Raw genomic sequence first — 42,428 nt, 5'->3', positions numbered from 1 at the left:
GGCGTCCGGGCGTCACGCCCGGTGCCGGCTCCCGCGCACGCGGCGCACCGGTCGGCCACCCGCGACCGCCAGCAGGGCCGCGCCGAGCGCGAGCAGGGCGCCGGCCGCGACCAGCGGCCACGCCGCGTCGGACCCGGTGGTCGCCAGCGCCCCGCCCGGCGGGGTACCGGTCGCGCCGTCCGTCCGCTCCGTCGGCTCGCTCCACGCGACGTCCTCGGCGGCCAGCACCTCGAACAGGTAGCCGCGCCCCTCGACGGAGACGGTCGCGGTGTTGGTGACGTCCGCGCCCGCCGCCGTCAGGCCGGTGACGATCCGCACGGTGGCGGACTCCCCGGCCGGCAGCGAGCCGTCGTGGTCGCACGTGACCACGCGCTCCGCGGCGGCGCAGGCGAACCCGGTGCCGGAGGCGGACCGGAAGGTGAGCGCGCCGGGCAGGGCGTCGACGACGGTGAAGCCCGCGTAGGCGTCCTGGGTGCCGGTGGACATGACCGTGACGTCCCACGTGATGCTGTCCGCGGTCCGGGCGACCGGCACCTTGCGCAGCGCGAGCTGCACGTCGTCCGCCAGCACCAGGCCGAAGTCCAGCGCGGGGTCGGACTCCCCGCCCACCAGGACGCGCGAGGTCGCGGACCAGGTGGACGAGTCGAGGGCCGGGTCGCCGCCCGCGCCCGCGACGGTGGGCGCGTAGCCGGCCAGGGCGTCCGCGGAGGCGATCCGGTCGACCCGGACGACGTACTCCCCGGGCAGCAGGCCGGCGAACGCGTACGCGCCGTCGGCGTCCGTCGTGGCCGGGGCGACCGGCGCGCCGGCGGCGTCCACGACGGCACGCCCGTCCGTCGTCCGCAGCTGCACGACCACGCCGGGCAGGCCCCGCTCACCGGCGTCCTGCACGCCGTCGCCGTCCTCGTCGAACCAGACGAGGTCGCCGACCGTCACGGGCCGCTCGACGAGGCCCGCGTCCCAGGTGTCGTCCACGTAGGCGGCCGCGAGCCCGTCCGCGGCGGTGGCGGCGCGCACGCCCGGCGCGTCCGGGCCGACGGTGATCGCCGTGGTCCGGGCCAGGCCGGGGGCGGTCTCCTCGGCGTCCGAGTCGGCGTCCGCGCGCGGGGCCGACGCCGAGCGCGCCGTGGTCCAGGTGTACCGGGCGGCGTCCGCCGGGGCCAGGCCGAGCTCGACGCGGTAGGTGCCGGGCTCCAGCAGGTCGAACCGCCAGCGCCCGTCCGCGTCGGTGACGGTGGCCGCGACCTCGGCGTCGGACGCGTCGAGCAGCCGCACGGCGACCCCCGGGAACGCGGGCTCGCCGGCGTCCTGGACGCCGTCCCGGTCGGCGTCGAGCCACACCCGGTCCCCGAGCGCCCACAGCGGACGGAACCCGAAGTCGAGGGTGTCGTCGGCCTCGCCGCCCACCAGGGCGGCGGCGGTCGCAGCCGAGCCCGCGGACGAGTCGGTCGCGGCGTCGCCGGCCCCGGTGGCGGTCGGGCGGTACGGCGCGAGCGCGACGGCGGAGGCGGCCTCGTCGACCGTGACGGTGTACGCGCCGGGCAGCAGGCCGGTGAAGGCGTACGCCCCGTCGGCGTCCGTCGTGACCGGGCCGACCGGAGCGCCGGCGGCGTCGGTGACCGGGTCGCCGGCGGCATCGGTCAGCGCGAGCACCACGCCCGCCAGGCCCGGCTCGCCCGGGTCCTGCACGCCGTCGCCGTCGAGGTCGACCCACACGCGGTCGCCGACCCGCACCGGTCGCTCGGCCAGGCCGGCGTCGCGCGTCGGGTCCGCGTAGTCGGCGTCGGCGCCGGCCCAGACCGGGTCGCCGGCCAGGTCGGTGACCGCCGCGAGCGCCGGTGCGCCGGGTGCCAGCGCGAACGGCGCGGTCCGGCCGAGGCGCGGCGTGCCGGCCACGACGTCCGAGTCGCCGGCGGCGTCCCCGACGAGCGCGCCGGTGAAGGTCCACCGCTGCGCGAGCGCGTCGGGCAGCTCGACCTCGACCCGGTAGGTCCCCGGGTCGAGCGCGTCGAAGACGTACGCGCCGTCCGCTCCGGTGACGGTGGTCGCGAGCACCGCGTCGCCGGCACCGAGCAGGCGCACGGTCGCGCCCTCGACGGCGGGCTCGCCCGCACCCTGGCGGCCGTCGCGGTCGGCGTCGAACCACACCCGGTCGCCGACGGCCAGCGGCCGCCACTGCAGGCCGGCGTCGTGCGAGACGTCCACCTGGGTCGCGACCAGGCCGGGGTGCGCGTCCTGCCACGCCTGCGGCATCGAGCCGACCGCGGTCGTCTCGGCCCCGCCCGCGCCGAGCACCACGCCCGCGTCCACGGCGGACGCGGGCGCACCGGGGTCCGCCACGGCGTCCGAGTCGACGGTGTCGTCGGTGCCCGCGCCGGTCCCGGTGTACCGGTACTGCGCGGCGAGCGCGGCGGGCAGCGTGTACCCGATGTCGTACGTCCCGGCGGGCAGGCCGTCGACCAGCCAGTCCCCCGCCGCGTCGGTGACGGCCGAGGCGACGTAGGTCGTCGTGCCGCCGTCGACGGCGAACACGTCGACGGTCACCCCGGCCACCCCGGGCTCGGCGGCCGTGTCGGCCGCCTGCCGGCCGTCCCGGTCGGCGTCCTGCCACACGCGGTCGCCCACGGCCACCAGCGGGTCCCCGCCCGCGGGGGCCACGGCGTACCGCGCGCCCGCCTTGAGCGGCACGGAGGTGACGTCGGCGGGCCGGCCGGCGGCGCCGTCGGACGGCACCCGGAACGCGAACGAGCTCCAGGTGTCGGCGGCGACGGGCGCGCCGGACAGGGGCGTGCGCATGGACCACTGGACGCGGACGGACTCGCCGGAGGAGAACCGGTCGGCCGGGGCGAAGGCGACGACGAGCTTCAGGCCCGTCACCCGCGCGGCCTGCGCGGCGGGCACCTGCTGGCCCGGGGTCAGCGCGGTGGCGCTCCAGGTGCCGGGCACCGGGTCGAACGCCGGGCTGGCCGCGAGGCCGCCCTGCCGGTAGTCCGCCGTGGTCGTGTAGACCGCGACGGACGCGCCGGCCGGGAGGCCCGCGGCGCCGACGAGGGTCGGCACGACGCCGTCCCACACCGGGCGCCACCGGCTGCCGCGGTCGCCGGTCGCGCTGCCGTCCATCGCCGGGTAGTCGCCGGTCGTCGGGAGCATGGAGATCATCTCGAGCCGGTCGGTCGCGATCGTGGCGCGGCTGGTCACCTGGACCTGCCACTGGGTGGTCGAGCCGGCCGTGGTGACGACCGAGCAGGGGAAGCGGTACCAGTCGCGGTCGGTGGCGCCCGTGCCGCGCGGGGCGCAGTCGGCCGGCTGGCCGGTGCGCGCGGGGGTGGTCCGGACCGCGCCCTGGGTGCCGGCGGCGTCGCGGACCCACTCCTCCGAGACGTAGACGTTCGCGCCGCCGATGGTGAGGGCCCCGGCGCGGGCGAGGCAGGACGCGGTGGCCGCGTAGCTGCCCGGCGCGCAGGCGGTGCCGCCGTCGTCGCCGGTGGGCGCGGCCTGCACGGGGCGGGTCGCGGAGGCGGCGGTGGCGGTGTTCACGACGGACGTCGTCGACAGGTCGGTCGCGATGCGCAACCAGACCAGGACCTCGACGCCCGCGCCGGGGGCGAGCCGGCTGTCGGCCGGGAACGTCACGGTCAGCAGGCCGTCCCGCTCGGCGACCTCGGGGTCGCCGAGGGGGCTGGGCCCGCCGCCGGCGGCCTGGACGACCACCGGGGCCTGGCCCTCGGGCGCGGTGCCGTAGCCGAGCGAGGCGTCCTCGGGCAGCCGGTCGGTGACGACCAGGCCGGTGAGGTCGGCGGCGTTCGCGCCGCTCGCCGTGTTGGTGACGGCGATCCGGTACCGGACGAAGTCGCCGGGCGCGCGGGACGCGGCGTCGAGCTCGGCCTTCTGCACCCGGATCGTGGCGGCGCCCGCGTGCACGGTGGTGCCCACGGGGCCGGCGGTCTGCGCCTGCGAGCCGAGGTCGGCGCGCAGGGCCTGGGCGGTGACGGAGTTGCTGATCGCACCCCGGGCGCTCTCGCCCGGGTTCGCGGTCAGCTCGGCCCGGCCCTGGTACCGCCAGCCGTCCGCGCCGACGGCGCTGGGCAGGCCCCCGGTGCGGAGCTCCTCGCGGAGGGTGCCGGCGAGCACGACGCGGCCGTAGCCCTGGCCGGGCGCGGGGATGGTCGAGCCGTCGGTGTCGAAGAACCGCACGCGGACGCCGATGACGTCCGCCGCCTGGACGCCGTGCTGCGGCGCGAGGGCGACGAGGTCGAACGTCCCCGTGGGCACCACGGCGCCCCAGGCCTGCCAGCTCGGCGTGCCGGCGTAGCTGCCGTCGGCGGCGACGTCGAGGTCGGCGCCGGCGACGAGGACCTCGAGCTCCGCGCGCTCGACCCCGGACGGCACGGACTGCACGGCCACCGTCTGGAGGCCGACGGCGTTGAAGAACCGCGGGTCCGCGTCGGTGAGGAGCAGCTGGTCGGCCGGGGTGAGGCCGAAGTTCTGCACGGACAGCGTGCTGGTGACCGCGGGCGCTGCCGCGTCGCGCTGCACGTCGACGGGCGAGACCGTCACCGTCGGGAACGCCTCGAGCTGGGCGCCGCGCAGACGCACGGCGTCGCGGGCGGTGCCGTCGGCGGTGCCCGGCGCGCAGGTGGGCGTGCGGGACATGCCGCGGGTCTCGTCCGGGCAGACGCGCGCGTCGGTGACGCGGGCCTCGGCGACGTTGGCGACCTCGACCACGTCGTCGCCCACGCCGGCCTCGGGGGCGTCGCCGGTCACGCGGTTGTGCGCCAGGAGGCGGGTGCCGAGCACCAGGCGGGCCTGGTTCGTCCAGGCGATGCGGCCGGTGTACCTGATCTGCACGCCCACGACGTCGGCCAGGGCGGCCTCGTCCGCGTCGAGCAGCTCGGCGCGCGGGACGGTCCGGTGGCTGACGTGGCCGTCGGCGGCCCGCTCGTAGACGACGACCTCGACCGCGGAGGCGCCCGGCAGGCCGGACGCGTCGGTGAGCTCGCGGACGTCGGTGACCGCGAAGGCCGCGAACGGCGCGTCGGCGTCGACCGACGTGGCGGTGTCGATGCCCCGCGGCTCGGTCAGGACGAGCTGGTCGACCCGGGTCCCGGAGGCGCTGGCGGCGGTCGCGGTCAGGGTGGCGGTGGGCCACGCCGAGGCGGGCGCGGCCGACGGGTCGACGGGCAGCGCGAGGTCGTGCAGGTTGCTGCTGCCGGTCAGCGGGCTGCCGTTGGCGTCCCGGAGCCAGGTCTTCGTGGCGGTGGCGCCGAGCGACGCGGGCTGGACCGTCACGGTGCGCTCGCCGACCGGGTTCACCGGGCCGCCGAGGTCCGCGGCCGCGCCGTCGGACGCCGCGGTCCCGGCCACGGCGCCGGAGTTCTCGACCGCGCCGGGCGCGGAGCCGGTGTAGGTGTAGGCGTCGTTGACCGGCTCACCCGTCGCGCGGGACGTGTCCCGCAGCGCGAAGGTGAGCGCGACCTTGCGCGCGGGGGCGTCGGTCGTCGCGACCGCGCCGGTGGTCAGCGTGCCGAGCAGGCCGCGGCGCCAGTCCGAGGCGGCGAGCGCCTGGCGCTCGGAGTCCGGGCGCGCGGCGTACACGAGCTGCGCGCCGCCGATGCGGGCCCGCAGGCTCGCCGACTGGACGGCCACGCCCGGGAACGAGCCGGCGTACGGGAACGCGCCCTGCGCGGCCGGCCCGCCGAACGCGACGTCGGAGCGGCCCGCGGCCGGGTCCGTCCGGTCGGCCCAGGCCGAGCCGGTCCAGACGCGGGTCGCCAGCGACTCCCAGCGGCCGTCCACGACGTCGAACACCCGCACGTCGGTGACCCGGTCGAAGACGAGGTACGGGTCGTAGACGCCCGAGGCGGCCGCGCCCGACGTGATGGGCTGGATGCCGGACAGGTCGAAGGTGTCGTAGAAGCTGCCGGCGGGGCCCGTCGCCGGGTCCTGCTGCGCGCCCGTGACGCCGTTCGCGTCGGTGACCGTCACGCTCGACAGGTCTTCGCCGCCGGTGCCCCAGGTGAGCGTCGCCGTGGTCGCGTCGCCGTTGCCCTCGGTCCGGTCGCGGTTGTCCATCGTCTTGACCAGCGCCGGGTAGCCACCGGTGCCCGCGCCGCCGAGCATCTGGACCGTGTCGGAGACGCGACGGACCGCGCTGGTGACGACGAAGCCCTCGATGGCCGCGGACGAGGTGATCTGCGCGACGTTGGTGCGGTCGGCGCCGTCCGCCCAGGTGCCGGCGGTGACGCCCGGCCGGAGCGCGAACGTGATGCGGACGCGCGCGCGGTCGCCGTTGGCGAAGGTCCCGCCCCCGGGACGCGTGACGACGACGCGCACGCCGCGCCAGGCGGAGGTGTCCCCGAGCGCGGCGGTGGAGCCGGCGTAGTCGACCCACTGGCCGTCCACGGTGGCGTACTGCAGCTGCGCGGACCCGCCCGCGGGCACGGTGGCGTCGACCGAAGTGGGCGCGAACGCGGTCCACCACGCGGCGCCGGAGGTCCCGCCGGTCGCGGCGGTGCGCGCCGCGGCGCTGTCCTCGAGGGTCAGCGTGTCGGGCAGGTGCCCGCTCCCCCCGCTGAGCGGCCGGGCGGTCGCCTCCAGCACGGCGTTGACCGTCGCGCCCGCGGCGCGGGTCACGTACGGCTCGGCGACGTACTTGGCGCCCGCGACGTCGACGGTCGGGACGGCGACGGAGACACTCGCCGCGGTGACGGGACGGTTGCCGCTCGCCTGGGTGCGCGGCGTGACGGCGGAGGTGTCGGTGCCGAGCCGGGTGGTGGCGACGGTGTGCACGGCGTACGTCGCGGCGGTGCTCGACGTCGCGGTGCGCGCGAGGTACGGCAGGGTGACCGAGGCGCCCATCGGCACGGCGGAGCCGGCGCCGTGCACCGTCGCGCGGAACCCGGTGACCTCGGACCAGGACGCGAGGCCGAACGCCGCCGGGTCGGTCGGCACGGCGGGCGCGATCGCGTCGAGGTCGACGGAGTGCTCGGTCCCGCCGGCGAGCACGGTCAGCTCGAGGCGCGCGGGGCCGGTGAGGCCCTGCACCGCGACGCCGGAGCCGTCCGCGCTGTCGGTGCCGCCGGGGGCGGTGCCGCGCGCGGCGCCGAAGCCGGCGAAGGCGAGGCCGGCGCCGAGCGGGTTGGCCAGGGCCGGGAGGTCCGGGTCGAGGGCCGCGTTCGTCGCGGAGACCTGCGCGGCGGTGGCCGGGACCTCGACGACGAGGGCGTCCACGGCGCGACGCGACCAGTTGGTGCCCGCGGCGGTGCCGCGGACGAAGCCGCCGCCGTACACCGGCGTGCTCAGCCCGACCAGCGCGGTCGCGGAGCCCGCGTAGGCGCGCGGGTCGTAGATCCGGAAGCCGCGGGTGTCGGTGGTGGTCGCGGAGGTGGCGGCGCCGCGCACGGCCCGTGCGGTGGCGGTGCCGTTCACGGTGAGCGTGTTCATGTCGGAGGCGGCGGAGAAGGCCGCGGCGCCCGCGGTGACGTAGTCGGCCTTGGCCCCCGTCCGCGCGACGGGCGTCGCGTCCTGGCTGAGGTGCTCGCGCACGTCGACGCGCAGGGTGGCGGGCGACCCCGGGCCGACGAGGCCCCCGGTCGGCGCGGCGAACACGACCTGCAGGCCGGTGAGGCGGGACCGCGTGGTCGCGTCGAGGCCGGCGAGCAGGTCCGCCGCGGCGTCCGCTCCCGTGGCGGTGCCGACCGTGACCCGCGCGGGGGTGCCCGAGCCGGTCCAGGTCCACCCGGTGAGGGCGGCGGTCGCGGCGCCGGCGGGCCAGGTCGTGATCGCCAGGCCGGTGAGGTCGGTGAGCATCCCGACGCTGCCGGCGGCGGGCGCGGCCGCGGGGTCGCTGCCGCCCCAGGTGAGCGTGAGGCTCTCCGCCGGGTCGCCGGTGAGCGTGCCGGTGACGGCCGCGGAGTTCGTCGGGGTGTCGGCACCGTCCTCCACGCCGGAGAGCCAGCCCTCGCGGGACCACGCGACCTGCGTGCTGGTCGCGAGGTTCACCGGGAAGTCGCCGGTGATCCGCACCCGGCCCAACGCGCCGACGCCGCCCGTGGCCGTCGGCGTGGCGGTGATCGTCCCGGTCTGCGTGCCGCCCCCGTCGGGCGTGACCAGCCGGGTCGACAGGCGCAGGTCCCCGCTGACGCCCGACTGCAGGCCGGTGAGGCCGTCCGAGGTGGTGTTCGTGAACCGCACGGAGAACGCGGCCGCGGTGGCGTAGTCCGCGGTCGGGGTGCCGCCCACGGCGTCGGCCCAGTACTGCACGGTCGCGCCCAGGCCGGAGACGTCGAGCGCCTGGGTCAGCCTGAGGGCGTCGAGCGCCACGTCCATCGTCGCGTGCTCGCAGGACGACTCGTCGCCCGCGCACCGGTAGCCGAGGGTGCTGCTCACGGTGCCCGCCGCGGGGTTCGCCGTGTACGCCGCGTCGAAGCCGTACGCCGGGTCGGCGGGCGGCGCCGCCTGGGCCGTCGCGCCGGACGTCACGGAGAACCCGGTGACCGTGAGGACGGGGTCCGCGGCGGCGACGGCCGCGGGAGCCCCGGCCCCGACCACGAGGGGCGCCAGCAGCGCGCCGACGACCGCGAGCACGGCGGGACGACGGAGGCGGAGGCGCAGACGGGGGCGTGGGGAGGCAGGCATGCGGGTTTCCCGGGGGGGTGGCGCGGGCACGCGACGCCGAGGCGCCGTGCGGTGGGGGACGCCTTACCTTCGGCGGTCCCCTGACCCGTCATGAGTCCGGTATGGGGTGAAAGCACCCCTCTGACCTGCTCTGTCCGCTTTGCGGTGAGGTGGTAGCACCCGCTGGAGGGACCGGATTCACCCGCCCGGGTCGTGGGGCCCCGCGGCCGGGTGACCCGCGCCCCCGGGCCGCCGACGCGCGCGCCGCCGGGGACGCCGAGACCCACCGTCCCCGGCGGGGAGGTGGGTCTCGGGGCGGCGGCGCGGCGGGGTCAGCCCAGCGGGGCGACCGTCACGCCGCGCGCGGCGAGCTCCGCCGCGCCGCCGTCGACGGCGGTGAGCACCCAGATGCCGCCCTCGTGCAGCGCGACCGAGTGCTCCCAGTGCGCCGCCCGCGAGCCGTCGGCGGTGACGACCGTCCAGTCGTCGTCGAGCACCTCGGTGGCGTGTCCGCCGCGGGTGATCATCGGCTCGACCGCCAGGCACATGCCCGGACGCAGCTTCGGCCCGCGGTCCCGGGCGCGGTAGTTCAGCACGTCCGGCGGCTGGTGCATCGCGGAGCCGATGCCGTGGCCGACGTAGTCCTGCACGATGCCGAAGGGCACGCCGCCGTTCGCCGCCGGGTCGGCCGCCGCGACCGCGTCCTCGACGGCGTCGCCCACCACGGCCAGCCGGTCCGCGAGACCGCCCGGCGCGGCCAGCGCCGCGATGCCGTCCCACATGGCGCGCTCCGTCAGGTCCGCCAGCGCCACGTCCGCCGGGTCGGCCTCCGGCAGCACCAGGGTCAGCGCGGAGTCCCCGTGCCAGCCCTCGACGATCGCGCCGCAGTCGATGGACACCACGTCGCCCGGCTGCAGCTCGCGGCCCGACGGGATGCCGTGCACCACCTCGTCGTTCACCGACACGCAGATCGTCGCCGGGTAGTCGTAGTACCCGAGGAACGACGGCAGCGCGCCGGCGTCCGCGATCACCGCCGCGGCGACGGCGTCCAGGTCGGCGGTCGTCGCGCCCGGCACCGCGGCCGCGCGGGCCGCCGCGAGGGCGTCGGCGACCACGAGCCCGGCGCGCCGCATGAGCAGCACCTGGTCGGGCGTCTTGAGCTCGATCTTCTCGCGTCCGAACACGACTCCCCCGCCGGTCAGCCGACCTGCGAGGCGAGGGCCGCCAGCAGGCGCTCGGTGACCTCGTCGACCTCGCCGATGCCGTCCACGCGGACCAGCAGGTCGCGCTCGGCGTACAGGCCCGACACGGGGGCGGTCTGCTCGGCGTACACGTCCAGGCGCCGGCGGATCACCGGCTCGGTGTCGTCCGCGCGGCCCTCGATCTCGGCGCGCTTGAGCAGCCGCTCGACGACGACGTCCGCGTCCGCGGTGATCTCGAGCGCCGCGTCCAGGGCGCGCCCGTCGGCACCGAGGATCGCGTCCAGCTCGCCGACCTGGGCGGTGTTGCGCGGGTAGCCGTCGAGCAGGAAGCCCCGCGCGGCGTCCGGCTGCGCGAGCCGGTCCCGCACCATGGCGTTCGTGACCTCGTCCGGGACGAGCTCGCCGCGCGCGGTGTACTCCTGGGCGGTGCGGCCCAGCTCGGTGCCGCCCTTGATGTTCGCGCGGAAGATGTCGCCGGTCGAGATGGCCGGGACGCCGAGCCGCTCGGCGAGGCGCGCGGCCTGGGTGCCCTTGCCGGCCCCGGGAGGGCCGAGCAGGACGAGGCGGGCGGTGGAGCCGGAGTCGGAGCTCATCGGAGGAACCCTTCGTAGTGGCGCTGCTCGAGCTGCGACTGGATCTGCTTCACCGTCTCCAGGCCGACGCCCACGACGATGAGGATCGACGAGCCGCCGAACGGGATGTTCGTGCCGACGCCGAGCGCGATGAACGCGATGGTCGGGATGAGCGCGACCAGCGCGAGGTAGATGGACCCGGGCGCGGTGATGCGGGTGATCACGTAGTCCAGGTACTCGGCCGTCGGACGGCCGGCGCGGATGCCGGGGATGAACCCGCCGTACCGCTTCATGTTGTCGGCGACCTCGTCCGGGTTGAACGTGATCGCGGTGTAGAAGTAGCAGAAGAAGATGATCAGCAGGACGTACAGCGCGATGTGCAGCGGCGCGTCCGTGGCGGCGAGGTTGTTCGCGACCCACTGCTTCCAGCCCGAGGTCTGGTCGCCGAAGCCGGCGAGCAGCGCGGGGACCTGCAGCAGGGACGACGCGAAGATCACCGGGATGACGCCGGCCATGTTGATCTTGATCGGGATGTAGGTCGAGGACCCGCCGTAGGTGCGGCGCCCCACCATGCGCTTGGCGTACTGCACCGGGATGCGGCGCTGGGACTGCTCGACGAAGACGACCAGCGCGATGACCAGGACGATGATCGCCATGATCACCAGGAACGCGCCGATGCCGCCGGAGCCGCCCGCGATCGACCACATGGCGCCCGGGAAGGACGCGGCGATCGAGGTGAAGATGAGCAGCGACATGCCGTTGCCGACGCCGCGCTCGGTGATGAGCTCGCCCAGCCACATGATGAGGCCGGTGCCGGCGGTCATCGTGATGATCATGAGCAGCGTCGTCACGATGCTGTCGTCCGGGATCACGTCCACGGAGCAGCCCGCGAACAGCTGGCCGTTGCGGGCCGTGATGATGACGGTCGTCGACTGCAGGACCGCGAGGCCGATCGTCAGGTACCGCGTGTACTGCGTGAGCTTCGCGGTGCCGGACTGGCCCTCCTTGTGCAGGGCCTCGAACCGCGGGATGACCACGCGCAGCAGCTGGATGATGATGCTCGCGGTGATGTACGGCATGATCCCGAGCGAGAACACCGACAGCTGCAGCAGCGCACCGCCGCTGAACAGGTTCACCAGCCCGAGCAGGGAGTTGGACTCGCCCTGGTCGATGCAGATCTGCACGTTCGGGTAGGACACGCCCGGGGTCGGCAGGAACGAGCCGATCCGGAAGATCACCATGATGCCGATGGTGAACAGCAGCTTGCGCCGCAGGTCGGGTGTCCGGAACGCCCGCACGAATGCGCTGAGCACGTGTCCTCCTGCTCCGCCGAAGCGGGATGTCGTCGAGGCGGCCGGCGCGCCGCGCGCCGGTCCGTCGTCGGGTCGGGCGCACCACGGCACCCGACGCCCTGCCGAACCCTAACGGACTTCCGTCGCTGGGTGGGCATCGCCCCCCACGGCCGTGCGGTGGCGGGCCGGTGCAGGAGCGCGGGCCGGGACGGCCCGGTCCCCCGGGGGAAAGCCGAACGGGGCCGGCGGGGCCTGGAGCCCTCGCCGACCCCGTTCGTCTGGGTCAGTCCTGCGCGACGCTGCCGCCGGCGGCCAGGATCTTGTCCTTCGCCGAGCCGGAGTACGCGTCGACGGCCACGGACAGCTTGACCGTGAGCTCGCCGGTGCCGAGCACCTTGACGGGCTGGCCCTTGCGGACCGCACCCTTCGCGACCAGGTCCGCGACGGTGACGTCGCCGCCCTGCGGGTACAGCGCCGACAGCTTGTCCAGGTTCACGACCTGGTACTCGACCCGGAACGGGTTCTTGAAGCCGCGGAGCTTGGGCAGCCGCATGTGCAGCGGCATCTGCCCGCCCTCGAAGCGGTCCGGCACCTGGTACCGGGCCTTGGTGCCCTTGGTACCGCGACCGGCGGTCTTGCCCTTGGACGCCTCACCACGACCCACGCGGGTCTTGGCGGTCTTGGCACCCGGGGCCGGACGCAGGTGGTGCACCTTGAGCGTGCCGCCGGCACCCTCGGTCGCCTGCGCCTCGGCCTTGGGGGCCTTGGCGGCGGCGGCCTTGGGGGCCTTCGCCTTCGCCGCCGGCTTCTCCTCGGCAGCCGCCTCGGCCTCGGCCTTCGCCTTGGTCGTGCGGGCCGGGGTCTTCCGGGCCGGCTTCTCGGCGGCGGCCGACTCGGTCGCCGTCGCCTTCTTGGCGCGCGTGGCCTTGGGAGCCGCGGCAGCGGTCTCCTCGACCTTCTCGGTCTCCTTCTCCGCCATCGTCACTCCACCTCCTCGACCGCGACGAGGTGCGTCACCGTCTTGACCATGCCGCGGATCTCAGGGCGGTCCTCCTTGACGACGACGTCGCCGATCCGCTTCAGGCCCAGGGTGCGCAGCGTGTCGCGCTGGTTCTGCTTGCCGCCGATGGCGGACTTGGTCTGGGTCACCTTCAGGCGGGCCATCAGGCACCCACCTTCTCGGCCTTGGCCGCACGACCCGCCGCCTGCGCCTTCAGCAGCGGCGCCGGGGCGACGTGCTCGAGCGGCAGGCCACGGCGCGCCGCCACGGCCGCCGGCTCCTCGAGACCCTTCAGCGCGGCCACCGTGGCGTGCACGATGTTGATCGCGTTGGAGGAGCCGAGGGACTTCGACAGGATGTCGTGGACGCCGGCGCACTCCAGCACCGCACGCACCGGACCACCGGCGATCACGCCGGTACCCGGGGAGGCGGGACGCAGGAAGACGACGCCGGCCGCGGCCTCACCCTGGATGGGGTGGGTGATGGTGCCCTGGATGCGGGGGACGCGGAAGAAGTTCTTCTTCGCCTCCTCGACACCCTTGGCGATCGCCGCGGGCACCTCCTTGGCCTTGCCGTAGCCGACACCGACCGTGCCGTCGCCGTCGCCGACGACGACCAGGGCGGTGAAGCTGAACCGGCGACCACCCTTGACGACCTTGGCCACGCGGTTGATGGACACGACGCGCTCGAGGAACGCGCTCTTCTCGGCGGCGTCGCCCCGGCGGCCGTCGCGGCGACCGCCGTCGCGGCGGTCACCGCCACCCTGGCCCTGGGGAGCGCCCGTGTTGCTGCGCTGAGGAGCAGCCATCAGTGGATCCTCTTCTTCGATGCGGGAATGGTCGTCGTCACAGCGCCAGACCGCCCTCGCGAGCGGCGTCGGCCACTGCAGCCACACGCCCGTGGTACTTGTTGCCGCCGCGGTCGAAGACCACCGCGTCGATGCCGGCCGCCTTGGCGCGCTCGGCGATCAGCTCGCCGACGCGACGGGCCTTGTCCGTCTTGTCGCCCTCGGCGCCCCGCAGGTCCGCCTCGAGGGTCGAGGCGGAGACCAGGGTGCGACCCACGGCGTCGTCGACGACCTGCGCGACGAGGTTGCGGTTCGACCGGGTGACGACCAGGCGCGGGCGCGCGGCGGTGCCGGCGACCTTCTTGCGCAGCCGGAGGTGGCGGCGCTTGCGGGCCTTGAACTTGCCCTTACCGATGATGGTGATCGCCATGGCTCACTTACCAGCCTTTCCGACCTTGCGACGGACGTTCTCGCCCGCGTAGCGCACGCCCTTGCCCTTGTACGGCTCGGGCTTGCGGATCTTGCGGATGTTCGCGGCGACCTCGCCCACCTGCTGCTTGTCGATGCCGGCGACCGAGAACTTGGTCGGGGACTCGACGGCGAAGGTGATGCCGGCGGGCGGCGTCACGGACACCGGGTGGCTGAAGCCGAGCGCGAACTCGAGCGCGTCGCCCTTCGCGGCCACGCGGTAACCGGTGCCGACGATCTCCAGCTTCTTCTCGTAGCCGGCGGTGACGCCGGTGACGAGGTTGGCCAGCAGGGTGCGCGTGAGGCCGTGCAGCGACCGCGAGAGGCGCTCGTCGTTGGGACGGGTGACCACGAGGGCCCCGTCCTCGTCGCGCGCGACCTCGATGGGGGACGCGACCGTGTGCGTGAGGGTGCCCTTCGGGCCCTTCACCGTCACGACGGCGCCGTTGATGGTGACGTCCACGCCGGCCGGGACCGTGACGGGGATTCTGCCGATACGAGACATTGGCTAGCTCCTTTCCGTCTCGGACTTACCAGACGTAGGCGAGGACTTCCCCACCCACGCCCTTCTTGGCGGCCTGCTTGTCCGTCAGGAGACCGGAGGACGTGGACAGGATCGCCACGCCCAGGCCACCGAGGACCTTCGGCAGGTTGGTGGACTTCGCGTACACCCGGAGACCGGGCTTCGACACGCGCTTGATACCGGCGAGCGCACGCTCGCGGCTGGGGCCGTACTTCAGCTCGACCACGAGGTTCTTGCCCACGCGGGCGTCCTCGGTCGTCCAGCCGGTGATGTAGCCCTCGGCCTGCAGGATCTCCGCGATGTGCGACTTCAGCTTCGAGTACGGGATGGTCACCGTGTCGTGGTGAGCCGAGTTCGCGTTACGCAGACGAGTCAGGAAGTCTGCGATCGGGTCGGTCATCGTCATGGGGGCTTCCGCCCTTCCTCGCCGTGGTTTCCGCGGCGCCCGCCCTCGAGGGGACGGGTCGCCGCGGACCTACGACGTCGTTGTTACCAGCTGCTCTTGGTCACGCCGGGGAGCTGGCCCGCGTGGGCCATCTCGCGCACGCAGATCCGGCACAGGCCGAACTTGCGGTACACGGAGTGCGGACGGCCGCACCGCTGGCACCGGGTGTAGGCCCGCACGGCGAACTTCTGCTTGCCCGCGGCCTTGTTGATCAGGGCGGTCTTCGCCATGTCAGTCCTCCTCCTTGAACGGGAAGCCGAGGTGCTTCAGGAGCGCCCGGCCCTCCGCGTCCGTGGTCGCGGTGGTGACCACCGTGATGTCCATGCCGCGCACACGGTCGATCCTGTCCTGGTCGATCTCGTGGAACATCGACTGCTCGGTCAGGCCGAAGGTGTAGTTGCCGTGGCCGTCGAACTGCTTGCCCGACAGGCCGCGGAAGTCGCGGATGCGGGGCAGGGCGGTCGACAGCAGGCGGTCAAGGAACTCCCAGGCACGGTCGCCGCGCAGCGTCACGTGGGCGCCGATCGGCATGCCCTCGCGCAGCTTGAACTGCGCGATGGACTTGCGAGCCTTGGTGACCTGGGGCTTCTGACCCGTGATCAGCTGGAGGTCGCGGATCGCGCCCTCGATCAGCTTCGAGTCCTTGGCGGCGTCACCGACACCCATGTTCACGACGACCTTCACCAGGCGCGCGACCTGGTTCACGTTCTCGTGGGAGAACTCCTCGCGGAGCGCGGTGCGGATGGCGTCGTTGTACCGGACCTTCAGGCGCGGGACCGGGTACGCCCGGGTCGTCTCGTCGGTGGCGGTCATCAGATGTCCTTACCGGAGCGCTTGGCGACGCGGACCCGAACGGTGCGGGTCCGGCCGTCGCGCTCGACCTGCTCGGTGCGGTAGCCGACCCGGGTGCCACGCTTGGTCTCCGGGTCGACCAGCATCACGTTGCTGATGTGGATGGGCGCCTCGACCGTCTCGATGCCACCGGTGCGGGAGCCGCGCTGGCTCTGGCCCACCTTGGTGTGCTTCGTGATGCGGTGCACGCCCTCGACCAGGACGCGGTCGCGGTCCGTGAGGACCTCGAGGACGCGCCCCTGCTTGCCCCGGTCCTTGCGGGAACCGGAGATGACGACCACGAGGTCGCCCTTCTTGATCTTCGCCATGTCAGAGCACCTCCGGCGCCAGCGAGATGATCTTCATGAACTTCTTGTCGCGCAGCTCGCGGCCCACCGGGCCGAAGATGCGCGTGCCACGGGGCTCGCCGTCGTTCTTGAGGATCACCGCGGCGTTCTCGTCGAACTTGATGTACGACCCGTCGACGCGCCGGCGCTCCTTGCGGGTGCGCACGACGACCGCCTTGACGACGTCGCCCTTCTTGACGTTGCCGCCCGGGATCGCGTCCTTGACGGTGGCGACGATGACGTCGCCGATACCGGCGTAGCGACGGCCGGAGCCACCGAGAACGCGGATGCAGAGAATCTCCTTGGCACCCGTGTTGTCGGCGACACGCAGTCGCGACTCCTGCTGAATCATCTACAACTCCTGTCGTCTGCCGGTTCTCGCGCGTCTCGCGAGCCTGGCCGAACGGGTAGTGGACGAGAAGGCTGCGCCTTACTTCGCCTTCTCGAGGATCTCCACCAGACGCCACCGCTTGGTGGCGGAGAGCGGGCGGGTCTCCATGATGAGGACCAGGTCGCCGACGCCGGCCGCCGAGGCCTCGTCGTGCGCCTTGACCTTGCTGGTCCGCCGGATGACCTTGCCGTAGAGCGGGTGCTTGACCCGGTCCTCGACCTCGACCACGACGGTCTTGTCCATCTTGTCGCTGACCACGTAGCCGCGCCGCGTCTTGCGGTAGGGACGCGCGGTCCCCGTAGCGGTGGTGGTCTCGTTGGTGTTCTCGCTCATCGAGTCCTCACTCGCTCGCGCTGGGCGCGGTCCGGATGCCGAGCTCGCGCTCACGCAGGATCGTGTAGATCCGGGCGATGTCGCGACGCACGGCCTTGAGGCGGCCGTGGCTCTCGAGCTGACCGGTGGCCGACTGGAAGCGCAGGTTGAACAGCTCCTCCTTGGCCTTCTTCAGCTCGGCCACGAGGCGCTCGTCGTCGAAGGCGTCCAGCTCGCTGGGAGCCAGGTCCTTGGTGCCGATAGCCATCAGTTACCACCCTCGCGAACCACGAAACGGGTCTTCATCGGGAGCTTGTGCTGCGCGCGGCGCATGGCCTCGCGCGCCAGGGGCTCCGGGACGCCGGCGAGCTCGAACATCACTCGGCCGGGCTTGACGTTGGCGATCCACCACTCCGGCGAACCCTTGCCGGAACCCATGCGGGTCTCGGCCGGCTTCTTCGTGAGCGGACGGTCCGGGTAGATGTTGATCCAGACCTTGCCGCCACGCTTGATGTGGCGGGTCATCGCGATACGAGCAGCCTCGATCTGGCGGTTCGTCACGTAGGCGGGCTCGAGAGCCTGGATGCCGTACTCGCCGAACGCGATCGAGGTGCCACCCGTGGCGGCGCCGGAGCGCCCGGGGTGGTGCTGCTTGCGGTGCTTCAGCCTGCGCGGGATCAGCACGGCTCAGGCCTCCGTTCCGGTCTCAGGAGCCGACGTCTCCGCAACGGCCGCGGCCGGGGCGGCGGACTCGGCCGCGGGGGCCTCGGTCCGCTCGTTCCGGCGGCCACCGCCACGCGGGCCGCGGTCGCCGCGGTCACCACGGTCACCGCGGGGGCCACGGGACTGCCGCGGGGCCTGGGTGGCCTGCTCGCGGGCGAAGTCGCGCTCGGTCATGTCGCCCTTGTAGACCCAGACCTTCACGCCGATGCGGCCGAAGGTCGTGCGGGCCTCGAAGAAGCCGTAGTCGATGTTCGCGCGGAGCGTGTGCAGCGGCACCCGACCCTCGCGGTAGAACTCCGTGCGGCTCATCTCCGCGCCGCCGAGGCGGCCGGAGACCTGCACGCGGATGCCCTTGGCGCCGGCGCGCTGCGCGGACTGCATGCCCTTGCGCATCGCACGACGGAAGGACACGCGCGAGGCGAGCTGCTCCGCGATGCCCTGGGCGACCAGCTGCGCCTCGATCTCGGCGTTCTTGACCTCGAGGATGTTGAGCTGCACCTGCTTGCCCGTGAGCTTCTCGAGCTCACCGCGGATGCGGTCCGCCTCGGCGCCGCGGCGGCCGATGACGATGCCCGGGCGCGCGGTGTGGATGTCGACGCGGACGCGGTCACGCGTGCGCTCGATCTCCACCTTCGCGATGCCCGCGCGCTCGAGACCCGTGCTCATGAGCTTGCGGATCTGCACGTCCTCGCGGACGTAGTCGCGGTAGCGCTGACCCGGCTTGGTCGAGTCGGCGAACCACCGCGAACGGTGATCGGTCGTGATGCCCAGGCGGTACCCGAGCGGGTTGACCTTCTGTCCCACTGTCAGGCCCTTCCCTTCGTCTCACGCTCGGCGACGACCACGGTGATGTGGCTCGTGCGCTTGAGGATCTGGCTCGCGCGGCCCTGCGCCCGGGGGCGGAACCGCTTCAGCGTCGGACCCTCGTCCACGAACGCCTCGGCCACGTAGAGGTTGCCCTCGTCGAAGCGCTCACCGGCACGCTTGGCGCCCTCGCGGGCGTTCGCGATCGCCGACTCGACGACCTTGAGGACCGTCTCGCCAGCGGCCTGCGGCGCGAACTTCAGCGTCGACACGGCCTCGCCGGCCTGCTTGCCACGGATGAGGTCCACGACGCGCCGGGCCTTCTGGGGCGTGACGCGGACGAACCGCGCCTTCGCCTTGGCTTCCATTGCTGTCCTGCCTTCTTGTCTCTGCCGTCAGGGCAGTCGCTCAGCCGACCCGGGGGTCAGCGGCGACGGCCCTTACGGTCGTCCTTCTCGTGGCCGCGGAACGTCCGCGTCGGGGCGAACTCGCCGAGCTTGTGCCCGACCATCGACTCCGTGACGAACACCGGCGTGTGCTTGCGGCCGTCGTGCACCGCGAACGTGTGCCCCAGGAAGTCCGGGGTGATCATCGAACGACGCGACCACGTCTTGATGACGTTCTTGGTGCCGGCGGCGTTCTGCGCGTCGACCTTCTTCTGCAGGTGCCCGTCGACGAAGGGCCCCTTCTTCAGGCTGCGAGGCATATCTCCCGGCTCCTATCAGCGCTTCTTGCCGGTGCGGCGGCGACGGACGATGAGCTTGTCGCTCGGCTTGTTCGGACGACGCGTGCGGCCCTCCGGCTGGCCCCAGGGGCTCACCGGGTGACGACCACCGGACGTCTTGCCCTCGCCACCACCGTGCGGGTGGTCGATCGGGTTCATCGCGACACCGCGGACCGAGGGGCGCTTGCCCTTCCAGCGCATGCGGCCGGCCTTGCCCCAGTTGATGTTCGACTGCTCGGCGTTGCCCACCTCGCCGACCGTGGCGCGGCAGCGCAGGTCGACGTTGCGGATCTCGCCGGACGGCATGCGCAGCTGCGCGTACGGGCCGTCCTTGGCGACGAGCTGCACCGACGCACCGGCCGAACGGGCGATCTTCGCGCCGCCACCGGGCTTGAGCTCGATGGCGTGGATGACCGTACCGGTCGGGATGTTGCGCAGCGGCAGGTTGTTGCCGGGCTTGATGTCGGCGCCGGCGCCGTTCTCGACGACGTCGCCCTGCTTCAGCTTGTTCGGCGCGATGATGTAGCGCTTCTCGCCGTCCGCGTAGTGCAGGAGCGCGATGCGCGCCGTGCGGTTCGGGTCGTACTCGATGTGCGCGACCTTGGCCGGCACGCCGTCCTTGTCGTGACGACGGAAGTCGATCACGCGGTAGGCGCGCTTGTGGCCACCACCCTGGTGCCGCATGGTGACGCGGCCGGTCGAGTTACGACCACCGGTCTTGTGCAGCGGGCGGACCAGAGACTTCTCCGGCGTGGAGCGCGTGATCTCGACGAAGTCGGCGACGCTCGCGCCGCGGCGCCCCGGCGTCGTCGGCTTGTACTTACGGATTCCCATGGGGATCTGTCCTCAATCTGCTCTCGGGCCCGGTCAGCCGACCGGTCCGCCGAAGATGTCGATCGTGCCCTCGCGGAGGGTGACGATCGCGCGCTTCGTGTCCTTGCGCTTGCCGGTGCCGGAACGGGTCCGCCGCGTCTTGCCCTTGCGGTTGATCGTGTTCACGGAGTCGACCTTGACCGAGAAGACCTGCTCGACGGCGATCTTGATCTCGGTCTTGTTCGCGCGCGGGTCGACGATGAAGGTGTACTTCCCCTCGTCGAGCAGCCCGTAGCTCTTCTCCGAGACGACCGGCGCGATCAGGATGTCGCGGGGGTCCTTGGCGACGGTGGTCACTTGGCGTCCTCCTCGGCCTCGGACGACGTCGCGACGGCGGTCGCGCCGCGGCCCTTCACGGGACCGGCGAGGAACGTGTCGAGCGCGCCCTGGGTGAACACGACGTCGTCGGAGACGAGCACGTCGTAGGTGTTGAGCTGGTCGGCGACGAGCAGGTGGACCCGCTCGACGTTGCGCAGCGACTTCCAGGCCAGCTCGTCCGCGCGCTCCACGACCACGAGGACGTGCTTGCGGCCGGACAGCGTGTCCAGGACCTGCAGCGCGGCCTTGGTCGACGGCGCCTCGTTGACACCGAAACCGGTGACGACGTGGACGCGGCCGGCGCGGGCGCGGTCCGAGAGAGCACCGCGGAGCGCCGCGGCCTTCATCTTCTTCGGGGTCCGCTGGGAGTAGTCGCGCGGGGTCGGGCCGTGGACGGTGCCACCGCCGGCGAACTGCGGCGCACGGGTCGAACCCTGGCGGGCGCGGCCGGTGCCCTTCTGCTTGTACGGCTTCTTGCCACCACCGCGGACCTCGCCGCGGGTCTTGGTGTCGTGGGTGCCCTGGCGCGCGGCAGCGAGCTGGGCGACGACCACCTGGTGGATCAGCGGGACGTTCGTCTGCGCGTCGAACACCTCACCGGGCAGGTCGGCCGTGCCGGCCTTCTTGCCCTGGGCGTCGAGCACGTCGACGGTCAGCGTCTCGGACATGAGGCTCATGCCCCCTTCACGGCGGTACGCACGACGACGACGCCGCGCTTCGGGCCCGGAACCGCTCCCTTGAGCAGCAGCAGACCCTTCTCGGCGTCGACCGCGTGGACGGTCAGGTTCTGGGTGGTCTGACGGGCGGCGCCCATGCGACCGGCCATCCGCACGCCCTTGAACACGCGCGACGGCGTCGAGGCGCCACCGATCGAGCCCGGCTTGCGGTGGTTGCGGTGCGCACCGTGCGAGGCGCCGACGCCGGCGAACCCGTGGCGCTTCATGACACCGGCGGTGCCCTTGCCCTTGGTGGTGCCGATGACGTCGACCAGCGCGCCGGCCTCGAAGGCCTCCGCGGTGATCTCCTGGCCGAGGGTGAACTCGGCGGCGTCCGGCGTCCGGATCTCGGCCACGTGCCGACGGGGGGTGACCCCCGCCTTCTCGAAGTGGCCCTTCAGCGGCTTCGTGACCTTGCGCGGGTCCACCTGGCCGTAGGCCAGCTGCACCGCGGCGTAGCCGTCGGCCTCAGCGGAGCGCACCTGGGTCACGACGTTGGTGCCGACCGAGACCACGGTGACGGGGACGAGACGCCCGTTGGCGTCCCACACCTGCGTCATGCCGAGCTTCGTGCCGAGCACCGCCGTGACGGGGCGCGCGTTCTGCTGGGTAACCATGAAGATCAGTTCCTTCCCAGCGTCAGAGCTTGATCTCGATGTTCACGTCGGCCGGCAGGTCGAGACGCATGAGCGAGTCGACCGCCTTCGGCGTGGGATCGATGATGTCGATGAGCCGCTTGTGCGTGCGCATCTCGAAGTGCTCGCGGCTGTCCTTGTACTTGTGGGGCGACCGGATGACGACGAAGACGTTCTTCTCCGTCGGGAGCGGCACCGGGCCCACGACCGTCGCACCAGCGCGGCTCACCGTGTCGACGATCTTGCGCGCCGAGCTGTCGATGACCTCGTGGTCGTAGGACTTGAGCCGGATGCGGATCTTCTGTCCCGCCATGGCGTCGTCTGCTTCTCTCTCTCGAACTGCTTGGTGTCCGACCCCCGCACTCGGGCGTGTCGCTTTTCGCGACGTTCCTCCGCGCTGGTCCCTGCCGGGTGCGCGGGGCGCGCGCCGGCCGGGACGAGGTCGTTGTGGTGATCAGGTCCGACGCCGGGTGACCCCGGGCTTGCTGCTGGACCCGCACGCGTCCCGTGCCCGATTCTCGGGGTCTGGGCGCACGCGCGCAGACACCCCCGTCGTCGGGCAACTTGTCTAGTGTGCCAGCCGGGACCCGAAAGGTCCAACCGGACCTCCGTCACACCCGCGCGATCACGCGCCCCGCCCCTGCGCGGACTCGGCGGCACGCCCTGGTCCAGCCCTGCCGGACGTCCCCAGCGTTGCCCCCGCCGACCCCCCCCGGCCGCTCCTACGCCTTCCGGCCCACCCTACGACGATCGGCGCCGGGACGGCCGGAGGGCGCAGGTCGGACACCGGCGGCCACGAGGCGCCGCGCCAGCACGCCGGGCGTCCAGAGGTCCGACCACGTCCAGCGGACGACGCGGACGCCCAGGTCGCGCAGCCGGTCCTCGCGCTGCTTCTCCGCCCACACGCGGTCCTCGACCGAACGCCGGTCCGGCACGCCGTCGACCCGGTACTTCTTGCGCCCGTCGAACTCGCCGACCACGCGCGCCGCGGCCCACCAGAAGTCGACGCGTGCGACGTCGGCCCCTCCCTCCGCGAGCCGGACCTGGAGCGCAGGCGCCTCGAGTCCGTCGAGGTGGATCCGCACGCGGCTCACCGACTCCCCCACCGACTCGGCGGCGGCGTCACCGAGCGAGAGGGCAAGGGCGGCGCGGCGGGCGCCCGGGGCGCCGGCGCGGTGAGCCAGGGCCACCAGCAGGTCCTCGCGCGTGGCGAGGCCCGCCCGCAGCGCCTGGTCGACGAGCGGGACCGCGTGCACCAGGTCCCGCGCGCGGGCCAGGCAGACGAGGGTCTCTGCGGCCGCGGTGAGCCGCAGTCCCGACCGCGAGACGGTCGGCACGCCTGCGGGCGCCGCGTGCCGCACCACCCCTGCCCGGCTACCGGTGCCGCGGTGCGACCCCGTCGGGGTCACCGGGCCGAGCACGTGCACGGCGTGCGCGGAGCCCACGAGCGGGAGCCCCCACAGCACCGCAGCGGACTCGTGCGAGAACACCGGGCGGTCGAGCTGCCGCCCCACGGCCTGGACGAGCAGCAGGTGCCGCGCCTCGGGAGCAGCACGGCCCCACTCGTCCGCACGGACGTACACCCCGGTGCGCGGGCGCACGAGCACCCGCGCACGCACCGCACGGCGCAGCACGCCGTCGTCCACGCCGGCGCGGGCGGCGTCACGCGCGAGGAACGCGCCGGACGGCAGGAGGTCGAGCGGATCGTCCATGCCCTCACCCCAGGCGACGTCGGGAGCGTACGCGCCGCAGCCGGCCCCGTCCCTGGGGACGCGACGCCGGCGCCGCGCTGTGGAGGACTCGGCGACCGCGCAGCGCCGGATGCGTCCGGCCTTCGGGCGCCGGCCTGGCCTCCCGCCTACGGTTTCCGACCCGGCCTTCCCCGGACGGGGTGGGCCGGGCCGGAAACCGTAGGCCCGGACGGCGGGCACCAGGGCGCCCCGGGGACGCAGGAGGGCCCGGGTGCCGAAGCACCCGGGCCCTCCCGGTGGATCAGGTCCCCCCGCAGGGGGTCAGATCACTTGATGATCTTGGTGACGCGGCCCGAGCCGACGGTGCGGCCACCCTCGCGGATGGCGAAGCCGAGGCCCTCCTCCATCGCGATGGGCTGGATCAGCGTCACGGAGATCTCCGTGTTGTCGCCGGGCATAACCATCTCGGTGCCCTCGGGCAGCGTGATGACGCCGGTGACGTCCGTGGTCCGGAAGTAGAACTGCGGACGGTAGTTCGAGTAGAACGGGTTGTGACGCCCGCCCTCGTCCTTGGCCAGGATGTAGACCTGACCCTCGAACTCGGTGTGCGGGGTGATCGAGCCCGGCTTCACGACGACCTGGCCGCGCTCGACGTCCTCGCGCTTGGTGCCGCGGAGCAGCAGACCGCAGTTCTCGCCGGCCCAGGCCTCGTCCATCTGCTTGTGGAACATCTCGATGCCGGTGACCGTGGTCTTCTGCGCCGGGCGGATGCCGACGATCTCGACCTCGGAGTTGATCGCGAGCTTGCCGCGGTCGACCTTGCCGGTGACGACGGTGCCACGACCGGTGATCGTGAAGACGTCCTCGATCGGCATGAGGAACGGCTTGTCCATGTCACGCACCGGCTCCGGCACGGACTCGTCCACGGCGTCCAGCAGGTCCTCGACGGACTTGACCCACTGCGGGTCGCCCTCGAGGGCCTTCAGGCCGGAGACGCGGATGACGGGCGCGTTGTCGCCGTCGAAGCCCTGCGACGACAGCAGCTCGCGGACCTCCATCTCGACGAGCTCGAGGATCTCCTCGTCGTCGACCATGTCGGACTTGTTGAGCGCCACGAGCAGGTACGGCACGCCGACCTGACGGGCGAGCAGGACGTGCTCGCGCGTCTGGGCCATCGGGCCGTCGGTGGCGGCGACCACGAGGATGGCGCCGTCCATCTGCGCCGCACCCGTGATCATGTTCTTGATGTAGTCGGCGTGACCCGGCGCGTCGACGTGAGCGTAGTGACGCTTCTCCGTCTGGTACTCGACGTGCGCGATGTTGATCGTGATGCCGCGCTGCTTCTCCTCCGGCGCCTTGTCGATCTCGTCGAACGGCGTGAAGGGGTTCAGGTCGGGGTACTTGTCGTGCAGCACCTTCGAGATCGCAGCAGTCAGCGTCGTCTTGCCGTGGTCGACGTGACCGATGGTCCCGATGTTGACGTGCGGCTTGGTCCGCTCGAACTTCGCCTTGCCCACTGGGTCCTCCTCAGGACTCTGGTGTAGAGATTGCCGAACGATGCGGGGGGCCGTGCGGCCCCCCGCGGACGTGCGGTCCTACGGGTCGGTTGGGTGGTCGTTCTTGGTTCGACCTGTGGGACTACTCGCCCCGGGTCTTCTTGATGATCTCGTCGGCAACATTCCGAGGCACCTCGGCGTAGCTGTCGAACTGCATCGAGTACACCGCACGACCCTGGGTCTTGGACCGCAGGTCGCCGACGTACCCGAACATCTCGGAGAGCGGCACCTGGGCGCGGATCACCTTCACGCCCGTCGCGTCCTCCATGGACTGGATCATGCCGCGACGCGAGTTGATGTCGCCGATGACGTCGCCCATGTAGTCCTCGGGCGTGCGCACCTCGACGGCCATGATCGGCTCGAGGAGGACCGGGTCCGCCTTGCGGACGGCCTCCTTGAGGATCATCGAGCCGGCGATCTTGAACGCCATCTCGGACGAGTCGACGTCGTGCGCCGCACCGTCGAGCAGCGTGGCCTTGATGCCGACCAGCGGGAAGCCGGCCAGCACGCCGAGCTGCATGGCGCTCTGGATGCCCTGGTCGACGGACGGGATGTACTCGCGCGGGACGCGACCACCGGTGACGGCGTTCACGAACGCGTACATCTCGCCGTCCTCGGACTGCAGCGGCTCGAAGGTCATCTGGACCTTCGCGAACTGGCCCGAGCCACCCGTCTGCTTCTTGTGGGTGTAGTCGATCTTCTCCACCGTGCGGCGGATCGTCTCGCGGTACGCCACCTGCGGCTTGCCGACGTTCGCCTCGACCTTGAACTCGCGACGCATGCGGTCGACGAGGATGTCGAGGTGGAGCTCGCCCATGCCGCCGATGACGGTCTGGCCGGTCTCCTCGTCCAGGCGGACGCGGAAGGTCGGGTCCTCCTCGGCGAGCTTCTGGATCGCCGTGGAGAGCTTCTCCTGGTCGGCCTTCGTCTTGGGCTCGATGGCCACGTCGATGACCGGCTCGGGGAAGGTCATCGACTCGAGGATGACCTGCGCGTTCATGTCCGACAGGGTGTCACCGGTGGTGACGTCCTTCAGGCCGATGAACGCGTAGATGTGGCCGGCCGTCGCCTCGTCGACCGGGTTCTCCTTGTTGGCGTGCATCTGGAAGATCTTCCCGATGCGCTCCTTCTTGCCCTTGGTCGAGTTCATGACCTGGGCGCCCTGCACGACCTTCCCCGAGTAGACCCGGATGAAGGTGAGCTTGCCGAAGAACGGGTGCGCGGCGATCTTGAACGCCAGGGCCGAGAACGGCTCGGAGGCGTCCGGGTGGCGCTCGATGACGACCTCCGGGTCCTTGACGTCGTGGCCCTGGATGGCCGGGACGTCGAGGGGCGACGGGAGGTAGTCGACGACGGCGTCGAGCATGGGCTGGACGCCCTTGTTCTTGAACGCCGAGCCGCACAGGACCGGGAAGGCCTCGCCGGAGATGGTGAGCTTGCGGATGCCGGACTTGATCTCGGCGACCGTGAGCTCCTCACCGCCCAGGAACTTCTCGAGCAGCTCGTCGTCCGTCTCGGCGACGGCCTCGAGCAGCTCGCTGCGGAACTGCTCGGCCCGCTCCTGGAGGTCGGCCGGGATCTCCTCGATCTCGTACTTCGCGCCCATCTCGGTCTCGCCACGCCACACCAGCGCGCGCATCTCGACCAGGTCGACGACGCCGATGAAGTCGTTCTCGGCACCGATCGGCAGCTGGATGACCAGCGGCTTGGCCTTGAGGCGGTTCACGATGGTGTCGACCGTGAAGTAGAAGTCCGCGCCCAGCTTGTCCATCTTGTTGACGAAGCAGATGCGGGGGACCTCGTACTTGTCGGCCTGGCGCCACACGGTCTCCGACTGGGGCTCCACGCCCTCCTTGCCGTCGAACACCGCGACCGCGCCGTCGAGCACGCGCAGCGAGCGCTCCACCTCGACGGTGAAGTCCACGTGACCGGGCGTGTCGATGACGTTGATCTGCGTCTCGTTCGACTTGCCCTTGTTCCAGAAGGCGGTCACAGCAGCGGACGTGATCGTGATGCCACGCTCCTGCTCCTGCTCCATCCAGTCCGTGGTCGACGCGCCGTCGTGGGTCTCGCCGATCTTGTAGTTGACGCCCGTGTAGTACAGGATCCGCTCGGTCGTCGTGGTCTTGCCGGCATCGATGTGCGCCATGATGCCGATGTTCCGGACCTTGTTCAGGTCCGTGAGCACGTCCAGTGCCACAGGTTCAGCCCCTCGGTAGTGGGGTCCGCCCTACTGCTGGGATTACCAGCGGTAGTGGGCGAACGCCTTGTTGGACTCGGCCATCTTGTGCATGTCCTCGCGGCGCTTCACCGCGGCGCCCAGGCCGTTGCTGGCGTCGAGGATCTCGTTCATCAGACGCTCGGTCATGGTCTTCTCGCGGCGAGCGCGGGAGTAGTCCGTGAGCCAGCGCAGCGCGAGCGTGGTCTGGCGGACGGGACGGACCTCGACCGGGACCTGGTAGGTGGCGCCACCGACGCGGCGGGAGCGGACCTCGAGCGACGGGCGGACGTTGTCCAGCGCGCGCTTGAGCACGACGACCGGGTCGCCCTGGGTCTTCTCGCGGACGCCCTCGAGCGCGCCGTAGACGATGGCCTCGGCGACGGACTTCTTGCCGTCGAGGAGGACCTTGTTGATGAGCTGCGTGACGACCGGCGAACCGTAGACGGGGTCGACGATCAGCGGCCGGCGGGGGGCGGGACCCTTACGAGGCATCGGTTCAGCCCTTCTTCGCGCCGTAGCGGCTGCGCGCCTGCTTACGGTTCTTCACGCCCTGGGTGTCCAGAGCACCACGGATGATCTTGTACCGCACACCGGGGAGGTCCTTCACACGACCGCCGCGGACGAGCACGATGGAGTGCTCCTGCAGGTTGTGGCCCTCACCGGGGATGTAGGCCGTGACCTCGATGCCCGAGGAGAGCTTGACGCGCGCGACCTTGCGGAGAGCCGAGTTCGGCTTCTTCGGGGTGGTCGTGTACACGCGGGTGCAGACGCCGCGGCGCTGCGGGCTGCCCTGCAGGGCAGGTGTCTTCGACTTGTTCGTCTTCGGCGTCCGGCCCTTGCGGACCAGCTGCTGGATCGTAGGCACTACGTCTCCGTCTTGTTGATGAGTCTGGTCTGACCGGCACCCGTCACCCTGGACGGCCGGCTTGGTCCGGATCGTCGCCCGTCGCGCGACTACCCCGGGGGGTCTTGCGTCCCGAACCGACCCCCGCACCCGGGCGTGTCGGCCCCTCCTGGTCCGCGCACCGGTTCCCGGGGGTCCGGGAGCGGGGTGCGGTGGGGGCTGTCCACCCGGCGCCCGAGGTGGTCACCCACCTGAGCGCGCGCGAGGGCCCGACGGCGCGGGCACGGTGTCCCACGTTACCGGTGCGTCCGCACACCCGTCAAAGCACCTGGGTGACGACCCGCACCGCGGGGACGTGGCGTACAACACGCGCGGGGGCCCGGGTGTTCCCCGGGCCCCGGCCCGCACGGCCGAGGGGCCCGGTCACGCACGCGGCGCGACCGGACCCCCCGGGCCGGTGACCTCGACGATCAGCGGTAGTCGCCGAAGTCGATGTCCTCGAGCGGGATCGCCTCGCCCGAGCCGAGGCCCAGGGCGGGGAAGTCGATCTCGTCGTAGCCGAAGGACGGGTACAGCTCGGCCTTCGCCTCCTCGGTGGGCTCCACCGACACCTCGTGGTAGCGGGGCAGGCCCGTACCGGCGGGGATCAGCTTGCCGAGGATCACGTTCTCCTTCAGGCCCAGCAGCGGGTCGCTCCGGCCCGACATCGCGGCCTCGGTGAGGACGCGGGTCGTCTCCTGGAAGGACGCCGCCGACAGCCACGAGTCCGTCGCGAGCGACGCCTTCGTGATGCCCATCAGCTCCGGACGACCCGAGGCCGGCTGACCGCCCTCGGCGACCGCCCGGCGGTTCGCGTCCTCGAACCGGCCGCGCTCGGCCAGCTCGCCCGGCAGCAGGTCCGTGTCACCCGAGTCGAGCACGGTCACGCGCCGCAGCATCTGCCGCACGATGACCTCGATGTGCTTGTCGTGGATGTCCACGCCCTGGGAGTTGTAGACCTCCTGGACCTCGTCCACCAGGTGCTTCTGCGTGGCGCGCGGGCCGAGGATGCGCAGGACCTTCTTCGGGTCCACCGCACCCTGCACCAGCTGCGTGCCGACCTCGACGTGGTCGCCGTCGCTGATCAGCAGGCGCGAGCGCTTGGTGATCGGGTAGGCGATCTCCTCGGAGCCGTCGTCCGGCGTCAGCACGATGCGCCGCGTCCGGTCCGCCTCGTCGATGGCGACGCGGCCGGAGAACTCCGCGATCGGGCTCTCACCCTTGGGGGTGCGGGCCTCGAAGAGCTCCTGGACACGCGGCAGACCCTGCGTGATGTCCTCGGCCGACGCGACACCACCGGTGTGGAAGGTCCGCATGGTCAGCTGCGTGCCGGGCTCACCGATGGACTGCGCCGCGATGATGCCGACGGCCTCGCCGATGTCCACCAGCTTGCCGGTGGCCAGGGAGCGGCCGTAGCACTTGGCGCAGGTGCCGACGCGGGACTCGCAGGTCAGCACGGAGCGGACCTTGAGGGACTCGACGCCGGCCGCCAGCAGGCGGTCGAGCAGGACGTCGCCCACGTCGTCGCCCGCGTTCCCGATGACCTCGCCGTCGATCTCGACGTCGGTGGCCAGGGTGCGCGCGTAGACGCTGGTCTCGACCTTGTCGTGCCGGCGCAGGGCACCGCCGGTGCCCGGGACGCCGATCGGCATCGTCAGGCCGCGCTCGGTGCCGCAGTCCTCCTCGCGGACGATGACGTCCTGGGAGACGTCCACCAGACGACGCGTCAGGTAGCCCGAGTCGGCGGTCCGCAGCGCGGTGTCCGCCAGACCCTTGCGGGCGCCGTGCGTCGCGATGAAGTACTCCAGGACCGACAGGCCCTCGCGGTAGTTGGACTTGATCGGGCGGGGGATGATCTCGCCCTTCGGGTTCGCCACGAGGCCGCGCATACCGGCGATCTGGCGGACCTGCATCCAGTTACCACGCGCACCCGAGCCGACCATCCGGAACACGGTGTTGCGGGCGGAGAAGTTCTCCTGCATCGCCTTGGCGACCTTGTCGGTGGCCTGCGTCCAGATCTCGATGAGCTCCTGACGACGCTCGTCGTCGGTGATGAGGCCCTTGTCGTACTGGCCCTGCACCTTCGCCGCGCGCGCCTCGTGCTCGGTGAGGATCTCCTGCTTGGCGGACGGGGCCGCCACGTCGGAGATCGCGATGGTCACGCCCGAGCGGGTGGCCCAGCGGAAGCCGGCCTCCTTCAGGGCGTCGAGCGAGGCGGCGACCTCGACCTTCGGGTACCGCTCCGCGAGGTCGTTGACGATCACGGAGAGGCGCTTCTTGTCGACGACGCCGTTCTCGTACGGGTAGTCCACCGGCAGCAGCTCGTTGAACAGCGCCCGGCCGAGGGAGGTCTCGAACAGGTACGGCTGGTCGGCCGAGAAGCCCTCGGGCTCCTGGCCGGGGCCGAACACGAGGCCCTCCATGCGGATCTTGACGACCGCGTTGAGGTCCAGCGAGCCCTGGTCGAACGCCATGATCGCCTCGGACACCGAGCTGAACGCCCGGCCCGCACCCTTCGCGTCCTCCTTGTCGGAGGTCAGGTGGAACAGGCCGATGATCATGTCCTGCGAGGGCATGGTCACCGGACGGCCGTCCGACGGCTTCAGGATGTTGTTGCTCGAGAGCATGAGGATGCGGGCCTCGGCCTGCGCCTCCGCGCTCAGGGGCAGGTGCACGGCCATCTGGTCGCCGTCGAAGTCGGCGTTGAACGCGCCGCAGACGAGCGGGTGCAGGTGGATCGCCTTGCCCTCGACGAGCTGGGGCTCGAACGCCTGGATGCCGAGGCGGTGCAGCGTGGGCGCACGGTTCAGCAGCACCGGGTGCTCGGTGATGACCTCCTCGAGCACGTCCCACACGACCGGGCGGGCGCGCTCGACCATGCGCTTGGCGGACTTGATGTTCTGCGCGTGGTTCAGGTCGACCAGGCGCTTCATCACGAACGGCTTGAACAGCTCGAGCGCCATCTGCTTGGGCAGACCGCACTGGTGCAGCTTGAGCTGCGGGCCGACGACGATGACCGAACGACCCGAGTAGTCGACGCGCTTGCCGAGCAGGTTCTGGCGGAACCGGCCCTGCTTGCCCTTGAGCATGTCGGAGATCGACTTCAGCGGACGGTTGCCGGGGCCCGTGACGGGGCGGCCGCGGCGGCCGTTGTCGAACAGCGAGTCCACGGCCTCCTGGAGCATCCGCTTCTCGTTGTTGACGATGATCTCCGGCGCGCCCAGGTCCAGGAGCCGCTTGAGGCGGTTGTTCCGGTTGATGACGCGGCGGTACAGGTCGTTCAGGTCGGACGTCGCGAACCGGCCGCCGTCGAGCTGCACCATCGGGCGCAGGTCCGGCGGGATGACCGGGACGGCGTCCAGCACCATGCCGGTCGGCGAGTTCGTCGTGGTGAGGAACGCGTTGACGACCTTGAGGCGCTTGAGCGCACGGGTCTTCCGCTGGCCCTTGCCCGAGCGGATGATCTCGCGCAGGTTCTCGGCCTCGGCGTCCAGGTCGAACGCCTCGAGGCGCTTCTGGATCGCCGCGGCGCCCATCGAGCCCTCGAAGTAGTTGCCGTAGCGGTCCTGCAGCTGGCGGTAGAGCAGCTCGTCGCCCTCGAGGTCGGCGACCTTGAGGTTCTTGAACTTGTCCCAGATGGTGTCCAGGCGCTCGATCTCGGCGTCCGCGCGCTTGCGGATCTGCGCCATCTCGCGCTCGGCCGAGTCGCGGACCTTGCGGCGCGCGTCGGCCTTGGCACCCTCGGCCTCGAGCTCGGCCAGGTCGGCCTCGAGCTTCGACGCGCGGGTGTTGATGTCGTTGTCGCGGCGGTCCGCGATCTCCTTGCGCTCCAGGTCGATCTCGTTCTGGAGGTTCGGCAGGTCCTCCTGGCGGCCGTCGGTGTCGACCCACGTGATCATGTACGCCGCGAAGTAGATGACCTTCTCCAGGTCCTTCGGGGCGAGGTCGAGCAGGTAGCCGAGGCGCGAGGGCACGCCCTTGAAGAACCAGATGTGCGTGACGGGCGCGGCCAGCTCGATGTGGCCCATGCGCTCACGACGCACCTTGGAACGGGTCACCTCGACGCCGCAGCGCTCGCAGATGATGCCCTTGAAGCGCACGCGCTTGTACTTGCCGCAGTAGCACTCCCAGTCCCGGGTGGGGCCGAAGATCTTCTCGCAGAAGAGCCCGTCCTTCTCCGGCTTCAGGGTGCGGTAGTTGATGGTCTCGGGCTTCTTGACCTCGCCGTGCGACCAGGTCCGGATGTCGTCGGCCGTGGCCAGGCCGATGCGCAGCTCGTCGAAGACGTTGACGTCGAGCAAGGGGTCCTACTTCCTTCGCTTGCCGGTGCGCGCGGGGCGCGACCGGCGGGATGAAGATGCTGCAAGGGGTTGCGGGCGGCCCGCCGGCCCCGGTGAGGGGGCCGGCGGACGCTCGGCGTCAGATCTCGTCGACGGTGCTCGCGGCGTTCGGGCGGCGCGACAGGTCGATGCCCAGCTCCTCGGCGGCGCGGTACACCTCGTCGTCGTTCTCCCGCATGTCGATCGACACGCCGTCGGAGGACAGCACCTCGACGTTCAGGCAGAGGGACTGCATCTCCTTGAGGAGCACCTTGAAGGACTCCGGGATGCCCGAGTCGGGGATGTTCTCGCCCTTGACGATGGCCTCGTACACCTTCACGCGGCCCGGGATGTCGTCCGACTTGATGGTCAGGAGCTCCTGCAGCGTGTAGGCGGCGCCGTACGCCTCGAGGGCCCACACCTCCATCTCGCCGAACCGCTGGCCGCCGAACTGCGCCTTACCACCCAGCGGCTGCTGCGTGATCATCGAGTACGGGCCGGTCGACCGGGCGTGGATCTTGTCGTCCACCAGGTGGTGCAGCTTGAGGATGTACATGTAGCCCACGGCCACCGGGTCCGGGAACGGCTCGCCGGAGCGGCCGTCGAACAGCCGCGCCTTGCCGTCCACGCCGACCATGCGCTCGCCGTCGCGGTTCGGCAGGGTCGCGCCGAGCAGACCGGTGAGGGTCTCCTCCGGCACGCCGTCGAACACCGGCGTCGCGACCGGGACGCCCGGCTGCGACGACCTCGCGATGTCGGGCACCTCGTCGACCCAGGACAGGTCGCCCTCGGCCAGCTCGACGTTCCAGCCCTGCTTGGCGATCCACCCGAGGTGGACCTCCAGCACCTGGCCGACGTTCATGCGCCCGGGGACACCCATCGGGTTCAGGACGATGTCCACCGCGGTGCCGTCCGGGAGGAACGGCATGTCCTCGACGGGCAGGATCTTCGAGATGACGCCCTTGTTGCCGTGGCGGCCGGCGAGCTTGTCGCCGTCCGTGATCTTGCGGCGCTGGGCGATGTACACCCGGACGAGCTCGTTCACGCCGGCGGGCAGCTCGTCGCCGTCCTCGCGGTTGAACGTGCGCACCTCGATGACCGTGCCGGACTCGCCGTGCGGCACCTTGAGGGACGTGTCGCGGACCTCGCGGGCCTTCTCGCCGAAGATCGCGCGCAGCAGGCGCTCCTCCGGGGTCAGCTCGGTCTCGCCCTTGGGCGTGACCTTGCCGACGAGCACGTCGCCCGCCGAGACCTCGGCGCCGATGCGGATGATGCCGCGCTCGTCCAGGTCCGCCAGCACGTCCTCGGAGACGTTCGGGATGTCCCGGGTGATCTCCTCGGGGCCGAGCTTGGTGTCGCGGGCGTCGACCTCGTGCTCCTCGATGTGGATCGAGGACAGGACGTCGTCCTGCACGAGGCGCTGCGACAGGATGATCGCGTCCTCGTAGTTGTGGCCCTCCCACGACATGAACGCGACCAGCAGGTTGCGGCCGAGCGACAGCTCGCCCTCGTCCGTGGCCGGGCCGTCGGCCAGCACGGAGCCGACCTCGACGCGGGCGCCCTGGTCGACCAGCACGCGCTGGTTGTAGGACGTGCCCTGGTTCGAGCGGCGGAACTTCGCCACCCGGTAGGTGCTCGTGGTGGCGTCGTCGTTGGCGACCGTGATCAGGTCGGCCGACACCTCGGTGACCACGCCCGGCTTGCTCGCCACGATGACGTCGCCGGCGTCGACCGCCGCGCGCCACTCCATGCCGGTGCCGACCAGCGGCGCCTCGGAGCGGACCAGCGGCACGGCCTGGCGCTGCATGTTCGCGCCCATGAGCGCGCGGTTCGCGTCGTCGTGCTCGAGGAACGGGATGAGCGCGGTCGCGACCGACACCATCTGGCGCGGGGAGACGTCCATGTAGTCGACCGTCTCGGCCGGGACGTCCTCGGTGTCGCCGCCCTTGACGCGGACCAGGACGGTCTCGTCGGAGAACTTGCCGTCGGCGTCCACGGACGCGTTGGCCTGGGCGATGACGTAGCGGTCCTCGTCGTCGGCGGTGAGGTAGTGCACCTCGTCCGTCACGCGGCCGAACTCGACCTTGCGGTACGGGGTCTCGACGAAGCCGAACGGGTTGATCCGCCCGAACGTCGCGAGCGAGCCGATGAGGCCGATGTTCGGGCCCTCGGGGGTCTCGATCGGGCACATGCGGCCGTAGTGCGACGGGTGGACGTCACGGACCTCCATGCCGGCGCGGTCGCGGGACAGACCGCCCGGGCCCAGCGCGGACAGGCGACGCTTGTGCGTCAGGCCGGCGAGCGGGTTGTTCTGGTCCATGAACTGCGACAGCTGGCTCGTCCCGAAGAACTCCTTGATGGAGGCCACGACAGGGCGGATGTTGATCAGGGTCTGCGGCGTGATCGCCTCGACGTCCTGGGTCGTCATGCGCTCGCGCACGACGCGCTCCATCCGGGACAGGCCCGTGCGGACCTGGTTCTGGATGAGCTCGCCCACGGCGCGGATGCGGCGGTTGCCGAAGTGGTCGATGTCGTCCGTCTCGACGCGGACCTCGATCGCCTCGCCGTTGCGGCGGCCCGGCAGGGTCGCGACGTCGGCGTGCAGCGCGGCCATGTACTTGATCGCGGCGACGATGTCGTCCCGGGACAGCACCGAGTCGGCGAGCGGCACGTCGATGCCGAGCTTCTTGTTCAGCTTGTAGCGGCCGACCTTGGCGAGGTCGTAGCGCTTCGGGTTGAAGTAGAAGTTCTCGATCAGCGCGCGGCCGGCCTCGACGGTCGGCGGCTCACCCGGGCGGATCTTGCGGTACAGGTCGAGCAGCGCCTCGTCCTGGGTCTGGACGTGGTCCTTCTCCAGGGTGTCGATGACGGCCGGGAACTGCGCGAACTCCTCGCGGATCTCCGACTCGGTCATGCCGAGCGCCTTGAGCAGCACGGTGGCGTTCTGCTTGCGCTTGCGGTCGACGCGGACGCCGACGTTGTCGCGCTTGTCGATCTCGAACTCCAGCCAGGCGCCGCGGCTCGGGATCATCTTGACCGAGAAGATGTCCTTGTCGGACGTCTTGTCGGCGGTGCGCTCGAAGTACACGCCCGGGGAGCGGACGAGCTGCGACACGACGACGCGCTCGGTGCCGTTGATGATGAAGGTGCCGCGCTCGCTCATGAGCGGGAAGTCGCCCATGAAGACCGTCTGGCTCTTGATCTCACCGGTGGTGTAGTTCACGAACTCCGCGGTCACGAACAGCGGCGCCGCGTAGGTGAAGTCCTTCTCCTTGCACTCGTCGGCCGTGTACTTCGGCGGCTCGAAACGGTGCTCGCGGAACGACAGCGACATGGTGCCGCCGAAGTCCTCGATGGGGGAGATCTCCTCGAAGATCTCCTCCAGTCCAGCGGTCTCCGGGACGTCCTGCCGGCCGTTCTCGAGGGCGGCGGCGACGCGGGCCTGCCACTTCTCGTTGCCGAGCAGCCAGTCGAAGCTCTCCGTCTGGAGCCCGAGGAGGTCCGGGACCTCGAGGGGCTCGTCGATCCGGGCGAACGAGACGCGGCGGGAGATGGTGCGGTTCGCGATGGCTTCGGACGTTTCGGAGGAGGTGCGCGAGGCAGCCAAGAGGGGTCCTTCCCAGCAGATCGAGTTCCCTGCGACGGGCCCGGCGGTTCGCGACCCCCCGGCCTCAGGCCCTGACGGCATCGCGTACTACGATGCCGTCGGGCCCGGGTTATACGGGGTCGCGGGCACAGGCCAGCGCAAAGCGCTAGCGTAGTACAGACGTGGCGCGATGTCCACAGGTCGTGGTATGGGGCGTGCGCCACACCTGGTCGGGCGGCGCCGCGGGCCGGTCCGGGGCACGCCGTCGTGCCTCCGGTGCCCTGCAACGCGCCGCTCCCCCGCCGGCATTCCCGCCGCCCCGCTCCCGCGCCCCGCCCGGCCGCCGGTGCACGTGCCCCACCGCTCCGCGACCCCCGGGCACGACGAAGGCCCGCACCCCCGGAAGGGGTGCGGGCCCGCGTGCGAGGCGACCCGGCGGTCAGCGACCGCCGGAGCGGGTCACTTGAGGGTGACGGTGGCGCCAGCGCCCTCGAGGGCGGCCTTGGCCTTGTCCGCGGTCTCCTTGTTGACGTTCTCCAGGACCGGCTTCGGGGCGCCGTCCACGAGGTCCTTGGCCTCCTTCAGACCGAGCGAGGTGAGGCCGCGCACCTCCTTGATGACCTGGATCTTCTTGTCGCCGGCGGCCTCGAGGATGACGTCGAACTCGTCCTTCTCCTCCTCGGCGGCGGCCTCGGCACCGGCACCGCCGGCGGCGGGGGCGACGGCCACGGCGGCCGGGGCCGCAGCGGTGACCTCGAAGACGTCCTCGAACGCCTTCACGAACTCGGAGAGCTCGATGAGGGTGAGGCCCTTGAACTGCTCGATGAGCTCGTCGGTGGTGAGCTTCGCCATGATGGCGGTTCCTTCCGTTCGGTCCTCGCCGGTCGGGTCGACCGTGCGGGGCAGTGTGGGGAGCGCGTGAGCCGGGGTGGCTCAGGCAGCGGTGTCGGCGGTCTCCTGCTGCACGCGCAGCGCCTCGACGGTGCGCACGGCCTTCGAGGCGGGCGCGGTGAAGAGGTACGCCGTCTGGAACAGCTTGGCCTTCATCGCACCGGCCGCCTTGGCCAGCAGGACCTCGCGGGACTCGAGGTCCGCGAGCTTGGTGACGTCCGCAGCGGTCAGGGCGCGCCCGTCGAGGACACCGCCCTTGATGACCAGTGCGGGGTTCGCCTTGGCGAAGTCACGCAGACCCTTGGCGGCCTCGACCGGGTCACCGGTCACGAAGGCGATGGCGGACGGGCCCTTGAGCTCGTCGGCGATCCCCTCGATGCCGGCTTCCTTGGCCGCGATCGCGGTCAGCGTGTTCTTCACCACGGCGTAGTTCGCGTTGCCGCTCAGCGACCGGCGCAGCTGCTTGAGCTGCGCGACGGTGAGCCCGCGGTACTCGGTCAGCACGGCAGCGTTCGAGTCACGGAACTGGTCCGTGAGCTCGGCGACTGCGGCTGCCTTGTCCGGCCTCGCCATGGCAATCCTTCCGATGGTGGTGCCGCCGGGCGTCGTCCTCGGCCCCGGCACGCAAAGAGCCCCGGCGCAGGCGCCGGGGCTCGCAGTCGAGGCGCTCGCGCGCCTCACCATCGAACATCGATCACCTGCGCGGGCCTCCGCGTGAGCGGGACTTCGGGCGGCTCTCGCGCGCGCCCCGCGGAGGCGGGGTGTTCACGGGAGCCGACGACCTGCGGTCTTGGGCAGCGACCAGAGTACGGCACCCGGCGCCGTCACCCAAATCCGCAGGCCCGCCGCCTACCGCCGAGCCGACGACGACGGCAGGTGCGCCGCCAGCAGCTCCGCGAGGTGCACGCCCTGCACGTCCGCCAGCTGGTCGGCCTGGGTGCGGCAGGAGTAGCCGTCGGCCAGGAAGACGTCCCCGGGCGCGGCCTCGCGCAGCGCCGGGAGCAGCGCCCGCTCCGCCACCTGGACCGACACGTCGTAGTGGCCCGCCTCCATGCCGAAGTTGCCCGCCAGGCCGCAGCAGCCGGCCAGCGTCGAGAACGACGCCCCGGCCTCGGTCAGCAGGGTGCGGTCGGCGGTGTAGGTCATGACGCTGTGGTGGTGGCAGTGCGGCTGCACCACGGCGGTGACGTCCGACAGGTCCGGAAGCTGCCACCGGTCCCCCGGCCCGATCGGCGCGGGCGCGGTCAGCAGCTCCGCGAGGGTCCGGGTGGCGCGGGCCACGGCGACGGCACGCGGGTCCCCGGGCAGCAGGTCGAGCAGGTCCGAGCGCAGCACGGCGGTGCAGGACGGCTCGAGCCCGACGATCGGCACGCCGTTCACGGCGTACGGCCCGAGCACCTCGAGCAGGTGGGTGAGCCGCTTGCGGGCGCCGTCGAGCTGGCCGGTGGAGATCCAGGTGAGCCCGCAGCACGCGTCGTGCTCGGGGACGAGCACCTCGTAGCCCGCGGCGCGCAGCACCTTCACGGCGGCGACCGGGACCGAGGGCGCGAGGCTGTCGCTGAACGAGTCGGTCCACAGCAGCACCGGCGGGCGGCCGGAGGTGCCGGTGACGGAGAGCGCCCCGGCGCCCTGGGCCGTCGGCGCCGCGCCGGGCCGCGCCTCGACCTCGCCGCGCCGCACCCGGGACCGGAACGGCGCGGGTGCGAACCGCACCATCTTCCGCCGGGTGTCCATGCCGCCGAGCTTGAGCACGACCTTCGCCAGCGGCCGGACCGACAGCGCGGCGTTGGCCAGCCGAGCCAGCCCCGGGACGCCGGTGACGAGCCGGGTCCAGCGGGGCAGCCAGCCGAGGGCGTAGTGGTTCACCGGGCGCAGCCGGCCGCGGTAGGTGCGGTGCAGCACCTCGGCCTTGTACTGCGCCATGTCGACGCCGGCGGGGCAGTCCGAGGAGCACGCCTTGCAGGACAGGCACAGGTCGAGGACGTCGTGCACCTCGGGCGAGGACCAGCCGCGGGACACCAGCGTGCCGTTGGCCATCTCCTGCAGGACGCGGGCGCGGCCGCGGGTCGAGTCCTTCTCGTCCTTCGTCGCCAGGTACGACGGGCACATGAACCCGCCGGCCGCCGACGAGTCCGCGCGGCACTTGCCGACGCCCACGCACCGGTGCACGGCGGTGGTGAAGTCGCCGTGGTCGTGGCCGAACGCGAAGCCGCCGTGCCCCGCGGGGATCGGCCGGGCGTGCGGGCGGCGCAGGTCGGCGTCCAGCGGCCGCGGGCGGACCAGCACGCCGGGATTGAGCAGGTCGTCGGGGTCGAGCAGCGCCTTGAACGCCTCGAACGCGCCGATGGCCTTCTCGGAGTACATGACCGGCAGCAGCTCGGAGCGGGCGCGGCCGTCGCCGTGCTCGCCGGACAGCGACCCGCCGTGCGCCGCCACGAGGTGCGCCGCGTCGGTCATGAAGGCGCGCATCGGGTCGCCGGACCGCTCCATCGGGACGTCGAGCCGCAGGTGCACGCAGCCGTCGCCGAAGTGCCCGTACGCCAGGCCGTCGACACCGTGCCGGGCCATGAGCGCCTCGAGCTCGCGCAGGTACGCGCCCAGGCGCTCGGGGGGCACCGCGGAGTCCTCGAAGCCCGGCCACGCCTGCTCCCCCGACGGCGTCCGCCCGCCGAGGCCGGCGCCGTCCTCGCGGATGCGCCACATCGCGGCGGCCTCGGGGCCGGGCGGGAACACGCCGACCGCGCGGGTGCCGGCGTCGGCCGCGAGCGCGTGCGCCCGCCCGAGCGCCTCGTCGAGGGTGTCGCCGCCGACCTCGCACATCAGCCAGCCGGCGCCCTCGGGCAGGGGCGGCACCGCGGCGGCGCCCTTGACCCGGCGCACGACGTCGACCAGGCGGGCGTCCATGCCCTCGACGGCCAGCGGCCGGTGCGCCAGCAGCGCGGGGACCGCGTCGGCGGCGGTCGCCATGTCGGGGTAGCCGAGCACGACCAGGACGGGCGCCGCGGACACCGGCACCAGGCGGACCGTCGCGCCGAGCAGCGTGACGACGGTGCCCTCGGTGCCGACGAGCGCCTTCGCGAGGTCGGCGCCGTTCTCCGGCAGCAGGTGCTCGAGCGAGTAGCCCGACACCTGGCGGCCGAACCGGCCGAGCTCGGTGCGGAGGGTCGCCATCTCGGCACGGACCAGGGCGTCCAGGCCGTCGACCGGCTCGAGGCCGCGGCCCGCCGTGAACCGCCGCCCCCGACCGTCGACGACGTCGAGCTCCAGCACGTTGTCGGCCGTCCGCCCGTAGGCGACCGCGCGCGGGCCGCAGGCGTTGTTGCCGATCATCCCGCCGAGCGTCGCGCGCGCCTGCGTCGACGGGTCCGGCCCGAACCGCAGCCCGTGCGGCGCCGCGGCGCGCTGCAGCACCGCCATGACGACGCCCGGCTCGACCCGCGCGGTGCGGGCCTCCGGGTCCACGTCGAGCACCCGGTTCACGTGCCGCGACCAGTCGAGCACGACGCCCGTGCCGACGGCGTTGCCGGCGACCGACGTGCCACCGCCCCGGGACGTCACCGGGGCACCCAGGCCGCGCGCGACGTCGAGGGCGGCGAGCGCGTCGTCCACGTCCCGGGGGAACACGACGACGGACGGCACGACGCGGTAGTTGGACGCGTCGGTCGAGTACTCGGCGCGGCGGCGGGCGGAGTCGTCCACCCCGCCGGCGACGGCGGCGCGCAGGGCGCGGACGAGCTCGGCGGCGTCGGGGCCGTCCGGCGTGCGGGGGTCGGCGCCCGGGGGGAGGGACGTGGCGGTCGGCACGCGGTCAGTCTTCCACCCGGCCGGGTGCGGGGTGGCGCACCGTCCAGGCCCCGGACGCGGCGACGCCCCCGCCGGGCCCGGGTGGGCCGGCGGGGGCGTCGCCGCGTCGCGGGCGGGTGCCGGCGGCTCAGGACTCCAGCGCGGCGTCCAGCGTGATCTCGGTGCCGGTGAGCGCCTTGCTGACCGGGCAGGTGGCCTTCGCGTCGTCGGCCGCCTTGAGGAAGCCTGCCTCGTCGAGGCCGGACACCTCGCCGCGGACCGTCAGCGCGATGCCGCTGATCCGGAAGCCGCCGGCCGGGTCGGGGCTCAGCGTGACGTCGGCGGTGACCTCCAGCGACTCCGGGGTGCCCCCGGCCTCGCCGATCAGCGCGGACAGCTGCATCGCGTAGCAGGACGAGTGCGCCGCCGCGATCAGCTCCTCGGGGCTGGTGGTGCCGCCGGCCTCGTCGGCCGCCCGCTTCGGGAACGACACGTCGTAGGTGCCGACCTTCGAGCTGGTGAGCTCCACCTGGCCGCCGCCCTCGTTGAGGGTGCCGTTCCAGGCGGTGCGTGCGGTGCGAGTGGGCATGTCGAGGCTCCTCACGAGTGGTGGCCGGGCGGCCGGGCGGCCGCCGCGCTGCTCACCGTAGGTCGCCCCGACCGGCCGCGCACCCTCCGGTCCGGGACCGCGCACCGGGTGCGCGCCGGCGTCAGCCGATGTACTCCCAGTGCCACGGCTCCGGCTTCGACCCCGTCGAGCGGGCCCACGCCGGCAGCGTCCAGCCGTACTCCTCGGCGTGCGCCAGCATCCAGTCGTGCTGGTCGGTGCCGAACGTGTAGGCGTTGCCGCCGAGGTCCACCGCGACGCCGCCGCCGTGGTTGGAGGTGCCCGGGGTGGCGCACAGGCTGCCCTTCTGGGCCCGGCACGCGACCTGCTGGCTGTAGGACCGGTAGGAGTCCGTGATGACCAGGGCCGTACCGAACGCCTGCGTGAAGGCGACGTTCAGCTGCTCCAGCGCCTCCGCGGCGTCGCAGCGCAGCTCCTGGCCCGGCGCGAAGTCGAGCCCGCACAGCGCCGAGGACGGGATCCGGCCGTTGGCGTAGCCCTCGAGCGACGTGCGCTGGGCCTCCTTGCGGGCCGCCTCCGCGGCGACCCGGGCGGCCTCGGCGGCCGCGGCCGCCTCCTGCGCCTGCTGCGTGACGGTCTGCAGCTCCGCGGTCAGCGTCGCCACCCGGTCGCGGGCCGCGGTGAGGCGGACGGCGGCGGGGTCGGCGTCCGCGGCGGCGGGGTCGGTCGCGCCCGTGGGCAGCGCCGACGGCGACGCGGCGGGCTCGCCGGCCTCGTCGTCCGACGTGGTCTGCGCCCCGTCGGCGGCCGCGGCGTCCGCGAGCGCCGAGGACCCGGCCTGCTCGACGGCCTCCGCCAGCGCCTCGCCGGACAGCACCGGCGCGGGCGTTGAGTCCGTGGCGGGCTGCAGCGCGCTGAGCGCCGGCTGCTCCGACTGGGTCGCGACGATCAGGGTGTCGAGCTCGGCGACCGCGGTGTCCAGCGCGGTCGTGGCGTCGGCGGGGACCGCGGCCGCGATCGCGTCGGCCTTGGCGTCGCCGGCCTCCTGGACGGTGCTGGCGGCGGCCACGACGGCCTCGCCGCGCACCTGGACCACCTGGGGGGTGAGGGTGTCCGCGGCGTCCGGCGCGCTCGGCGACGGGGTCGGCTCGGTCTCGTCCCGGGCGCCGAACGAGGCGCCGCCCACGGCGGCCGGGGCGATGGCGAACCCGCCGACGCCCAGGGCGAGGCCCACGGCCACGGCGCCCTGCGCCATGCGCGCGGCGGACCGCCGCGCCCCGCGCCGGTCCACGTCCTGCATCTGCCGTCAGCCCCCCAGCGCGGGGCGATCGTCCTGACCCCCGCGACCGGC

Annotated in this window: 37 protein-coding genes; all 37 read right to left on the bottom strand. The window is 72.5% G+C overall.

Annotation, left to right across the window (positions count from 1 at the left end; translation table 11 throughout):
- Positions 1-12 precede the first annotated feature (12 nt).
- Entirely contained in the window at positions 13-8,637 is an 8,625-nt protein-coding gene (locus FA014_RS03185) for an SdrD B-like domain-containing protein (protein WP_195969140.1), read from the bottom strand.
- 311 nt (positions 8,638-8,948) lie between these two features.
- A complete protein-coding gene (gene map, locus FA014_RS03180; RefSeq protein WP_154728260.1) occupies positions 8,949-9,800 on the bottom strand; it encodes a type I methionyl aminopeptidase in 852 nt (283 codons plus the stop codon).
- Positions 9,801-9,814: 14 nt separating this feature from the next.
- On the bottom strand, positions 9,815-10,411 hold the full coding sequence (locus FA014_RS03175; protein ID WP_154728259.1) for an adenylate kinase: 597 nt from the start codon (positions 10,409-10,411) through the stop codon (positions 9,815-9,817).
- Positions 10,408-11,703, bottom strand: a complete 1,296-nt coding sequence (gene secY, locus FA014_RS03170; RefSeq protein ID WP_154728258.1) for a preprotein translocase subunit SecY — start codon at positions 11,701-11,703, stop codon at positions 10,408-10,410. Before secY ends, FA014_RS03175 begins: the two co-directional genes overlap by 4 nt.
- Before the next feature lie 262 nt (positions 11,704-11,965).
- Positions 11,966-12,661 carry a 50S ribosomal protein L15 gene (rplO, locus tag FA014_RS03165; protein WP_154728257.1) on the bottom strand — a complete coding sequence of 232 codons (696 nt, stop codon included), beginning with the start codon at positions 12,659-12,661 and terminating at the stop codon, positions 11,966-11,968.
- 2 nt (positions 12,662-12,663) lie between these two features.
- The gene (gene rpmD / locus FA014_RS03160; RefSeq protein WP_146838591.1) at positions 12,664-12,846 is read right to left on the bottom strand and encodes a 50S ribosomal protein L30; all 183 of its coding nucleotides are present in this window, start codon (positions 12,844-12,846) and stop codon (positions 12,664-12,666) included.
- Positions 12,846-13,490 carry a 30S ribosomal protein S5 gene (gene rpsE / locus FA014_RS03155; protein WP_154728256.1) on the bottom strand — a complete coding sequence of 215 codons (645 nt, stop codon included), beginning with the start codon at positions 13,488-13,490 and terminating at the stop codon, positions 12,846-12,848. The genes rpmD and rpsE overlap by 1 nt, the downstream gene beginning before the upstream one ends.
- Positions 13,491-13,527: 37 nt before the next feature.
- Entirely contained in the window at positions 13,528-13,899 is a 372-nt protein-coding gene (gene rplR, locus FA014_RS03150) for a 50S ribosomal protein L18 (protein WP_154728255.1), read from the bottom strand.
- A gap of 3 nt (positions 13,900-13,902) precedes the next feature.
- The gene (gene rplF / locus FA014_RS03145; protein ID WP_154728254.1) at positions 13,903-14,442 is read right to left on the bottom strand and encodes a 50S ribosomal protein L6; all 540 of its coding nucleotides are present in this window, start codon (positions 14,440-14,442) and stop codon (positions 13,903-13,905) included.
- Between the two features lie 25 nt (positions 14,443-14,467).
- Positions 14,468-14,866 (bottom strand): 30S ribosomal protein S8, encoded by a 399-nt coding sequence (rpsH, locus tag FA014_RS03140; protein WP_154728253.1) that lies wholly within the window; start codon positions 14,864-14,866, stop codon positions 14,468-14,470.
- Positions 14,867-14,949: 83 nt separating this feature from the next.
- Positions 14,950-15,135: a type Z 30S ribosomal protein S14 gene (locus FA014_RS03135; protein ID WP_122147680.1), complete on the bottom strand. Its 186-nt coding sequence runs from the start codon at positions 15,133-15,135 to the stop codon at positions 14,950-14,952.
- A gap of 1 nt (position 15,136) precedes the next feature.
- A complete protein-coding gene (rplE, locus tag FA014_RS03130) occupies positions 15,137-15,718 on the bottom strand; it encodes a 50S ribosomal protein L5 (RefSeq protein ID WP_154728252.1) in 582 nt (193 codons plus the stop codon).
- Entirely contained in the window at positions 15,718-16,065 is a 348-nt protein-coding gene (gene rplX, locus FA014_RS03125) for a 50S ribosomal protein L24 (RefSeq protein ID WP_154728251.1), read from the bottom strand. Before rplX ends, rplE begins: the two co-directional genes overlap by 1 nt.
- A gap of 1 nt (position 16,066) precedes the next feature.
- Positions 16,067-16,435: a 50S ribosomal protein L14 gene (gene rplN / locus FA014_RS03120; RefSeq protein ID WP_146838605.1), complete on the bottom strand. Its 369-nt coding sequence runs from the start codon at positions 16,433-16,435 to the stop codon at positions 16,067-16,069.
- Positions 16,436-16,513: 78 nt separating this feature from the next.
- Positions 16,514-16,807, bottom strand: coding sequence for a 30S ribosomal protein S17 (rpsQ, locus tag FA014_RS03115; protein WP_154728250.1), 294 nt, complete (start codon positions 16,805-16,807; stop codon positions 16,514-16,516).
- Between the two features lie 7 nt (positions 16,808-16,814).
- On the bottom strand, positions 16,815-17,054 hold the full coding sequence (gene rpmC, locus FA014_RS03110) for a 50S ribosomal protein L29 (RefSeq protein WP_034625876.1): 240 nt from the start codon (positions 17,052-17,054) through the stop codon (positions 16,815-16,817).
- The gene (gene rplP / locus FA014_RS03105) at positions 17,054-17,470 is read right to left on the bottom strand and encodes a 50S ribosomal protein L16 (protein ID WP_154728249.1); all 417 of its coding nucleotides are present in this window, start codon (positions 17,468-17,470) and stop codon (positions 17,054-17,056) included. Before rplP ends, rpmC begins: the two co-directional genes overlap by 1 nt.
- A gap of 3 nt (positions 17,471-17,473) precedes the next feature.
- Positions 17,474-18,313 (bottom strand): 30S ribosomal protein S3, encoded by an 840-nt coding sequence (rpsC, locus tag FA014_RS03100; protein ID WP_154728248.1) that lies wholly within the window; start codon positions 18,311-18,313, stop codon positions 17,474-17,476.
- A gap of 2 nt (positions 18,314-18,315) precedes the next feature.
- A complete protein-coding gene (rplV, locus tag FA014_RS03095; protein ID WP_147794357.1) occupies positions 18,316-18,681 on the bottom strand; it encodes a 50S ribosomal protein L22 in 366 nt (121 codons plus the stop codon).
- A 56-nt stretch (positions 18,682-18,737) separates the two neighbouring features.
- A complete protein-coding gene (rpsS, locus tag FA014_RS03090; protein ID WP_146838615.1) occupies positions 18,738-19,019 on the bottom strand; it encodes a 30S ribosomal protein S19 in 282 nt (93 codons plus the stop codon).
- A gap of 15 nt (positions 19,020-19,034) precedes the next feature.
- A complete protein-coding gene (gene rplB, locus FA014_RS03085; RefSeq protein WP_154728247.1) occupies positions 19,035-19,871 on the bottom strand; it encodes a 50S ribosomal protein L2 in 837 nt (278 codons plus the stop codon).
- A 33-nt stretch (positions 19,872-19,904) separates the two neighbouring features.
- Complete coding sequence (rplW, locus tag FA014_RS03080) at positions 19,905-20,207, bottom strand: 50S ribosomal protein L23 (RefSeq protein WP_154728246.1); 303 nt, start codon at positions 20,205-20,207, stop codon at positions 19,905-19,907.
- On the bottom strand, positions 20,204-20,896 hold the full coding sequence (rplD, locus tag FA014_RS03075; protein WP_147796935.1) for a 50S ribosomal protein L4: 693 nt from the start codon (positions 20,894-20,896) through the stop codon (positions 20,204-20,206). Before rplD ends, rplW begins: the two co-directional genes overlap by 4 nt.
- Positions 20,897-20,901: 5 nt before the next feature.
- Positions 20,902-21,561: a 50S ribosomal protein L3 gene (rplC, locus tag FA014_RS03070; RefSeq protein WP_154728245.1), complete on the bottom strand. Its 660-nt coding sequence runs from the start codon at positions 21,559-21,561 to the stop codon at positions 20,902-20,904.
- 22 nt (positions 21,562-21,583) lie between these two features.
- On the bottom strand, positions 21,584-21,892 hold the full coding sequence (gene rpsJ / locus FA014_RS03065) for a 30S ribosomal protein S10 (protein WP_122147693.1): 309 nt from the start codon (positions 21,890-21,892) through the stop codon (positions 21,584-21,586).
- 409 nt (positions 21,893-22,301) lie between these two features.
- Complete coding sequence (locus tag FA014_RS03060) at positions 22,302-23,291, bottom strand: type IV toxin-antitoxin system AbiEi family antitoxin domain-containing protein (protein ID WP_154728244.1); 990 nt, start codon at positions 23,289-23,291, stop codon at positions 22,302-22,304.
- Between the two features lie 305 nt (positions 23,292-23,596).
- The gene (tuf, locus tag FA014_RS03055) at positions 23,597-24,787 is read right to left on the bottom strand and encodes an elongation factor Tu (protein ID WP_154728243.1); all 1,191 of its coding nucleotides are present in this window, start codon (positions 24,785-24,787) and stop codon (positions 23,597-23,599) included.
- 121 nt (positions 24,788-24,908) lie between these two features.
- Complete coding sequence (gene fusA / locus FA014_RS03050) at positions 24,909-27,026, bottom strand: elongation factor G (RefSeq protein ID WP_154728242.1); 2,118 nt, start codon at positions 27,024-27,026, stop codon at positions 24,909-24,911.
- Between the two features lie 42 nt (positions 27,027-27,068).
- Positions 27,069-27,539: a 30S ribosomal protein S7 gene (rpsG, locus tag FA014_RS03045; RefSeq protein WP_122147699.1), complete on the bottom strand. Its 471-nt coding sequence runs from the start codon at positions 27,537-27,539 to the stop codon at positions 27,069-27,071.
- Between the two features lie 4 nt (positions 27,540-27,543).
- Positions 27,544-27,912, bottom strand: coding sequence for a 30S ribosomal protein S12 (gene rpsL, locus FA014_RS03040; protein ID WP_122147700.1), 369 nt, complete (start codon positions 27,910-27,912; stop codon positions 27,544-27,546).
- A 449-nt stretch (positions 27,913-28,361) separates the two neighbouring features.
- Positions 28,362-32,231, bottom strand: a complete 3,870-nt coding sequence (locus FA014_RS03035) for a DNA-directed RNA polymerase subunit beta' (RefSeq protein ID WP_154728241.1) — start codon at positions 32,229-32,231, stop codon at positions 28,362-28,364.
- 118 nt (positions 32,232-32,349) lie between these two features.
- Positions 32,350-35,856, bottom strand: a complete 3,507-nt coding sequence (gene rpoB, locus FA014_RS03030; RefSeq protein WP_154728240.1) for a DNA-directed RNA polymerase subunit beta — start codon at positions 35,854-35,856, stop codon at positions 32,350-32,352.
- 438 nt (positions 35,857-36,294) lie between these two features.
- Positions 36,295-36,687 carry a 50S ribosomal protein L7/L12 gene (gene rplL, locus FA014_RS03025; protein ID WP_147794369.1) on the bottom strand — a complete coding sequence of 131 codons (393 nt, stop codon included), beginning with the start codon at positions 36,685-36,687 and terminating at the stop codon, positions 36,295-36,297.
- An 81-nt stretch (positions 36,688-36,768) separates the two neighbouring features.
- A complete protein-coding gene (gene rplJ, locus FA014_RS03020; RefSeq protein ID WP_154728239.1) occupies positions 36,769-37,299 on the bottom strand; it encodes a 50S ribosomal protein L10 in 531 nt (176 codons plus the stop codon).
- 276 nt (positions 37,300-37,575) lie between these two features.
- Positions 37,576-40,530 carry an FAD-binding and (Fe-S)-binding domain-containing protein gene (locus FA014_RS03015; RefSeq protein WP_154728238.1) on the bottom strand — a complete coding sequence of 985 codons (2,955 nt, stop codon included), beginning with the start codon at positions 40,528-40,530 and terminating at the stop codon, positions 37,576-37,578.
- Between the two features lie 127 nt (positions 40,531-40,657).
- The gene (locus tag FA014_RS03010) at positions 40,658-41,098 is read right to left on the bottom strand and encodes an OsmC family protein (RefSeq protein ID WP_154728237.1); all 441 of its coding nucleotides are present in this window, start codon (positions 41,096-41,098) and stop codon (positions 40,658-40,660) included.
- A 121-nt stretch (positions 41,099-41,219) separates the two neighbouring features.
- Positions 41,220-42,377, bottom strand: a complete 1,158-nt coding sequence (locus tag FA014_RS19825) for a D-alanyl-D-alanine carboxypeptidase family protein (RefSeq protein ID WP_195969139.1) — start codon at positions 42,375-42,377, stop codon at positions 41,220-41,222.
- Between the last annotated feature and the right edge of the window lie 51 nt (positions 42,378-42,428).

Origin of the sequence: Cellulomonas hominis (assembly GCF_005239125.1) — a bacterium.
GTDB lineage: Bacteria > Actinomycetota > Actinomycetes > Actinomycetales > Cellulomonadaceae > Cellulomonas > Cellulomonas hominis_A.
This window is presented reverse-complemented; position numbering and strand designations above follow the sequence as displayed.

Bases quoted from the DNA above. Each gene is read 5' to 3' on its own strand.
- FA014_RS03185 (WP_195969140.1), bottom strand. From the start codon at position 8,637: ATGCCTGCCTCCCCACGCCCCCGTCTGCGCCTCCGCCTCCGTCGTCCC.
- FA014_RS03175 (WP_154728259.1), bottom strand. From the start codon at position 10,411: ATGAGCTCCGACTCCGGCTCCACCGCCCGCCTCGTCCTGCTCGGCCCT.
- rplO (WP_154728257.1), bottom strand. From the start codon at position 12,661: ATGGCGGAGAAGGAGACCGAGAAGGTCGAGGAGACCGCTGCCGCGGCT.
- rpmD (WP_146838591.1), bottom strand. From the start codon at position 12,846: ATGGCCCGCCTGAAGGTGACCCAGACCAAGTCCGCCATCGGCGGCAAG.
- rpsE (WP_154728256.1), bottom strand. From the start codon at position 13,490: ATGGCTGCTCCTCAGCGCAGCAACACGGGCGCTCCCCAGGGCCAGGGT.
- rplR (WP_154728255.1), bottom strand. From the start codon at position 13,899: ATGGCGATCACCATCATCGGTAAGGGCAAGTTCAAGGCCCGCAAGCGC.
- rplF (WP_154728254.1), bottom strand. From the start codon at position 14,442: ATGTCTCGTATCGGCAGAATCCCCGTCACGGTCCCGGCCGGCGTGGAC.
- rpsH (WP_154728253.1), bottom strand. From the start codon at position 14,866: ATGACGATGACCGACCCGATCGCAGACTTCCTGACTCGTCTGCGTAAC.
- FA014_RS03135 (WP_122147680.1), bottom strand. From the start codon at position 15,135: ATGGCGAAGACCGCCCTGATCAACAAGGCCGCGGGCAAGCAGAAGTTC.
- rplE (WP_154728252.1), bottom strand. From the start codon at position 15,718: ATGACCGCCACCGACGAGACGACCCGGGCGTACCCGGTCCCGCGCCTG.
- rplX (WP_154728251.1), bottom strand. From the start codon at position 16,065: ATGGCGAAGATCAAGAAGGGCGACCTCGTGGTCGTCATCTCCGGTTCC.
- rplN (WP_146838605.1), bottom strand. From the start codon at position 16,435: ATGATTCAGCAGGAGTCGCGACTGCGTGTCGCCGACAACACGGGTGCC.
- rpsQ (WP_154728250.1), bottom strand. From the start codon at position 16,807: ATGAGCGAGAACACCAACGAGACCACCACCGCTACGGGGACCGCGCGT.
- rpmC (WP_034625876.1), bottom strand. From the start codon at position 17,054: ATGGCTATCGGCACCAAGGACCTGGCTCCCAGCGAGCTGGACGCCTTC.
- rplV (WP_147794357.1), bottom strand. From the start codon at position 18,681: ATGGAAGCCAAGGCGAAGGCGCGGTTCGTCCGCGTCACGCCCCAGAAG.
- rpsS (WP_146838615.1), bottom strand. From the start codon at position 19,019: ATGCCTCGCAGCCTGAAGAAGGGGCCCTTCGTCGACGGGCACCTGCAG.
- rplB (WP_154728247.1), bottom strand. From the start codon at position 19,871: ATGGGAATCCGTAAGTACAAGCCGACGACGCCGGGGCGCCGCGGCGCG.
- rplD (WP_147796935.1), bottom strand. From the start codon at position 20,896: ATGTCCGAGACGCTGACCGTCGACGTGCTCGACGCCCAGGGCAAGAAG.
- rplC (WP_154728245.1), bottom strand. From the start codon at position 21,561: ATGGTTACCCAGCAGAACGCGCGCCCCGTCACGGCGGTGCTCGGCACG.
- rpsJ (WP_122147693.1), bottom strand. From the start codon at position 21,892: ATGGCGGGACAGAAGATCCGCATCCGGCTCAAGTCCTACGACCACGAG.
- FA014_RS03060 (WP_154728244.1), bottom strand. From the start codon at position 23,291: ATGGACGATCCGCTCGACCTCCTGCCGTCCGGCGCGTTCCTCGCGCGT.
- rpsG (WP_122147699.1), bottom strand. From the start codon at position 27,539: ATGCCTCGTAAGGGTCCCGCCCCCCGCCGGCCGCTGATCGTCGACCCC.
- rplL (WP_147794369.1), bottom strand. From the start codon at position 36,687: ATGGCGAAGCTCACCACCGACGAGCTCATCGAGCAGTTCAAGGGCCTC.
- rplJ (WP_154728239.1), bottom strand. From the start codon at position 37,299: ATGGCGAGGCCGGACAAGGCAGCCGCAGTCGCCGAGCTCACGGACCAG.
- FA014_RS03010 (WP_154728237.1), bottom strand. From the start codon at position 41,098: ATGCCCACTCGCACCGCACGCACCGCCTGGAACGGCACCCTCAACGAG.
- FA014_RS19825 (WP_195969139.1), bottom strand. From the start codon at position 42,377: ATGCAGGACGTGGACCGGCGCGGGGCGCGGCGGTCCGCCGCGCGCATG.